A 57,377-nucleotide genomic window follows, 5' to 3' on the forward strand; every position below is an offset into this window, starting at 1 on the left:
TCGCCCCAAGCGTCAAGGAGCTTGGGGCTGTAGAGACGCTCGCTGGGCGGCAGCGTCTCACTCTCCAGAAGCTCTGACCCCTGCAAGGGCGCGGTCAGAGCTTCTTCTTTATTGGCCGTGAAGATGTCCGGCCAATAATCGGCGCGCGAGCCGCTGTGCGGCACCGCTCGCGAGAAGGCTTCGGCGCCGCTGCGCACGGCGCGAAGGCCCATGAGCATCGCGTATAGGCATTTGCCTAGTGCGATGCGGGCTGGGAGACTGCCGAAGTCGGTGACGGTTCGGCCGGCCAGCTGGGTGACGTTCGTACCGTCATAGAGCGGGATAACAAGCTGGTTGAGGCCTGACAAGCTGTACAGGTGGAAATTCGTTTTGTCCGTGACATGCCGCTGATAGAAAGGGTGGCGGATTACCCGCTGCTCGATATAATTCTGCTCGTTGATGATCAGGCCAACCGTCAGCAGCGCGCTGCCTCTGTCAATCCAGAAGCGTTCCCAGAAGGGGCGCATAAATCGCGATACGCTAAAATAACGCAGCAAATGAAATTGGCTTGCGCCAAGCTCGCGGCTTTTCTGATACAGCAGAAGCTGTGGATAGGCGTCTTGAAAAATAAGCGCATTGCTGCGCTCCAGAAATCGATAAGTGGCCCGCTTCGCATCTTCATCCAGCATTTCGGCCATTCGGCTCCCTCGCAAATCCGTCATGTTCCAGCCGGCATTCCGGGACACCATATGGGCCAGAAATGCCCAATGAAGTTCAGGGAACGCCTCGTAGCAATCCAGATATGCTGCGGTGCGCGTGATGTTGCTGACGCCAGCGCGGCCCGTCGCGGTTAGAATATCCTCGGCTAGTTCCCGATCGGAGCGGGTAAACTCTTCGTCCTCTTGGGTGCGGTAGGTAGCTCCTCGCCTTAAGAGCTCCTCAATCTCGCCGGACACAGTTCGGGCGGAGGCTTCATTCCAATGAAGCGGGAGGCGCCTCTCGCGCAGTTTCGTGGAGTGAGCAATGTCCTCGGCTTTGCTGCGGATCGCTTCCCGAACGGCAGCCGGCAGATGCAGCAGCAGCTGCTTCAAACGATTCTGCTTCATGTGAGTTCCTCGCTTTATGATTCACACGTTTTTATTACAAAGTATGGCCTAAAGATTTGACTTCCACTCTTCAATTTGTTTGACTTAACAAGAGAACGATACAGAAAGGAATGATCTCAAGTGAAACAAGTGGCATCCGCCAGGGAATTTAATGTTAGCATTCAATCCAGTAATTTAGTCGTGGCTGTGTTTACCGCAAGCTGGTGCGGCGATTGCAAATTTATCGATCCGTTCATGCCGGAGGTCGAGGAGAAATACGCTGACCGCTTGACCCTGATTGAAGTCGATGTTGACAAAGTAGGGGAAGTGAGTCAGGAGCAGAATATATTGGGCATTCCTAGCTTCGTAGCTTATGCGGACGGACGAGAGCTTGTTAGATTCGTAAACAAGCTGCGGAAGTCGCGTGAGGAGATTGAGGATTTTCTGAATAAAGCTCTGGATGTCTATCATACATTACATGACACGCCGGAGAGAAAAGAGTAGACAAGGAATAGCACCGAAAACAGTTGAATCAACAACATAAATCACATCGTCTTCCGAATTAAGGGGAGGACGATGTTTTATTTTTGAACATTTTGTCACAGTTTTACTATGTCGTCTTGTTCCTTATCGGTTATAATGAAGAATGATTTGATCGAAATTGTATAATTTTATAATCCTAAATTGCAGGTGAGAAACCTTTGAACACGAAGCAACTGAAATGGATCGCCTATCTTTCCTGTTTTGTCATGTTCTTGGCTACATTGGGCGGAAGCGTTGTCACGAAGACGGAGTCGGGGCTTGGCTGCGGTAACGAGTGGCCGCTCTGTCATGGAAAGTTCGTTCCGGCGCATACGGTAGCATCTTTGATTGAATATTCGCACCGTGCCGTTAGCGGAGCTGCCGGGCTGCTCGCCGTAGCGGCGTTTGTGGCGTTTTGGAAGTACCGTAAAAACCGCAAAGACCTGCAGATGTACGCATTATTGGCCCTTATTTTCGTTATGGTGCAGGCTTTCATGGGAGCGATGGCCGTCGTCTATCCGACGTCATCTGCTGTCATGGCGCTGCATTTCGGCTTTTCGCTGATTGCTTTTGCCAGCTCGATCATGCTTGTACTGGGAATCCGTGAGGATGAAGCGAGGCAGGGGAAAGCCTCTTCCGCTCCGATCGCACGGGTGTCCAAGGCCTTCCGCAACCTGGTTTGGGTGACGACTGCCTATACTTATATCGTCGTATATCTCGGCGCCTACGTGAGCCATACCGACTCCGCAGGCGGATGCCTTGGGTGGCCGCTATGTAACGGGCAGTTGATTCCGGAGCTGTCGGGCGGTGTCGGCATTGCCTTCCTGCATCGGGTGGCGGCGGCGCTGCTGCTGATTCTTGTCGCCATTATGGGGCATATTGCTTATTGGAAGAATCCCGATAACCGCGAGGTGCGGACGCTTGGTTTGGCGGCGACGATCCTTTCGGTGATCCAGATATTTACGGGAGCCAGCATCGTGTTTACAATGAATAATTATCATGTGTACTTATTTACGTCATTGGCGCATATCGTCGTTTTGGCGGCTCTGTTCGGGGTATTGGCTTATTTATGCGTACGAGCCTGGCAAATGAGCCGTTTGCCAAACGATCAGAATTAGGCATCCAACTCCATTCAGTCTTAACTTAAGGCTCATCGGGGTGTACTTATGGCTGGATCTTCTGCGGGCAGGCTAACCGGCGGACGGTGTGGCCGTTGTTGCCTGGAGGACTCATGAATCACTCCATTCTGTGTCAAAATAAGGCTGTAACATCATCCAGGGAAGCGAGGAATATATATGCTGCGGTCACTGCTTGGCGAACCTCCCAGACAGAATGAAGGAATACTGGCGGATACGATGGACGCCATGTTTAGGACGATAAGGCTGCTGCAGAAAGAAATAGAGCGGCATCAAGATCCCTCGCATGATTTACGCAAGCTTGAAATTTGGATTTACGGCTTGATCTCTTCTCTTGACGAGCTTGAGCAGTGCAAGTATGCGGCTAATTTTTTTCGGCGCAAGGTAGTCCATGATTACTTGGAGGATATGCCCTCCGCTGAAAAAAGCGATTATGCCAGATACGTTTATTTTTACAAGGATGGATTCATTCGGGTGTTCTCCATATTGGATAAGCTGGGGACGGTATTGAACGAGTTGTTCGAGTTGAATACATCGAAGGTGAAGGCGCATTTTTCCTATTTCACGGTACTGCGCCAGTTTCGATATTTGAAGGTGCATCTGGAGCTTGCGGATCAGCTGTCCCTTATTAAGGACAAGCATAAAGAGTCGATGAGTGTGCTGCGCCGTAGGCGCAATACGGAAATTCACTATATGAATGCGGAGATGCAGGATGACTTGTGGCAGCGGCATCAGGGGCTGGACGGCAAAGTGGAGCTTGAAAATCTCGACAAGCATCTGCATGATTTGGAGCATGGCTATTTGATGGTGTGCGAGTCTCTGCATACAGTGTTTGTTTATACGAACCAAAGATGGAAAAAAGTTAAACAGAGTTAGCGCATAGATATAAAGTATTTTCCTTTGACAAAAACAAGGAAAGAATCTATACTCTATTTCTAAGATAGTTTTTCAGAAATATTCACTGTGAATTTTTCAACAATTTCATATTTTCTTATCAAGAGAGGCGGAGGGAAAGGCCCGATGAAGCCCAGCAACCGATTTGTAAAGAACTGCGGCGTGGATAGCTGCATCTTTGAGCAAATGTCATGGTGCTAATTCCTTCAAGATCGCGTAGCGTGGCAACGCGCAGTGCGGTTTTGGTAGATGAGAAGGCATTGTCTTTACGTAAAGAGAGCCCTCTGAATCTGCAGGGCTCTTTATTTGTTTATTGATTTGATGGGTATGAACATGTATGAGCTAAAATAGGCTTTGGCGATATTATGAAGATACGGGAGGACACTAGCTTGATTGAACTCAAACAGCTCACCAAAACTTATGGCAACAAGAAAAAAGCGACTATCGCTTTGTCCGGGCTGAACCTTACCGTGAACAAGGGAGAAGTATTCGGGGTCATCGGCCATTCCGGCGCCGGCAAAAGTACGCTTATCCGTTGTATCAATTTGCTGGAGCGGCCGACGGAAGGGGAAGTATGGGTAGGCGGCGTGGAGCTGACTAAGCTGAAGCGGCGGGATCTTCAGCTGCAGCGCCGGAAGATCGGCATGATTTTTCAACATTTCAATTTACTGTCCTCCGCCAACGTATATGACAATATCGCTTTTCCTCTATCGCTAATGGGCGTCTCCAAAAAGCAAATAGCGGTAAAAGTGAACGAGCTGCTTGCGCTAGTTGGATTAACTGAACACCAAAAGAAATATCCTGCCCAGCTGTCCGGGGGGCAGAAGCAGAGGGTGGGGATCGCCCGGGCGCTGGCCAGCGACCCTGACGTGCTGTTATGCGACGAAGCGACCTCTGCCCTGGACCCGCAGACGACGGATTCGATTCTGAATCTGCTGCTGGAGATTAACCGTAAGTTTAATCTGACGATCCTGCTGATCACGCACGAGATGCATGTGATCCAGCGAATTTGTGACCGAGTTGCTGTGATTCACCAGGGCGGCATCGTAGAGGAAGGCCCGGTTACTGAAGTGTTTCTGAAGCCAAAGCACGCGGTTACGCGTGAATTCATCAGCCGGGAGCTTGCCGGAGAAGAAGGCTTTAAGCAAGTCACTTCGGTTCCGCTGCCTGCTTGGGCAAGATTGGTCAGAATTACGTTCCTGGGCGCAAAGACGTATGAATCCGTGCTGTCTCAAGTCGTAAGAGAGACAGGAGTTAATTTTGCCATCCTGCAAGGTACGATTTCCACGATTAAAGATGTTCCTTATGGCCAGTTGACGGTTTCATTTGAAGGGGACAATGCTAATGTGGATGAGACGCTGAAGCTGCTGCGGGAGCGCGATCTTGACGTGGAGGTGATCGGGTAATGTTTGGACTCGACTTCTCCAAGATCAATTGGGATGAAATGCGTATCGCTACAGCTGACACGCTTGAGATGATGGGTTATGCGACTATCTTTACATTTTTGATTGGCCTGCCGCTTGGAATTATGCTGTATAGCTTTTCGCGCACAAACCACTGGCTGATCGGATTTCTCTACAGAATATTGTCTATCATCGTTAATATTGTTCGTTCCGTTCCGTTTATTATCTTGATCGTCGTGCTTATTCCATTGACCCGGGCTATCGTCGGGGTATCGATTGGGGTTCAGGGTACGATTCTACCGCTCGTAATCGGAGCTGCTCCGTTCTTTGCGCGTCTCGTCGAGACTTCATTGCGTGAGGTTGATCGCGGTGTAATCGAAGCCTCGCAGGCGATGGGCGCATCTCCGCTGCAAGTTGTTCGCAAGGTGCTGCTGCCTGAAGCGCTGCCTGGCCTTATTGCGGGGATGACAATTACGGCGGTTACGCTCGTCTCCTATACGGCGATGTCAGGCATGGTTGGGGGCGGTGGACTCGGAGACCTGGCGATCAGGTACGGTTATCACCGTTACCAGAAGGAGGTCATGATCGTAGCGGTGGTCTTTATGGTTATTTTCGTGCAGCTGCTGCAAATGATCGGCGACCGATTGGTTATTTATTTTACGCGGAAATAAGGAATTACTATATATAGAGTGCAGCATAAGGTTACCTCTAGCACATCCTTATTCAAAAAAATCATATTCATTAGGAGGGCATACTGTTATGAAAAAATGGACATTATCTTTCTTGACGCTGGCGCTTGTATTGGTACTTGCCGCTTGCGGAAGCAAGCCTGCGAACAACAGCAACGGGGCTGCAGAGGCGCCGCAAAACAATGCAGGCAACGCAGAGCAAGCAGCACCGGCACCGGAGGAGGCTGTTAAACTCGTCGTAGGTGCTACTGTACCGCATGCTGACATCCTGAAGTTTATCGCTCCGCAATTGAAAGAGGAAGGCGTAGAGCTGGAAGTTAAAGAATTTACGGATTATGTTCAACCGAACGTTCAAGTGTTCGAGAACCAACTGGATGCGAACTATTTCCAACACCAGCCTTATCTTGATAATCAAAACGAGGAAAACAAAATGGATCTTGTCTCCGTAGTAGGCGTTCATGTCGAGCCGTTCGGAGCATATTCGAAAAAGTATACTTCCGCAGATGAAATTGCTGACGGCGCGAAGGTAGCTATTCCTAATGACCCTACCAACGGCGGGCGTGCGCTTCTGCTGCTTGAGAAGCAAGGTCTGATCAAGCTGAAAGAAGGCGCAGGTATTGCCGCTACGAAAGCCGATATTGTTGAGAACCCGAAGAACTTTAACATTATAGAGCTTGAGGCTGCTATGCTTCCTCGCCAATTGGAAGAGGTGGACTTTGCTCTGATCAATACGAACTATGCGATCGAAGCGGGCTTGAATCCAATTAATGATTCCTTGTTCATTGAGGACAAAGAATCTCCTTACACGAACCTGCTGGTAGCTCGTCCGGACAACAAGGATTCCGATGCGATTCAAAAGCTGGCTAAAGCTCTTACTTCCGATGAAGTCAAAAATTTCATTGAAGAGACGTACGAGGGAGCATTGGTTCCAGTATTCTAATCGTATTTCATCAGCTTGAGCTCAAGTCCCGTACGCCCATTTGGGTGTGCGGGACTTTTTTTAGGTATAGGAAAGTATAAACCCTAAATTAAACTCACATAGACTCCATATGCTTCGGCACCCAATCTAACAGGATAAATGGATTTTTGGTATTTAGGATTGGAGAACTGGTGTAAACTGTATATCTAAATGGATTGCTAGTCATAAAAATGAGGTTTAAGGCAGAAGGAGGCGAATCAGTCTTTTTTAAATACATGGTCTCCAGTTAATTCCCCGAATATGATTCTGCGCGCTAAAATAAATACAGAGGATCCAACTAAATCGGATTCCCATCTCCTTCATCTCCATCTCCATCCTCATCCTCTCTCTCCTTTGTTCGAAGAAGCTGCTCTTAACACGATAAAGAGTGTAGTTAGAAGCCTTTCTTTTCCGTTATTTAATTATTAAATGTAGTTTGAGTTTGTGAGCTTTATGGTCTGAACCTTGCGGTTTGTGGGAATGCTTCAAATCTTTTATACTTGATATATGTGTATGTAGGATGAGGAGGAGAAGGACATTGAAGGGAAAAGTCGCCCTGATTACCGGAAGCGCCAAAGGACTTGGCAGAAAGACGGCGCTGACGCTTGCGGAACAAGGATGTCATATCGCACTGAACTATGTACATAGCGAAGCCGAGGCATTGGCTCTGCAACAGCAAATCGAGCGGCTAGGCGTATCTTGCATCGCGGTAAAGGCGGATATATCGCAGCGCGAAGAGATCGAGGCCCTGGCGAATGAAGTCGTAGCCAAGCTGGGGACGATCGATATACTTGTCAATAATGCCGGTCCATTCATACGAGAGCGGCGCTTGTTTGCCGATTACAGCCAGGCTGAAATCCTGTCGATGATCGAAGGGAATCTGGTCGGTACAATGCTGCTGGATCATTACGTATTGCAAGGAATGCGGGATAAGGGCTGGGGGCGAATTATTCATTTTGGCTTCGGTCATGCGGCGGAATCCAGAGCTTGGCCGCATCGTGCGGTATATGCTGCAGCGAAGACCGGGCTTGTGTCCTTCACGAAGACGCTTGCGGTGGAGGAAGCACCATACGGAATTACCGTGAACATGGTTTGTCCCGGGGACATTCGGGGAGATAACAAGGAGATGTCGATTGAGGAGGTACGGCGGCTTCCGGATGGGGAAACTCCGCTAGGACGGCCGGGGAGCGGCGAGGATATTTCTAGAGTAATCGCATTTCTATGTCACCAAGATTCCGATTTCATTACGGGCAATATTATGGATATTTCCGGTGGACTTGATCCGATCCGTCCATGGATTAAACCGTCTTAACTGTATCAAGCCTATAAAAAGAAGACTCGGCCAATCCGGCAAAAACCGGAGGAGCCGAGTTTCTTAAAATTATAGAATGATATGATGCCAGCCGAGGCTGGCCATTCTATAATAAAGTTCGGGTTTGTATCTGAAGGAGTTATTTGCGTTAGAATACTTGGACGACCTCTTGTACGCCTTCCACTTCTTCAAACAGCGCGCGCTCGATACCCGCTTTAAGGGTAATGGTGGAGCTTGGGCAGCTGCCGCATGCACCTACCAGCTTCAATTTAACGATGCCATCCTCAACATCGACGAGTTCAACGTCACCACCGTCGCGTTGCAGGAAGGGGCGAAGCTTATCCAGAACTTCCAATACTTCGTCATACAATTTATCTTGTACATGTTCGCTCATTGTTTTCAACTCCTTTCCTTTCTATATTATAGTACAAATAAGCTTAAAATTAAATGGTTCGAAAATGGGGGATGCGCAGATTGAAAGTCATTGTTGAGTTTTGCGCAAATAATGCTCACTTCGGGACAGATGAAGTGATGAAAAAGCTGGAGCAGCATCCGGACTTCGAGGTATATGAGTATGGCTGCCTTACCGGATGCGGCATGTGTTATATGACACCTTACGCGCTGGTTAACGGAGAGACCGTCGAAGCTGAGACTGCCGATGCTTTGTATGATGTAATCATTCGTATTCTAGACCAAATGAAATCGGACAATACGTGACGAATATGAAAACTGATCTTAGCGGCTTCACTATCTATACTAACCGATATGATGCCTGGATAACCAGAGTACTCCGCTCTTTAGAATACGGGGCACGCGGCCGGTTACCTGCGCCTTGCCCATCAAGCCGAATCCGGCTTTCTTGCCTAATGAGCCCAAGGTGCCTTTGAGCTTCAGTCTCTGGAGCTGCGGCACCTCCCCAAGCCATAGCGCGCAGGCAATTTGGGCGATTTGCTGGCCTTGGCCCTCGGCAGCTTGCGCGCTAGGCGCAAAAGGAAGGCTGGCACAGTCGCCGCATACGAACACCTCGGGGTGCTCGGGGATTTGATAATAATCGTTCAGCAGAACCCGTCCCTGGCGATCTTTCCCGACTTCCAAGTTCCTTACGAGAGCAGGGGGTTGAATGCCTGCCGTCCAGATGGTTACATCGGAAGCGATCTCGCCGTCAGCGTGATGGATAACGCCATTCTCCAGCCCAGTCGTAGAGATATTCGATAAGACCTCCACATCATGCTCCTCAAACCACTTCGTTACATAGCCGGACACTTTGGACGGGAAAGCCGACAGCACCCTAACACCGCGGTCGATGATGCTGATGTTGAGATCAGGGCGGCTCTCCCTCAGCTCGGCGGCAATTTCTACGCCGCTAAGCCCGCCGCCGACCACGTTTACCTTGCCATAAGGCTTAATATTATTCAGTTGCAAGTAGGCCTCCCGGACAGCGGCGAAGGATTGAATGCCGAAGGAATGCTCCTCCGCGCCCGGAATGCCATGATAATTATCGGTGCAGCCAAGAGCGATGACCAACTGGTCATATCCCAGCGGATCGCCCACCTCGAAATGGATTGTCCGGCTGCTCAACTCAATGGAGCTAATCTCTCCATACTTAATCTGCAGTCCGGAATAGCTCGGAAAGGGCACGCGTAGTTCATAATCAGATGCAGTGCCCGCAGCTAATGCGTAATACTCGGTCTTCAAGCTCTGGAATGGCATTCGATCCACTAGAATCACTTGAGTGTCGGATGGAATAAATCCTTTGAACAGTTCATGAATAACGGCGGTTCCGCCGTAGCCTCCACCAATAATGACGAATTTTTTCATCTCATCGATGTCCTTTCTACCTGGGTCTTCAGAGCTTTCTCAGCATTATGAAGCCCAGAAGGCTTTATTCGTAGATCTGAATTTCGTTATAGAAGGTGTCCCTTTCTACAGGGATACGCCCAGCGCCTTGAATCAGCCAAATGAGCTCCTTGCGGGTCAAGCCTTCGGGAGTCAGCGCTCCCGCAGCGTGGCTAATTCGTTCTTTAATGATCGTTCCATGTACATCGGATGCTCCAAAAGTTAGGGCAACCTGGGTCAACTGTACGCCGATATTAATGAAATACGCTTTAATATGCTGAATGTTATCCAGCATCAGCCTGCTGATCGCAATCGTCTTAAGATCCTCATATGCCGAATTGCGGCGAGTTATCCCAGCGTTTTTGTTCCGCGGCTGCATCGACAATGGGATAAACACCATGAATCCGTTCGTTTCGTCCTGAAGCCTGCGAATTTGCAGCATGTGGCGAATGCGATCCTCATGGGATTCGATGGCCCCGTACAGCATGGTTGTATGGGTCTTCATGCCAAGCTGATGCGCCGTCCGGTGGACATCGAGATACTGATCCACGTTTGCTTTATCGACTTTCATTTTTTGCCGATATTGATCGGATAGTATTTCTGCTCCGCCTCCCGTCAGGGTTTGCAGTCCGGCCTTTTTCAGTTCCAGCAGCACTTCACGGGTATTGAGCCCGCTGATTCTAGTGAAAAATTCAATTTCAGCTGCCGTGTAAGCTTTGAGCGTTACTTCCGGAAAACGATCTCTCAGAGCCTTAAGCGAGTCTACATAATATTGAAAAGGCACATGATTGTTATGGCCGCCGACGATATGAAATTCACGGATACCCGGATGAATATGCTGCTCTACATAAGCGACCATCTCTTCGCCGGTCAATGTGTAAGAGCCCTCTTCTCCTTGATCCTTGCGGAAATTGCAAAATGCGCAGTAAGATTCGCATACATTCGTAAAATACAAGCTCATATTCTCGATGAAATAGACTTTATGGCCGTTCTTCCTAAGATTGACCTCGTTTGCTAACTGACCAATGGTCAACAAATCATCGCTTTCATATAAATATACCCCGTCCTCCAGCGAAAGCCGCTGTCCTTGTCGGACTTTGGCTACGATGTCCGCCATTTTGCTGTCGATATTCGGGCTAATTGCAATAGACATGTTAAAACCTCCGTTTCCATTAGATGACTCCGACGTGGCTAGCATAAGATTTAGGTTGGGAGAAGAGTCCTGACCGCTATCACTGCCGCAACTGGAGGGCATCCAATTAGACAGTATGTACCACCTTCCCTATTATAAACTTCCAAATGGTAGTGGGCAACAAATTGTAATAAAAATCACATATCTTGAGAGGGGAGGTGATGTGGAGTATACTTTAATAAAGTAAGGATAAGGAGTGTGAAGACAAATGATTAACATTTCAGATAGCGCAATGGCTCGCATTAAGCAGATGCTGGAGCAGGAAGAGACGCCGGATATGTTCCTTCGTCTAGGAGTGAATGAGGGCGGATGCAGCGGGTTTTCATATGGTATGGGCCTGGATGATCAGGAGAGCGAGGAAGACGTGCATATGGAAGTTGACGGCCTTAAAATCGTTGTGGATAAGGAAAGCATCCGTTACTTGAACGGGCTAGAGATCGACTACAAGGAATCCGGCATGAGCGGCGGCTTCACGATCCATAATCCGAATGCGATCGCTTCCTGTGGCTGTGGCCAATCGTTCCGCATGAAGAACGAGGAAGGCCGTCCGGAAGTGTGCGATTGATCAATTAATTTGATGACAACTTAGCGCGAGCGGAAATTATTCCGCTCGTTATTTTTTTGTCTCATAATTCTGCAAGACGCACTGAAGGAATATCCTGGCGTTAGCGATCGGAAGAGGTCAAAATAAACGGATTGAAGAATTAAAACCATCAAGCCGCTATTCCAATTAGGAAAGCGGCTTGATGGTTCAATAACCGGTTTTTTCTTATGTTCTTGCTTCTGCTTAACCCTGCCCCGGTTTGTCCGGGCTTTGAGGTTCGGTAGAGCTTACCGTCACGGTTACCTCTAGATCGGATGAATCTGCGGCGGCAGCGGTATCTTCCTCATACAGCTTGGAGCGCTGCTCAAACCACTGGAAGAGGTGGGTGCTAATGACCTTAAGGACGGCGTAGCCCGGTACGGCAAGGATGATGCCGAGCACGCCGAACAAGTTCCCTGCCGTCAGGATGACGAAGATAATGGTGATCGGATGAATCCGCAGGGTTTTGCCCATGATTTGCGGGGATATGAACTTCCCTTCAATGAGCTGTACGACGGTCCACACGATAATCAGCTTCAACAGCATAAAAGGTGACGTAACGATAGCAATGATCAAGGCTGGCGTAATCGCGATCGCTGGTCCCAAATAAGGAACAATGCTCGTAAAGGCCGCGATGATAGCGAGTACTAGGGAATAATCGAGTCCGATAATCAAGAAGCCGATGTAGAGCAGCAATCCGATGCAGAAGCTGACGATGATTTGCCCACGGATGTAAGAGCTGATTTGTCCGTTAGCCTCAGTCATGACGCGATGAGTCTGCTCGCGCAGCTTCACCGGAACAAATCGGAGGATAAAGTGCGGCAGCTTCTTCCCATCCTTCAGCAGGTAGAACAGAATGAACGGCACCGTAACTACCGTTAGCACGACGTCGACAACTGCGCCTAGAAATCCGCCGATACTGCTAAAGGCATTTTGTAAAATAGAGGATGCACGCTCGGACAGTGTTTGAGCCAAATCAGTCAGATTGAAGCCAGTCGACTGCTGAAATTGATGGTAAAAATCACTGCCGATCAGAGCTTCGAATTGAAGCTGCACTTCGTAGCTGTATTTCGGGAAATTTTGAATCAGTCCTGTCACCTGCTCCTGGACGAGCGGAATGACAGAGATGATGATAATCGTAACAATCCCGATAATGAACAAGTATAGAGCGATAATCGTATAGGCACGCGGTATTTTTTTGCGCTCCAGCCAATTGACTAGCGGATTCAGCAGATAATATATAGCTCCCGTGAGAAGAATGGGAACCAGCACCGTCTTGAGCAGGACGATTAGAGGCTTGAATACGAATGATATTTTAGTCAGAACAAAAATATTCAAACCAATTAGCAGCAGCACGAGCAAGAACAGTACGAAGCGATTGTTAATAAAAAATTTCCTGAACCGGTCATTCCAAATTTGCGAACTACTCATGTAAAACTAGTCCCCTCCTGTCAGCAACCTAGTTGTTTCTATTATTAGTAATACGTATGAACAAAATTTAGTTTCAGCAAAATTCAAAAAAAGATTCATACCTCCACTTCGATAGGGCAAGAGTGGTATGAATCTTTCGGCTTGTGGGCTTGCTGTTTAGAGAAATTGCTTCTGTATCATGAGTACAATCATGGCCGTTGCAATGATCGAAAACAATATAGAGCCGCTTCCCAGCAATTTGCGCGAGTTTTTAATAAATTTAATGCCTATAGCGAAGACGGCGACGGTAATTGCAATAAGTACTAGGGACATGCCGACCATGGCAACCCCGTACAATATTTCAAAAAATGATGCGGTAAAAGAGTGGTCTGTATTCAAAACATGATCCTCCTTTTCTCGTTCCGAGATAACACTATACCAAATTACTATACGTCAAAACGCTGATTTTGCAAAGAAAAACGACTCTTTTAAAACAGGCACCCGCTGTCGGACAATCATACAAGAACAGGAGCCTTGTCCTGAGTATGTATATTCTATAACGCCATATAAACACGAGAAAGGGGAGAATGTCATGGCTGGAAGACAATTAGCAGATAAATGGCTGAAAACAGAAGCGCTTCTAAGAAACCCCAAGGTAGCCGTTCACGTGCCACAGACTCGGAAGTATAGTGCGGAAGCTCTGCAAGGCGTGTTGCATCAGTTTGGAATTGCTGTAATCAAACCCGTTCGCGGTGGAGGCGGTTACGGAGTTATTAAAGTATTCTATGCAGGTGGAAGCTATGGGTTCACCTACATGTCTCGCAGTCGGTCATTTTCAAGCTTTGATGCGATGTTTGGTGCGTTAAATAAAACTAAGGTTGGCCGAAAGTATATTATTCAGCAAGGTATTCACCTAGCTCGAATAGCGGGAAGACCTATCGATTATCGAGTCAAGGTCGCCAAGCAAAACGGACGGTGGGTGTACCGCTCCATGCTGGGCCGCCTAGCACGTCCGGGCTTGTTCGTCACAAATTTATGCAAAGGAGGTACGCAACTCAGTGCAGGAGAGGGACTAAGACGTTCCTTGGGCAGCAGATCGATACGCAAAAAACGTGGTGAAATGCGCTCGCTCACAAGTAAATGCATTGCCATCATGGAGTCGGCTTTTCCTGGCGTTGGGGAGCTGGGCTTTGATTACGGCATTGATACTAGCGGCAAGATATGGATCTTTGAAGTGAATACGCGTCCACAATAATGTTCAATCTCTGTTTATAAGGCCTATATTTAGGCTAAGTATTAATAGAATCGTTCAAAAAAATTTTTAGTCGAAAAATGGGTTGTGCAGCCTGTGAATAACTTTTATCCACATTACCCCAATATATAATTCAACTGTTTTAGACAATTACTCACAAGTTATTCACAGGATTTCCACAGCTGTTTGTGGATAACAAGAACGCTTGTTCCACTTTCGAATTCTTGATATGATCTAAATATAACATTAGGAAAAAAATAGAAAGGATGTGTTATCATTGGCGATGTTAACAGACGAAATGCTGCTCGAATCCTATCATATGGCTACAGAACTGCAACTAGACATGGAGTTCATTGCTCTTCTGTTGGCAGAAATCCATAAGCGTAACCTGGATATGAACAAAGCTGCAGTACATTAAACAACGTAATTTATGGCCGATGGCTGCATTAGGGCGCTGGCCATGCGTTGACATGATAAATATAGGCTTCATGACAGTGCGGACATTGAACGACATGCTCACAGCCCGTCCAATGGAGCGTGGATATCGCCGAGGTATATTGGTCGGCAGAGCCGTAAGGGCTGTAGGGGCCGGCATAGTCCTGCTTTGTTCCGGCATGCTCCAAGGTTGAGCCGCAGTCAGGGCAGGATGCTGTCAACGGGGCTAATCCGTTACATAACGGGCATATATATGTCAAAGGGTATCCCTCCTTTACGGCATTATACATCCGTATTGGTAAGATACCCTCTTTGACAGTTCTTATGAATCTATAGTTTTAAGTTACTGCTATGACCTGGGGATAACTTCGCCTCCGGGTCGACGTAAACCTTCGCATTATTCACAGCCGTTGGCGCTTCTCCGAATCCGACAGCAATCAAATCAAGCTTGCCGGGATATGTCGTAATGTCTCCGGCGGCAAAAATACCGGGAATCGAAGTTTCCATTTTCGAGTCGACGACGATGGAGTTGGACTCGAGTTCAAGTCCCCACTCGGCGATTGGACCAAGAGCGGATACGAATCCGAAGTTAACGACGACATCATCCACTTCGATTTCCTGCGTTTCTTTTGTCTTCGTATGCGCAAGCGTGACACGTTCTATCAATTCGTCTCCGTGCAGCGCAACGATTTCTGACGGCGTAATGACTTGAACGCTGGAATTCATCAAATTCTCTACGCTATGCTCGTGAGCCCGGAATTTATCCCGGCGATGTATAAGCGTAACCTGCTCGGCGATCGGCTCGAGCATCAGTGCCCAGTCTACAGCAGAGTCGCCGCCGCCGCTAATCAGCACCTTGCGTCCGCGGAACTGATTCAAATCGCTAACGAAATAGTGCAGGTTGGTCTTCTCAAAACGAGGAGCTTCTTCAAGCTCCAGACGCCGGGGCTGGAATGCTCCGACTCCAGCTGTAATGATAATGGCTCGCGCGTAATGAACATCTTTATCGGTAGTAACCACGAAGTGGCGCTCTTCCTTCTTCTCAATGCGCAGCACCTTCTCCTCCAGACGAACATCTGGATTGAACAGCTTCAATTGCTCATTCAGGTTGTTAACGAGCTCTTGGCCCGTTACTTTAGGAAAACCAGCAATATCGTAAATATATTTCTCAGGGTAGAGGGCGGCAATTTGTCCCCCCAGCTGAGGCATACTTTCGATCAGTTTGACGGAAGCCTTTCTCATACCGCCATAGAAGGCGGCAAACATGCCTGCCGGACCTCCCCCGATGATTAGCAGGTCGGTAAATTCGCTCCCGGAATTCAAGGATGACACTGGCAAACACCTCCAGATAGTATTCGAAAATTCATATTGTCATTTCTACTTTATTATAAGCGTCCACCCTGCACTTGCAAAGTAAGCGCACTTTGGCAGTTTTTTCACCGTATTTAATGACTAAAAACCCGCTAAAACCGCGTAAAATAAGACTTGATCTTTTGTAAAAAAGTCGATATCATTCAAATTGTGTGCGCACATAAATGTGACGAAATAGGTAACTATTATGAATAGGAACATATTTTTTTTGATAAAACTGTTATAAAGGTTTAGAATTGGTGTGATAAATGTCGCATTGCTCGTCGCACATGATTGCATGGATAACTACCAGAGACTATATTTTTATGTGTTAATTTTCACATTTCCACATTTCAGTTTTTGGTTTTATTTAAAATATAGAGTGTCCATACTGGAAGGAGAACAAACTCATGAGTACCATACCTAAAATTGTTATTCTTGGAGCAGGCTATGGCGGCATCTTGACGGCGCAACGTTTACAGAAAGAATTAAATTATAACGAAGCCGACGTCACATTGGTGAACCGTCATGATTATCATTATTTCACGACGCATCTGCACATGCCTGCAGCGGGAACAGATTCGATCGAGAACACGCGCGTCCCGATCTCCAAGCTGATCGATGAATTCAAAATCGACTTGGTGAAGTCGAATGTTCAGGAAATCCGAATCGCGGATAAGAAGGTCGTGCTTCAAGACGGCACCTTGTCCTATGATTACCTTATTATAGCACTTGGCGGCGAGCCTGAATCGTTTGGCATTCCAGGACTTGGCGAATACGCGATGCCGATCCGCAGCATTAACTCGGTTCGCTTGATCCGTCAACATATCGAATATCAATTCGCACTGTACAAAACAGACGAGAGCCGTACAGATCGCTTGAACTTTGTAGTAGGCGGCGCGGGCTTTAGCGGGATCGAATTCGTTGCCGAGCTTGCCGACCGAGTGCCTGAGTTGTGCAAGGCTTATGATGTAGATCCAAACTTGGTTAACGTATATAACGTAGAGGCTGCTCCTACCGCTTTGCCGGGCTTCGACCCTGAGCTGGTTGAATATGCAATGGATGTGCTTCGCAAGAAGGGCGTCCAATTCAAAATCGGAGTAGCGATTAAAGAATGTACTCCAGACGGAGTTATCCTTGCTACGGGCGAAGAGATCAAAGCCGCAACTGTCGTATGGACAGGCGGTATCCGCGGTAACCGTTTGATTGAAGCTGCCGGATTCGAAACCGCTCGCGGCCGGGTTAAGATCGATGAGTACCTGCGTGCGCCGGAGCATGACAATGTATTTATTATCGGCGACAACTCGCTGATGTTTAACCCAGAGGGCCGTCCATACCCGCCAACGGCTCAAATTGCCATGCAGCAGGGTGTAACTTGCGCTCAGAACGTCGTCGCCGCCATTCGTGGTAAAGAGCTGAAGAAATTCGTGTTCAGCAATAAGGGAACCGTTGCTTCCCTCGGTAAAGGTGAAGCTGTTGCATCCGCATTCGGCAAGACATACAAAGGCTGGGTTGCTGCTCAGTTGAAGAAGATCGTGGACATGCGTTATCTTTTCATTATCGGCGGCATTCCGCTAGTCTTGAAGAAAGGCAGATTCCTGTAAAATGCGCCATTGCAGTGTTCAGGTGCGAGGTCTGCTGACGCGGGATGAGCTTGACAGATACAATGCCTTGATGGAAGTCGGCTCTTATTTGGAGTCGCAGCAAAAGTATGATCTGGCTTATCATGTGCAAAAGGAAGTCGATATTCTCATACTTCCGGCAATCGAAAGATTGAAGGAGAAGGGAAGAGCCCGCGACCGTGCGACGGCGGAATTTCTGGAATCGCTGCGGGACGAAGAGGAATAATATTTATACAAATATAGGGGTGTTCCAGTATGATTCTGGAACACCCCTTTTTATGTGCAACGGGTTTAAGTTATAGCTTCAGCATTTCTTCAAAGAGCTGCTCGTTCAGCAGGTTGCCGACGTAGAAGGAGCCGAACTCGCCAAAGCGGGCGCTCACTTCATCAAAGCGCATTTCATAGACCAGCTTCTTGAATTGCAGAGCATCGTCGGAGAAGAGAGTAACGCCCCATTCCCAATCATCGAATCCCACGGAACCCGTGATGATCTGCTTCACTTTGCCTGCATAGCTGCGGCCGATCAGACCATGGCTGCGCATCATGGCACGGCGATCATCCATGGACAGCATGTACCAGTTATCGCTTAGATCACGCTTTTTATTCATCGGGTAGAAGCAAATGTATTTCGATTTCGGCAAAATCGGCTGGAGTCTAGCCATGACCTCTGGATTCGCTTTAGGATCGCCGTCTCCGGAAGCCAAGTAGTTGCTCAGTTCTACGACGCTGACGTAAGAATAAGACTTGACGGTGTATTTCGCAAAAGTCGTTTTGTTGAAGGCGTTTTCGAGAGCGTTAAGCTCTTCTAGCGTTTCACGCAGATGCATGAATACAAAATCGGCTTTCTGCCCTACGACGGAATATACCGCCGTGCTGCCGTTCTTGGCTTCCTCCACGCTGCTCCATTCCTGTAGAAAAGCATGAAGCTCCTCCAAGGCGACTGCGCGTTCTTCATCGTCGGCCGCTCTCCAGGCTGTCCAGTTCATAGAACGGAAATCGTGCAGGGCATACCAGCCTTCCAGCGTTAATGCTGCTTCATTCATTTATGATCACTCCTATGGTTTCCTAATAATTACAAGAGAGAATACGATGACTTTATTGTATCCTATGGCAGACAAGCGGGCAAATCGATTCACAATCTATTCACGGAAAGTTCGTTGCTTCGCAACATTTTTTCTAGTAAACTTACTACTAGTGCTTAAAGATGTGATCTAGCTTATAGAGCTTGTTGAAGAAGGGTTGGGGGAGCAATGGGTTGGCTAGTCGTATTGATATTGATGGTTCTATTCTTTGTTATGATGTTCGGTATCGGATTTATTCTTAATATGCTGATGAAAACAACATGGTTTCCGGCCTATGTTTTTATTATTGTCATTTTGCCAATTGTCGTATACTCGTTGTGGAACCATGAGCAGAACTTCTGGGCTTATGTCGCCTCATATCGTCTTGTCGACTATTTAACGGCAGTTGCCGGTTTGCTGGGAGCCATCCTTAGCGGATGGACGATCCGCAAGCTTCGCCAGGGCGGGTATAAAATGTTCTAATCGCGCAAGTCGCAAGTTATATGGTTTAAATATTCAGGCAGTATGACAAGCCCCGGGCATCGCCCGGGGCTTATAAATTGTTATTCTGTGATTTGGAGGTTTCATTGCTCTGCTTCAGCTTCCATTTTTGAAATTCCAGGAAGCTCTTGAACTCCTGCTTGCTGATCCCTGAATTCATAGCTTCCTGCACGAGGAGCGACCATTCCGGATCCAATAGATGCTCGGCGGGCCGATCTCCATACAGCAGCATGGGAATCGTTACATTCAAGGCGTTAGCAATCTTCTCGATGAATTGAATGGAAGGATTGCTTTGTATGCTTCGTTCGACATTGCTTAAATAGGACTTAGCGACATCCGCTTTGCTCGCAAGCTCCGATAAAGACAGCCCTTGCTCCAGGCGGAATTTCTGTATGCGCTCTCCAATGTGATCTGCCATAAGAATGACGCCTCACTATCATAGTTGAAGATATAAGGTTAAATACGTTTGATACGGGCTTCAACTTTCTTGAGGACATTATATCAGAATATACAGCATGCGACAAAAGAAGGCGGCGTAAGATTAGGCTAGCGGCAAAAGGCAGACACCTCAATCCATAAGAGCGGATTAAGGTGTCTAGAGCAGGGCGGGATAGATTATTTATTTGGCAGCGCCGGTTCCCTGCCTTGCTTCGAAAGTCCATTTCAGCTGCAGGGCATCTCCCTGGAATTGATTCTGATCCTCGTTGTTGTCTACGAATTCGAATCTGACGATGAGATTATCCGAGGTTCCGGCTTTGAGTCCGCCCCGTTCCTCGAACCACTCCTGCCATTTGTTCTCAACGGCATCCGGCGCGAGGGACTGCAGGTCGTAAAGCGTCGTTTCATAGATAATATCATCCTGTTTATCGAGATTCGTCAGGAAGCTCACTTTGATATGTTTTCCGAAATCATCTGTATTCGCGGCAGCGTCTGTCTTGTTAATGACACTATAGGTCGTGTGCAGGAGCACCTTCTCAATATCCAGCGTGCCGTTGTTGAGCAGCTTGAAGGTGCGAATGCCGTAGTCGCCAGGCTTGATGTTGTCGAGATTAATAATTGTGGTGGGCTCAGCGTTCAGATCGAGTGTCCCTGCAGCAAAGGTTCCCGTCGTTTCAACGGAATCGCTAAAGTACGCGAACGTGCCTCCCCCGATCAAGGCGAGCCCCAATGCGGCTGTCACTACGCCCAGACTTAATGTCTTCTTTATTCCCATAATCAAACTCCTCCTTAAAGATGAATTAATTTATTGCGACCTCATGGCTGGCATAAGGACAACAATCTGGTCGAATAGGCCGACAGATGAACTTGCACTCTAATCCGAGCTCGGATTTGAACCGGAATAAGGATTTTTTTGGCCATTAAGCTGCTGCTCCAGTCTGGTAATAACCTTCCATATGGAGAAGGCTCCATAAAGGAGGAGAAGCAGGCCTGGGACGATGAGGAGGACGATGTTGCCTGTTTTGGTGCCAGCAAAGCTTAAGAAGTACCCGGCATAAGGAATCGTAAATCCGGTATAAGCACCGACAATATTAGCGGAGGGAACGAGGGCGCTGTCAGGGGCATCATTGTTATCTCCTTGTGTGCGGTACAGAACGGTATCCCCCGACTTATTGCTCCTCACATCGATGATACGATGGGTGATTAACCGCTGCTCATCGGCTCGGAAGGTAATGATGTCACCGGCTTTGAATCGGTTCCCTGTTCCAATTTCTACAGGGGAAACAGCAATGATCGATCCGGTATGAATGGTCGGTTCCATTGATCCTGATAATACCGTTTTGAGTTTATATCCATAGAAGCTCGGTTCACCTCCGGTTAGTTTGGACATCAGGATCGAGCCGATCACAGCAAAACAAATGAGAAGGAGCGCGTAATAAAACGTTTGAATTGCCAATTTCCATATTAGCTGCAATAGCCGCATGATAATTACCTCCCGTTTACCGTCATTCATCTTGCATGTGAGATTCTATCTTTAATGTTTCATTCGAATCTGATTCACTGACAGGCTCTTCATGAGCAACACTGCCTGCCTCTGCCCCGGTAGCAGCTTCAATATCGTTTAGACACGACTCAAGAAACAGTAATTCAGAGGAAATAGCCTGTTTGTCAGCTTCTAGCGAGCTTTGCAAGTCACGATAGTATTGAAGCAGTTCCGGACTTGCCGCATCGCTCGTTGCTTCATTGAGCATTCGGTAGCTCGATTCCCTATCACCCAACTGATTAGTGAGCGAATTCGGGACGTTCTGAATAGCTATCCCGGCCTCATATACTTGTCGCAAGTATTCCATCAAACCTGCCAAAGAAGTATAGAAAGAGGGAGATAATAGATTGTCCTGGTTCAAAAGATTCTCGCCCTCGTCCAGCAAGGCGCTTCGCGAGAATTTGACACAGTTGATCGACTTATCTCGGATTTTCTGGATGATGTCGTTGAGGAGGAAGGCGCCTGATTCGAGCTCGTAAGTAATCTTTTGAAATAAATAGCTGTTGGACGCGAGCTGGTCGTTAACGGCTATGAGCGATTCTTGAAGAAAAGTGATTTGAAGGGACGTATTCTCCGCCGTACTTTCATGCTTGATTTGATGAAAGGAGTCGAAGGAATTCTTGTCGGAATCGTGGTAGGTTGCACTGGTTGCAGTTGCATGGGGAGGTATGGATGCTGTGGCTGTATTGGTGGCTAAGAGGGAATTTGCAGGTGATATAGGTGGTGTGTCTGAGGTGGAATTAAAGGATGTAAATGATGCAGTTGGAGTTGTGCTGGCTTTAAAGGCTTGGAATTGATTTTTGTGAGTGTCTGCATCTTTAATATGTTCATTGACCTGGGAGAGCAAGGCTTCGACTTCTTCTGGAAATATCCCGCAGGCTTGAAAAGTTACAGCCGCATCGCTGGAGCTCGTAAAGTCGCCATAAGTGATGCCGATTTGGCTTGGAAGGATGAAGAGAAGTGCGGACAGGAGGAGAAGCGATTCCAGCAGTAGTGTTTGCCGCCGCTTCCTTCGTTTTCGCAGATAGTGAAAGACAAAAGCTTTGAGACTGCGCAAAATGGCCATGGCCCCCTTCTTTCCGAGCGTAAAACCCTTTTGTTCTTTATAAAGAACATCTGGATTATATTAAATATAAAGGTTTATTCAGAAAAGGGAAAGTCGCGAACAGCACGGAAAAACTGTTATAACGAACAAAAATAAACCAGTTTCTTTAGTTACCTTCAATTTTCTTTGAATTAATGGATGTTTTGTTCTTTTTAAGGAGCGGTCATCCATTTGCCTGCGGTCAATAAATCCATTCATCTTTAGGAGGAGATCGATGATGAATAAGTCCTTTCAGGTTATGGCCAGCAAATCCATGACTAGCGCTGAGGCCGCGGAGTGGATCTATCTGCTCGTGCTGGCTAAGGAAGCGGGGGTTCCGATTGAGACGGTGCGTTCCTTTCTCCAGGGAAGGGCGCTGCGCGAGTCGGAGCAGGCTTCCTCCTAAATTTTTTGGCCGGCAGAAGCATTCAGGAAGAAGAGGAAGAAACATGGTCTCTCGTGCTGAGAGAGTATATTTTTTCGCGAAATTTGTAGGGTAATCACGATTCAGGGAGATAGCTTTTGTGATAGAATAGAGAAAGTCTACACGGACGTGAGCTTGGAAGGAGCGAAGAAATCATGCGCATGAACAATATGCTGCACTTTACCGAGAACCACCGTTACTGCGTATACCGCGACTTCGGCCTCAGTGCTGTTGACGGCAGAATGCTTAGTCTAATTTATCAGCCGATGGTCGGCGCATTTGCCATCGGCTTCTATCGCTTGCTCGCTGAGCGGGTCTCCCTTGAGCAAGTCGGGTATTCATCGATCGAGCAGCAGCGGGAGCTGTTTCTTACCTTGGGCCTTGAACCAAGTGAGAAGGGGCGCAAATATTTGATGGAACAGGCATCCAAGCTGGAGGCTGTCGGGCTTCTGCAGACAAGCCGTTTATACATACCGGAAAATGATGACTACATTTACGAGTATGAGCTGCAGGCGCCGTTATCTCCCGCTGATTTTTTCCGGACACAGCATTTGACTTTGCTGCTTCGCGACAAGATCGGCAAGTTTGCTGTTCTGGCTTTGCGGGAGCGCTTATTCTGCGAGGAACCGGCAGAGTGGATCGGATTTACGTACAATAAGGAGAACATTTCGGTACCTTTCTACGACATATTCGAGTTGAATACGCATGCCATAGATTATGAACTGGAGCAGGCAATCGCTGAATCCTCTGTACTCAGACAGCCTGGCGTATTGCAAGGGGCAGAGGAAGAGGCGATCAATTATGCGGATATCATCGTTCGTTTTCCGCGCGAATCTGCGAACCGCTCCTTTGTAGAGGCGCTTCGCTTTGACGTTGAAGGAATGGGGATCGCTAATTATGTAGCTCGCAAATACGAGCTCAGCGTTCAGGATTTATGCCGGCTGCTGGATGAGGATGGGGTGTTTGGCGCAGATGGAAGCTTGCTGCTGGAGAGTCTGCAGCACAAAGCGAATCTTCATTTCAGGCAGGGGAAGCGCCGCAAGGACGAGAGGGAGGTTGCTTACGCGAAGGTCGTAGCGTTGCGATCGTCTGATTCGGGCGTTGATGAAGGGTTGCCGGAAGAGGTTGCTGTGCAAATGGAGTACTACGTGGACGTTCCTCCGCAGTTTCTCAGCAAATGCGACATTCATCAATACAATATGATGCTGCGTAATGAGCCGTACACTCGGCTGCTAAAGACATTTTTCCCGGGTTCGGTGCCCGATAATTTGCTGGATATATTTGAGAAGGTTGATTTGAACTATAAGCTGCCTGGCGAGGTCATCAATGTGCTGATCCATTATTTGATGGAATTGCTGACTTCCGGAGGAGAGCAGCGGATCAACCGCAATTTCGTGGATGCGATTGCTGCCAATATGCTGCTTAAGCGGATTGACTCGTACGAGAAGGCCGTGCAATATATTCGTAATCAGGCGAAGATCAGGAAAGAAAAGAGCAGGACTCCGGGAGCGGCACAACCTGCGGCTGGCAGAAGCCGAAGCTACGGTAGAGCCGCAGCCAAACCGGATATTCCGATTGTACAAAGCTCGGCCAATGAAGGCGAAGTAACGGAAGAGGAATTTGCCGAGCTGCTCAAGATGGCGGAGCAGATGCAGGCGAGCAAAAATAAAGGAAGCATGTAATTTAGGAAGGTGAATGTTAGCTTATGGAATCACTCGGGGAACTGCTGTCACAGATGAAAAGTCCGGGACTTCGCCGACGCTCGGAGGAATTGACGGCGAAGCTGATGAGCGATCCGCTCGTGCTGGAGCTAAGAGCTCGTCATCCAGAGCTAAGCGATAGGCAGCTTACGCTGAATATGGCGAAGCTCTATCAATATGTGCAGACTTCGCGTCACTGTGAGAGCTGTCCAGGACTCGAACGCTGCCCGAATGATTTTCCCGGACACTATACGAAGCTAACGGTCGAATCGCTACATGGGACTGCGACGATCAATGATCGGCAAGTTCCCTGCAACCTGCAGATCCAGAGGGAACGAGAGCTCGCGATCAAGAAACGCATCCATAGCTTTTACGTGGATGAGCGGGCTCTGGAGGAAGGCTATAGCGAAGTGGAAATTATGGGGAAGGATCGGGAGCGAGCCCCGGCGGTCAGCCGGATATTCCAATACATTAACGAGGTGAAGGAGAGCGGTTTATCGCCTCGCGGTCTGTTCTTGGAAGGCCATTTCGGAACGGGCAAGACATTTCTGATGTGCTATCTTTTGCATGAGCTGGCCAAGGCGGGATATTCCGGGGTTATCGTGTATATGCCCGAATTTGTAGAGGATTTGAAATCCATGTTCCAGGACAATCAGAAGCTGAAGGAAACGGTCGAAATCATGAAGCAGGCAGACCTGCTCATCTTCGACGATATCGGCGCTGAGAACCTAAATCCTTGGGTTCGAGACCATGTGATGGGTTCGATTTTGAACTTTCGTATGAATCGGAAGCCGACCTTTTATACATCGAATTATTCGCTTAGCGGACTGGAGAAGCATCTTAGCTTTACGAGCAAAGATGGAGAGGAGATTCATAAAGGCCAGCGCTTGATGGATCGGATCGCTCCGTTCGTAGAGATAGTGCAAGTGCGCGGCGTGAATAAGCGGGGGCAGAAGTAAGGTATGAAGACCAAATAAGAATAGCAGGCTAGGAGCTGAAGCTCCCGGCCTGCTATTCTTATTTTTGACGGAGGGTTCCTTATGTATAAGCCTTCCGAGGATCCCCGTAAGCCGTTATGTGCTGAAAATCATTAACCGGCAAAAAATTTAAAAATGACCATGCCGAAGAAAATGACAGCCATTAGCGTCAGCATGCCGAAAAAACCGTTCATCAGGTCAAACAAATCATTGCGCGGCTCTTCGTTGATATGCTCCCGCGGATCATTTACGTGCGTATTTGCGTCCATGGCGATGGGCCTCCTCGAGAAAATTATATTTATCAATGAAATACGTCATAGACAAAACAGTTTTGGGTTATTCTTAGTATAACCAAACGTTCAACAGTTTGTAAAGAAGAAGCAAGGACTACGATTTTTCATTTGCTATATATTTGTGGTATACTTTGAATGACGCTTTTTTTAGCGCATTGTTCAAATGAATGACACAAATCATGTTCAATGACATGTGTTATACGTGCCCTAACATGAAGGAGGAGATTTATATGGCAATCGTTAACGTATCCGATCAAACTTTCAATAGTGAAGTGGAAAGCAAAGGGACAGTCCTGGTTGATTTTTGGGCTCCTTGGTGCGGCCCTTGTAAAATGATCGCTCCGATCTTGGATGAGCTGGCTGCAGAAGTAGGTGATTCCGTTAAAATCGCCAAACTAAACGTTGACGATAACCCAGAATCAGCTTCCCGCTTTGGCGTGATGAGTATCCCGACACTCATCCTCTTCAAAGACGGACAACCGGTCGATAAAGTCGTCGGTTTGAACTCTAAAGATGCTCTGAAAAGCCTCATCGCTAAGCACCAATAAGAGATTGATGCGTTGATAAGTGCTTTCACACGCCTCCGGAACTTCCGGGGGCGTTTTCTATGTTATTCCGAAGACATTCTATGTTATATCTTAGTTGTAAGACCATGGGAGAGGAGGGGACTAGACATGAATAGATCGGTTAATGAACTGCAGGAGCAGGAGAAGGCGCTGGAGAATATCCGCCATAAGCTGGCTCTTCTGCCGGATTTGCCGGGCTGTTATTTAATGAAGAACAAAGAGGGAACGATCATTTACGTGGGCAAGGCCAAAGTGCTGAAAAATCGCGTGCGTTCTTATTTTACAGGCAGCCATGACGGCAAAACCCAGCGGCTCGTCTCGGAAATCCGCGATTTTGAATATATCGTTACCGCCAGCAATATGGAAGCACTCATTTTGGAATGTAATTTGATCAAGACGCATCATCCGCGGTACAATGTCCTGCTCAAAGATGACAAGACATTCCCTTATCTGAAAATTACGAACGAGCCCCATCCTAGGCTGGAGGTTACGCGGCGTGTGCTCAAGGATAAAGCGAAGTATTTCGGCCCTTATCCTAATGCCTATGCGGCCCAACAGACCAAAAAGCTGCTTGATCGCATGTATCCATTGCGTAAGTGCAACGTCATGCCTAAAGAGGTCTGCTTATACTATCACATGGGTCAGTGCATGGCACCCTGCGTGCAGGAGGTGACTCAGGCGAAATACGATGAAATTACGCAAGAGATTCATTCATTTCTCAGCGGCGGCCATGAAGAAATCAAGAAAGAGCTGCAGCGCAAAATGCAGGAGGCGGCGGAGGAGCTGTATTTCGAACGAGCGAAAGAGCTGCGCGATCAAATCATGAATATCGATGCGCTCATGGAGAAGCAGAAAATTACGATGGCCGACGCCAAAGACCGCGACGTGTTCGGTTATGCGGTGGATAAGGGCTGGATGTGCGTGCAAATCTTGTATATGCGCCAAGGGAAGATGATCGAAAGACATGCGTCGGTCTTTCCATTCTATGGCGAGGCTTATCAGGATTTTCTGTCGTACGTGACCCAGTATTATAGCGATAATCCCGCATTGCCTCAGGAAATTCTACTTCCGGCGGAGCCGTCCGGCAAAACAGCGGAGGCAGGTTTGAATTCTAAGGAAGCGGTGGAAGCGCCGAGGGATGCAATAACGGACGAAGCAACGGATTCAACGCCGGGACTTCAAATGGACGAAGCAACAGACGCGATGACGGATGCAGCTACGGACGCAACCACGGACGCGATTAACGGAGCAGTGGAGCTCCAGCAATGGCTTGGGGTCAAGACGCATGTGCCGCAGCGCGGTCTAAAGCGGCAAATGATCGGGATGGCCGAGGAGAACGCCAGAGTATCTCTGGAGGAGAAGTTCCGGCTTATTGAGCGAGATGAAGAGCGTACCTTGAAAGCGGCCGAGAACCTGGGCCTTGCGATTGGTCTTGAGTCGCTGTCGCGTATTGAAGCTTTTGACAACTCGAACATCCAGGGAACGAATCCGGTATCCGCGATGGTCGTGTTTATTGATGGAAAGCCAGCGAAGAAAGAATATCGTAAGTACAAAGTTCGTACCGTCGAGGGGCCGGATGATTACGAGACGATGCGGGAAGTCATCCGCCGCAGGTACGAGCGGGTTCTGAAGGAAAATCTGCCGCAGCCGGATTTGATCGTCGTGGATGGCGGGAAGGGACAGATCTCAGCAGCGATCGATGTGCTGGAGAATGAGCTCGGCTTGTTCATTCCCGTATGCGGTCTCGTCAAGGATGACAAGCATAAGACTGCCCAGCTTATGGTGGGAGATCCGCCGGAGCCGATACAACTGCCGCGCGACAGCCAGGAGTTCTATCTCTTGCAGCGGATTCAGGATGAGGTGCATCGCTTTGCGATTACATTCCACCGCGAGCAGCGGGGAAAATCGATGATTGCCTCCCGCCTCGACGCGATACCGGGCATCGGGGAGAAGCGGCGCACAATGCTGCTGAAGCATTTCGGTTCGCTCAAAAAAATAAAAGAGGCCTCCGTCGAAGACTTCCGGCCTCTGTCGATCGGCGATAAGCTCGCCGAGCAAATTATAAATGCCCTTCGGGATGAGGAGTCGTAAGCAGCGGCTCCTCTTCTTTTTGTTGTAACGGGGGGATGCTCCTCGTCCGGCCCGGCGGGTTGAATAGATAAATAACGAACGCGACGATCGCCGGCAGCACGATATAGAATATACCAGCAGACCAGTTCAGCGCTCCGCCCATCAGCATGAGACTGAGCGACATTAGGATGCTGTTGAAGATGACATGCGTGAACATGGCGGTAATATAGCCATAGCGCAAGAAAACGAAGCTAAACATTAAGCCGATAATCGCAAGCTCGATCGGGCGGGAATAGACAGGATAAATGGGATATAAGGTATGTCCGAACGCCCAAATAATAGACGATAATAAGCTGGCAATGAATGTGCTGCGGAAAATTTTCTTCAGCATCGGAATGCCGAATAAGCGATAAACCGCTTCCTCGCCAATCCCCGCCACCCAGGCAAGCAGAGGGAAAAGGGCGGGATAGATCATGTTGTATGCCGATTGCGAGGCATCGGTCGTGGACCAGGTGCCGAACACCCGCTCCAGCAGCAAGAAGATGACCGATTGCGTGCCGAGCAGAATCATTGCCCACAAATAGCCGTTTTGCATGGAGGACAAGACATGCCGTCCATACTCCGGTTCTTTGGCGCGCGCCCACAGATTGATTCCTTGCTTTCGCCACAATCCATCTCCCCCGACCAGCGAGAAGTAGATCGAAGCGGCGATGAGCAGCGTGAGAACGCCTTGAATTACGAAGCCCACGATCAGGATGCCGATTCCCATTCCCTCTACTTGCAGCATAGGAAGCATATTTATCGCTCCTACCATCGAAAATATAAAGTAGATGGAGGATAGAGCCAAACCGCGTAAAAAGGAAGAAAATGGACGTGTTTTCACACTGTAGACGATAGCCAATATGCCAAGTACAAAGGTGAACAGGGCGTAGCCTGCCCAGGTGAACCAGTTGGCCAGCTTCTTCTGCCCCTTCACATAGTCCATGTGGACAGACGGAGGCTCGAAATAGGACTGTAGGGAGGAGACATCTCCATTTTCATAACTGAATTGAATAAGTGCATGGGATTGACCCACTTCATATCCGGAAACCTCGAAGGTAAGGCCAAGCTCGTTCCCGGTGCTGTGCAGTTGCAGCTTGGCAGGATCGAAGCCGAATGCTTTCAGGTAAGGCTCAGCCAATCGTTCCTTATCCTCCAGCGTCAAGCTGCCTTCGAGTATCAACAAGCTCTCGATGCTCTCCATGCCTTGCTTCAGAAGCAAATCTTTAGTAGCGTTGCTATTGGCCTGGATACGCTCGAAACCTGCGACATGCCCGCCATACATGTTGACGTCTACTGTTAAGGCGTTAAACATTTCATTAGGGTGCTCGAAGCGAACCCGAAATACCTCTAAAGGAAATTGCTCGCTATAAGTATCTGCATAAGTTTTCATCAGGCTTTCCTTGGATAAATAACCATATATGTCTGATCGAGTTTCATATGTAACCAGGGCATTGTCCAAGTGAACGGGTGTCTCCAGCGTGGAGCTGGAAAATTCGGCAGCTATTTCGGCTGCCTGCTGCTTCGTGATCGTCTTCTTTATTTGCTCTAACGACTCCGGGGCGGTCATCGGCAAAACAACCTGCAGAGCTAGAAACACGAGGAGACCTACAGCGGCCAACACCCGAACGGTATTGCGTTTCGGCATTCGTCCTGTTGACGAAAAGACTGAGAACATTCAAAAACCCCTTTGCAATAATGTAAATGGATATCAAAGTAAAGATACCATAAGCTTCAGGCAATCGCCAGAATGGGACTGGAAAAGGGCAGAGATTACGCAATAACCCTGTAAAAATACAGCATGGCTCAGAGAATGAAGGGTGGTAAGCCATGTTTCAGGCAGTAAAGGTTATTTTCATGGTATTTCGGGTTAATCAAGCTTTGTGGTGAGCGTTAATTAAGCTTATAATCCAATTCATAGAGATGGAATGAAAATGAAATGAAAGTAATGAAAAGATCGCAACAGGAACCATAACCGAAAGGCACTCTCGATTTCCAGTGCTTTTTTCTTTTGTCATAGTGTCCATATTAATAGAGTAAACGATAGTGGGAATGCTGAAGGAAGACGAGGTGAACACGATGCTGTCCAAGTGGTTAAAATTAACTCCTCCGCGTATATTGGTACTTGGCTTTGCGGCCATTATATTGACAGGAACCCTGCTGCTTATGATGCCGCTGGCCAATACAACCGGGGAGCCGCTTCCTTTTGCGGATGCGCTGTTCACGGCTACTTCAGCTACTTGTGTGACCGGACTTGTAGTTCGGGATACGGGGCTTTACTTTACGACATTTGGCCAAATCGTCATTATGACACTTATTCAGGTCGGGGGCCTCGGCTTCATGACCATGGCAACCCTGTTCTCTCTTGTATTCAAACGGCGCATTTCGCTGCGGGATCGTCTTCTGCTGCAGGAGGCGATGAATCAAAATTCGATGGAAGGCATCGTGCGTCTTATTCGGAAGGTACTTATGTACTCATTGATTATTGAGGCTAGTGCCGCGGTATTGTTTACGATTCGCTGGGCCTTCGATATGCCTCTCGGACAAGCGTCTTATTACGGGGTTTTCCATGCGGTCTCTCTGTTCAATAATGCCGGGTTCGATTTGTTCGGGGAGTATCGCAGCCTGACGGGGTATGTGGACGATCCGCTAGTTAATTTCGTAGCGATGTTTCTGATCGTATCGGGCGGGCTGGGCTTTATCGTTCTGTCCGAGCTTGTGGATTTCCGCCGAAGCCGCAAGCTGTCACTGCATTCCAAAGTGGTGTTATCTATGACGAGCGCCCTTATCGTCGTTGGGGCTGTAGTTATTTTTATATTTGAATTTACGAATGCGAAAACGATGGGTTCCTTGGATTGGAGCGGGAAAATATGGGGCTCGTTCTTTCAATCGGTGACGTCGAGAACCGCGGGGGCAAACTCGGTGGACATCGGTGCGCTTCGCCAAGCCTCGCAGTTCTTTATCATCATTTTGATGTTCATCGGAGCATCTCCCGGCTCGACCGGCGGCGGGATCAAGACAACGACGTTTATGATTCTCGTGGGGGCGGTCATCTCCATGATTCGCGGACGCAATGACTTGGTATTGTTTCGTTATCGTCTTACCCAGGAGCGGATATTCAAAGCAGTGACGATTACAATGCTGGCCTTGTTCCTCATCATTGCGGTGGCAATGGTGCTGTCGACGACCGAAGACGCCAGCTTCCTGAGTATTTTATTCGAGACGACGTCCGCCTTTGCTACGGTAGGATTGTCGATGGGGCTGACGCTGGAGCTGACTGATATCGGCAAGATTATTCTGTGCTTTGTGATGTTTACCGGCCGGCTGGGTCTATTAACGCTGGCTTATGCGCTTGGTCCGAAAAAGGGGAAAGAGTTGTATCGCCATCCCGAAGGGAAAATGATTATAGGATAGGAGACTGACCATTCCATGAAAAAGCAGCAGTTTGTGGTGATCGGCTTAGGGCGATTCGGCTCTAGTCTAGCCCTGGAGTTGATGGATCTAGGGTACGAAGTGCTTGGTGTCGATCTGAATGAGGAGCTGGTCGACGACATGAGCTCCTATTTAACTCATGCCGTGGTGGCTGATGCTACAGATGAGGAGATGCTGAAGTCCCTTGGCGTCCGTAACTTCGATTGCGGAATCGTGGCGATCGGCAGCGATATTCAGATGAGTATACTGTCCGCAATTCTGCTTAAAGATTTGGGCATCAAGACGGTGGTAGCCAAGGCGATCTCCGTGCTGCATGGTCGCGCGCTGGAGAAGCTCGGCGTGGATCGGGTTATTTTCCCGGAGAGGGATATGGGGGTTCGCGTGGCGCATCAGCTTGTTACGCCAAATCTGCTCGATTATATCGAGCTGTCGAAGGAATACAGCATTGTGGAGCTGAGGGTACCGGATTGCCTTGTCGGAAAAACGTTGGGAGAGATTAATCCTCGTGTGAATTACAACTGCAGCGTCGTTGCCATTCATAAGCATACGGGAGTCATTGTGGCGCCTACGGCAATGGACATGCTTGATGACGGGGATATTATGGTGCTGATCGGATCTAATGAGAGCATAGATAAATTCGAAGCTGCGATAAACGAAAGCGAGTAACATTTCACTGAAGTGAAAAAGGAAGCTGCAAAACGGCCGCAGGGGCTGAGGATGCAGCTTTTTTTGTCTTAAAATATTGGTCGGTCGAGCATTGATCTCAACAGGGCAGGGTGGTTGGAAGGAGTATGCCGTGATAAGTGCTTCTCTAGCTATGATCTACCGTGTGCAGTTTAGAAGGTCTTCACCTCGGCGCTGCGGTATAGCAACCAGCAGATTAAGGCAGTGAGCAAGGAGGCTGCCCAAGCGAAATGCGGCGGGAGGACATCAGCTAAAGTCATGGCTGTCGCATCGATCAGGGTAGGGTTGTCCGCTCGAAACGCATCTAAGCTGAATATGTAGACGGCGATTAATCCCACGCCCCAGAATAAACCGTATCGATACAGCAAGGTGCTCAGCAGGAAAAACATCATAGTGAGCAGGAAATAAGCCGCAAACTGCGAATACCACATCGGGCCGAAAGAAGTGATGTAGCCGTCCAGATGGAAGCCCAGTAACGGAAGCAGCTCTTGCAGTGCCAGCATAAGAAGCGTTTGTGCAAAGGAGATCGCCAGTCCGAGTGCTCCGAAATAGGCGAGGCAGCCCCAGAAGTACTGTTTGCGCGTGTAGCCGCTGCCCAATAGCAAGGGGAACGAATTGGCGGCTGTAATATAAGTGATTAATATGATAAAAATGGAGATTGCAAAGAAGTTATTGTTCGCCACGAGCGGCATCGTATTTTCAGGTTCATAGATGCCATATCCAGCTATTATCCAAAAATCAAGGAACAGCAGCAAAGCCCCGAATATGAATAAACGCTTGCGGTTTTCATGCCAATGGAAGGCCATCTGATTACGTAATGCTCTCATGAATAGTCACCTCCGAAATTTGCTGCTCCCCCCGGGTTAAATAGACGAAGAGCTTCTGTAGGGGGATAGGACTGATGTTGATTCCTTGCTCTCTTAAAATAGACTCATTGTTCAAGGATCCCAGCCAGGCGATTCTTGTTACCTGACCGAGAAACTCTCTGTTCAACACTCTTGCATCTCTCAGAAAGGGCTCCAGTTGCTTCGTGCTCCCCTGGAGATAGCGGGCTTGATTGGTGAACTCCTCCACGCTCTTATGGGCGGTGACCGTCCCTTGCTGCAGAAGTGTGACATATTGCAGCAGATCGGCGGATTCGTCGATTAGATGCGTAGACAGGATCAGAGTTCTCGGATTCTCACTGTAATCGCGCAGGAGCAATTCATAGAACGCTTCCCGTTTTTCCGCATCGAGCCCGAGCGTCGGTTCGTCAAACAGTGTGATCGGGCTTCGGCTGGCCAGGCCTTTTACAATACTGAGCAGTGACTGGTTCCCTCGCGACAAATACTTGAATTTGTGATTCAGAGGAATACTGAACTGTTGCAGCAGTTCCTCGGCGAATTTGGCGTCCCAGGCCGGGTGCAGCAGGGAACAAAACTTCAGGATATCGCTGACTTTGTATTGGCTCCAGGATCGCTCGAGCGCTTTAACGAAGCATATATTAGAGACGATGGGCGGATTTTCATGAATGGGATGCTGGCCTGCCTTAACGCTTCCTTGATCTGGAAACAGCTGGCCGGATAATAGATAAAGGAGTGTCGTCTTGCCGGCTCCGCTAGGGCCAAGCAAGCCATGGATTGCATTCGGTTCAAACTCGACAGTAAGGTCATTAATGGCCTGAATGTTTCCCAGCTTTTTATATAATTGATGGCATTTCAAGGTGTATTCCAGCATCAGGACTCTCCTTTCATAATCATTTCGGTCAGTTGCCTGGTCGTTATGCCTAGCTTTGCAGCCTCGCGGATCATTGAGATAACATATTGCTCATAAAACTGCTGCTTCCGCTTCTCTAGAATTGCTGCACGGGCTCCCTCCGCAACAAACATGCCAATCCCCCGTTTCTTGTACAGCATCCCTTGGTCAACCAGAAGATTGACTCCTTTAGCAGCAGTAGCGGGGTTGATTCGATAAAAAGCGGCGAATTGATTCGTCGATGGAACTTGCGATCCCTCTGACAGTCGTCCTTCCATGATGTCGTCTTCGATTCTCTCCGCAATTTGCTGAAAAATGGGACGGCCGCCTTCATTTAGAAAGGCCATATCCTACACCTACTTTGGTTAATTACTTATGTAACTAACCATATAACCGTTGGGTTAAGATGTCAACGGTTTGAGTTTTGCGCAGTGCGAAGAAGAAAAGATTAGCCCCGGATTTGCTCTTCTACCAAGGCTTGTTCAAGGTGTTCCTAAGTTTAATATTCATTCTATATTCATCCGTGCGCAGCTCCCAGCGAGGGTGAATCGCCTGCAGCTCCCAGCGCGGTGTTCCGTTTGCGGCTCTCAGCGCGGTGTTCCGCTTGCGTGACGGCGGTCAAGCCTACCGTATTTGCTCTGGTTGGTTCTGACTGGTTCTGGCTTGCTCTGGCTCAGCGTTTATTATCTTGCCTACTCCAACTCCAGGGCATCGATCAGGCTGCCTTTAATATCTTGGATCCATTCTTTGGTCTCGTGGGTCAGCTCCGAGCTGCTGCTATAGATCAGGCAAGTCTCTCGGCGCGTTTGCTCCAGCTCTTTCATGGGTAGGGCTACAAGTTCATTGTCCTTCAGCAACTGGGGTCTCAGATAGGATTGCGGCAGCAGGGCAGCAGCCCGGCACGTCGGCACGAGACGGACGATCGCTTCAAAGGAGTCGATCTCCATTCGCACGTCCGGAATAATGCTGTAGCGGCCAAAGAGGTCATCGATCAGCTTTCGGTACCATGTCCCTTTCGAGAAAATGATCATGGGCAGGCCGTTCAAATCCTCCATAGTGGCAGGCCGTCCGGCAGCTAGCGTATGGCTCTTCGGGATAACGAGCTCCAGGTGATCCTGAAACAGGGGGATACACTTCAAGCCCTGCTCGGAGATGGATGAGGCGACAACGCCAAGGTCTACCCTTTTGTCGCGGACATAGGAGACGATCTCATGAGTTTTGCCTGTCACGAGCTTCACTTCGATGTCCGGCGATTTGTTCATTAGAGCAGTGACCAGGGGGGGCAGGGTCGTCTGAATCGTCGTCAGGCTTGCCCCAAGCGTAACGACTCTGCGCTCGGCCGTCTTGAAACGGGAGACTGATTGCAGAAATTGCTGATGGCGCTGGCGCTGCTCCAAGGCGTAGATATAAGCCTCCTGGCCGACCCGGGTCAGTTCCAGCCGTTTGCCTTTGCGGTCAAACAGAGCCACGCCCCATTCTTCCTCAAGTTTGGTTATTCTGCGCGATAATGCCGGCTGCGATATATTCAGCAGCTTTGAAGCCTTGTTCAAGCTGGATTGCTCGACGACCGTGGTGAATACGAGTAAATCTTCCATCATAGAGAACATCCCTCCGAGTAATAAATGTATAGTTATATTGAAAAAGCATGATTTCTTATAGTGATCGCCTAATGATATAGAATCTTTATGCTTGCACATGCTTATGCGCAAATGTTATAACGATTAATACGTATATTGCAATTCCATTATAAGATAAAAAGGAGTAACATTGAAAGTGACACAAGATGTTCACATGTTATTAAAATCACATGGGAATCAGGTCGTTGAAAGTGGGGTTTATCATATACAATCCTGGCGACCGATGGTGAATGATGTCATTAAATGAAATGGGAACGATGGAAACGAGAAAGGGGAACACGCACTTATGAAAGGGTTTTATTCCAGAAAGCTGCACTCGCTCCTGGGTGTCATTCCATTAGGATTTTTTATTCTGGAACACATGCTCACGAATTTTTCGGCCGTTGAAGGCGGAAGGCAGGGATTCATCGATGCCGTTGCATTTTTGAATAGTCTGCCGCTTGTTATTGTTATCGAAGCGTTATTTATTTGGCTGCCGCTGCTGTATCATGGCGTATACGGTATGTATATCGCATTTCAGGCCAAACCGAACAATGGAAGATTTCGCAATGAACGAAACTTGCGTTATTTGCTTCAGCGGATTAGCGGTGTCATCGTATTTGCGTTCGTAATTTGGCATGTTTGGGAGACTCGTGTACAAGTTGCATTGGGTAATGTAACACATGAGGAGCTTGGCGCAGTTATGCATGGCATCGTTACGCAGCCGATCTTCTTTATTATTTACTTTATCAGCGTGATCGCGGCTTCGTTCCACTTTGCCAACGGCATGTGGTCCTTCCTCGTTAGCTGGGGAATTACAGTCGGCCCTCGTGCGCAGCGTGTTTCTTCGAACATTTTCATGGGTCTGTTTGTGATCGTGTCCGTGATGTTCGTCTGGTCGTTGTTTGCATTCCGCAACGTAGAATTTGCCGCGGAAGGAACGGCTATGCTGCAAACGCTGAAGTCGTTCGTTGGCTAGGATTGATAAATGAACTGATGTAGTAACGCTGTACAAAACTTTTAGGAGTTGAAACATATATGGCTAAACAAAGCATTATTGTCGTAGGCGGCGGGCTTGCGGGGCTCATGGCTACGATCAAAGCAGCGGAGGCCGGAATTCAGGTGCATCTGTTCTCGCTAGTTCCGGTCAAGCGTTCACACTCCGTCTGCGCGCAGGGCGGTATTAACGGCGCCGTTAATACGAAGGGTGAAGGTGACTCCCCTTGGGAGCATTTTGACGATACGGTGTACGGCGGAGACTTCCTTGCGAATCAGCCGCCGGTTAAAGCGATGTGCGAAGCGGCTCCGGGCATCATCCACTTGATGGATCGGATGGGCGTTATGTTTAACCGGACGCCGGAGGGCTTGCTTGATTTCCGCCGTTTCGGCGGTACGAAGCACCACCGTACGGCGTTTGCCGGGGCAACGACGGGCCAGCAGCTGCTGTATGCGCTCGATGAACAGGTTCGGCGCTATGAAGCAGCGGGATTGGTTACGAAGTACGAGAACTGGGAATTCATGTCTGCCGTTCTAGATGACGAAGGCGTATGCCGCGGTATTGTAGGGCAGGATCTTCGCTCGATGGAGATCGTTACCTTTGCATCCGATGCGGTTATTTTGGCGACAGGCGGCCCGGGTATTATTTTTGGAAAAACGACGAACTCGGTCATTAATACAGGTACTGCAGCGAGTGCCGTGTATCAGCAAGGTGTTCATTACGCGAACGGGGAATTCATTCAAATTCACCCGACAGCCATTCCGGGGGATGATAAGCTGCGCCTCATGTCGGAATCTGCTCGTGGTGAAGGGGGACGGATCTGGACTTACAAAGAAGGCAAGCCTTGGTACTTCCTCGAAGAGAAATATCCGGCGTACGGCAACCTGGTGCCTCGAGATATCGCTACTCGGGAAATATTCAACGTCTGTGTCGAGCAGAAGCTGGGCATTAACGGCGAGAACATGGTATATCTCGACTTGTCCCATAAGGATCCGAAAGAGCTTGACATTAAGCTGGGCGGAATCATTGAGATTTATGAGAAATTTATGGGGGATGATCCTCGTAAAATTCCGATGAAAATATTCCCGGCAGTGCATTACTCCATGGGCGGCATGTGGGTCGACTACAACCAAATGACGAATATCCCGGGATTGTTTGCTGCGGGTGAGTGCGAGTATCAATATCATGGGGCGAACCGGCTTGGAGCCAACTCGCTGGTCTCGGCGATTTACGGCGGCATGGTCGCCGGGCCGAAGGCGGTCGAATATATTCGCGGGTTGAAGACATCGGCTGAGGATATCAGCTCTGCTGTATTTGAAAGAAATCGCAAGGCTCAGGAGAACAAGTTTGAAAGCTTGCTGGCGATGGACGGCACGGAGAATGCCTATGTCATCCATAAGGAGCTAGGTGAGTGGATGACCGATAATATGACGGTTGTGCGCCACAACGATAAGCTCGAAGCTACGATCGGCAAAATCAAAGAGCTAAAGCAGCGATATCAAAATATCAACATTAATGATACGTCCCGCTGGAACAACGCCGGCGCGGCATTTACCCGTCAGCTGTGGAATATGCTGGAGCTGGCAGAAGCGATGACGCTAGGTGCTCTTCTTCGCAACGAGAGCCGCGGAGCCCATTACAAGCCGGACTTCCCGGAGCGCAATGATGAAGAGTTCTTGAAGACGACGAAGGCGGCTTGGACGCCGGACGGCCCGGAAATCTCATATGAAGAAGTGGATGTATCTTTAATTCCACCGCGGATTCGCGACTATTCGAAGGAAAAATAGGAGGGGAATGTCATGGCAATTGCGGAAACAGCGGCCAAGAAGGTAAAGTTTATTATTACGCGCCAAGACAAGCCGGAATCGGCTCCCTATACGGAAGAGTTCGAGCTGAACTACCGTCCTGGCATGAACGTCATCAGTGCCTTGATGGAAATTCAGCGTAACCCGGTAAATCTGAACGGTAAGGACACGGCTCCGGTATGTTGGGATTCCAACTGTCTGGAGGAAGTATGCGGTGCCTGCTCGATGGTGATTAACGGCAAGCCGCGTCAGGCTTGCGCTGCATTGATCGACAATTTGGAGCAGCCGATTCGGCTGGAGCCGATGAAGACGTTCCCGGTCGTGCGGGATCTCGTCATTGACCGCAGTCGTATGTTTAATGCGCTGAAGCGCGTCAAAGCATGGATTCCGATCGACGGAACTTACGATTTGGGGCCAGGCCCGCGCATGGCGGAGAAGAAGCGTCAATGGGCGTATGAGCTGTCCAAATGCATGACGTGCGGCGTATGCTTAGAGGCGTGCCCGAACGTGAACGAGAAGACCGATTTCATCGGCCCGGCAGCGATCTCGCAGGTAAGGCTGTTCAATGCGCATCCAACGGGCGAAATGAACGCGGAGGAGCGCCTGGATGCGCTGATGGGAGACGGTGGAATCGAGGGCTGCGGAAACTCGCAGAACTGCGTGCGCGCTTGCCCGAAAGGCATTCCGCTTACCACGTCCATTGCAGAGATGAATAAGGCAACGACTAAGCATATGTTCAAAAGCTGGCTCGGCGTGTAATTCGCATTTCCATCTTGCGTGTGCTTAACAGATTGCACTGTGTTTAACAGAATTATAGAGAGGCCTGTTGATCCCTTCTGCTCAGGGAGGAAGCAGGCTTCTTTTATTTGGCGTGAAAAGGGCTGTTTGCTACTTGAGAGCTATCATGCATTTATACCGAAAAACAGACCTATTTTGATAATGTCAAAACTGATTCGATGATATAAAATTAGCTATTGCTTTTTCGAAGAAATCCCCTATAATTAAATCCATACTTAACTTATAGGATTAATTTTAGTATTTGAGGGGGATCAACATGAAGAGGTCTTTTTTGGTAGTTATATTGGCGGGAATGCTTGTGGGTTTGTTGGGCGGATGCGCAGCAAACGACGGATCGCAGGCTAAGAGCGATACAATTCGAATTGGCCTGGCGGCTCCGATTTCTGGTACGCAGGCGCAATATGGTCAGGCCTTTAAGAACGGTGCTGAGCTAGCTGCGGCTCAAATTAACGAGGCAGGCGGAATCGATGGCAAGCAGGTCGAGATTGTCGTTCAGGACGACAAGGGCGACTCCAATGAGGCCGTCAACGTAGCCAACAAATTCGTATCGGACAAGAGTATCCTTGCTGTAGTCGGTCATTTTAACAGCTCGGCTACATTGGCAACGGCACCTGTGTACAACAAGAATAAAATCGTCGAGATTTCACCGTCCTCCAGCGCGCCTGGCGTAACGGATGCGGGAGAATATACATTCCGTGTTATTACGACGGATGCGTTCCAGGCAGATTACTTGGCAAGCTGGTCCAAGGAACTCGGATATAGCAAGGTCGCACTGATTTATGAGCAATCTGACTTCGGTCTAGGCTTGTTGGACGTCTATCAAAAATCTGCTCCAGACAACAACATCGAGGTTGTGGCGGCGGAAGCCTATAATCCGGGCGACAAAGATTTCAGCACGATTCTAACAAAGATCAAGGACAAGCAGCCAGAGGCGATCTTTATCGGCGGCTTCTACAATGAAGCGGCTTTGATCTCCCAGCAGGCGAAAAAGCTGAACTTCAGTGTTGATTTTATCGGCGTAGACAGTCTTTATTCCGAAGCTTTGCTTGAGCTTGGCGGGGAGTCCGTGGAAGGCTTTAAACTGATCGGCTTCTTCTACCCGGGCGGCGATAATGAGCAGGCAACGAAGTTCGCCGCGGATTATAAGGCGGCTTACAGCAGCCAGCCGGATACCTATGCAGCTTACTCCTACGTTGCGACTTCCGTTGTTATCGAGGCCATCAAGGAGAAGGGCGCAGACCGGGAGAGCATCAAGACGTATCTGGAAACTCTAAAAGATTACAAAGGAGCAACTGGCGTACTGAGCTTTGATGAGAACGGAGACGTAGAGACGATTCCTTCGAAGCTGACGGTGCAAGGCGGCAAGTTTGAGCTTTTTAAATAATTACTTGGATTTTAGCTATGCCGGAGCAGGATTGAATTTCATTCCTGCTCCCTGGCTTTGAAAGGATGTTACTATGCTCCTTCAACAATTAACTAACGGATTGACGATCGGAATGATTTACGCCCTGATTGCGCTGGGCTATACGATGGTCTACGGCATACTGAAAATCGTGAACTTTGCGCACGGCGATATTTTTATGATCGGCAGCTTTCTGGGGCTTTTTTTCATGAAAGAGCTGGATCTGCCGCTGTATCTCGCGTTTCTGCTGTCTGCTGTCGTGACCTCCGGGATCGGGATATTGATCGAGAGACTTGCTTACCGGCCGCTGAGGATGGCTGATCGGATTGTTCCGTTAATCAGCGCGCTAGGGGTATCCACTTTTCTGATCAGCCTGGCTCAAAAGCTATGGGGAACGGAAATGCGTCCTTTTCCCACGACGTTCGGCAGCCGTACTTATACTCTAGGCAGCATCACGTTCTCCGAAATTCAAATTTTGATATTGATTCTCTCCTTCATCCTGATGCTTGGCTTACATTTATTCGTGACTAAGTCGAAGACCGGCACGGCGATGCGGGCCACCTCGATGAGTCTGACCAACGCGGCGCTGATGGGCATCAACACGAATCGCATGATCAGCCTGGCCTTTGGAATCGGCTCCGCGCTTGCGGCTTGTGCGGGGATCATGGTCGGCATTTACTATAATGCGGTATATCCGACCATGGGCTATATGGCGGGGATCAACGCATTTACGGCGGCGGTGCTCGGCGGCATCGGGAGCATCCCGGGAGCGATGCTCGGCGGCGTATTGCTCGGGCTGGTGGAGACGCTGGGCGGCGCCTATATTTCCACGCAGTACAAGAGTGTTATTTCGTTCGCGATTCTCATTATCGTACTGCTGATCCGTCCGTCCGGCATACTCGGTAAAAAAGATATCAACAAGGTGTAGGTGATGAGCTTGAGCTTAAGGAAAACAACGGCTGTAGGGGCAGCGGCCGCACTGTTGATCGCATTGCCCCTCATTCTGCAGCAGGTCAACGATTACTGGATGCATATTGTGATCATGATCGGGATTTTCTCCATTCTGTCTATGAGTCTCAACGTCATTATCGGATATGCTGGGCAATTTGCGCTCGGACATGCTGCCTTTTATGGCATCGGTGCTTATTCTGCAGCCCTGCTCATGATTCATTTTCAAATCTCGTTCTGGATCGCGCTTCCTGCTGCCGCTGTTATTGCAGGATTTTTCGGCTTTTTATTAGGAACTCCGGTTATTCGCCTGCGGGGGGATTATCTAGGGATCGTTACGCTTGGCTTCGGAGAAATCGTGCGGCTGATTTTTGTCAATTGGGTGGATGTGACGCGCGGACCTATGGGGCTGCCGGGAATTCCTGCCCCGACATTGTTCGGTTACTCCTTCAGCGGGAAAACCGAGTTTTATTATTTGATTCTGGCGCTTGTTCTGCTGACGTTTTTCGTCATTCATCGAGTAGTTCATTCGGGTGTCGGCCTCAGTCTGCTGACCATTCGCGAGGATGAGACGCTGGCGCAATCGATCGGGATTCGTCCAAATAAATACAAGCTGCTGGCGTTTACCGTGGGAGCGTTCTTTGCCGGGATCGCCGGGGCTTTCTGGGCTTCCTATATTTCCTTTGTCAGCCCTGACGCCTTCCGCTATTTGGATTCGGTTAATATTTTGGCGATGGTCATTCTTGGGGGATCGGCCAGTCTGCCCGGCTCCGTGCTTGGCGCAGTCATTCTCGTAGTCGCCCCTGAATTGCTGCGTTACATGAGCGATTATAGAATGATGCTGCTGGGACTAGCCATTGTCCTGATGATGATCTTCAAGCCAACCGGGTTCTGGGGAGAGAAGCACCGCAAGTACAATTTTTACGGCATGGTGCGGAAAGGTGAGGGCAAGTGATGGACAAGGTCTTGGAACTGGAGAAGGTATCGGTCAGATTTGGCGGGCTGGTTGCCTTGAACAACGTCGACATGTCGGTACGCCGGGGCGAAATTTTATCGATTATCGGGCCGAATGGAGCGGGGAAAACAACGCTTTTCAATCTGCTAACGGGCATTTATCAGCCAACCTCAGGAAAAATCATTTACAAGAATCGGGTCATCAACAAGTTGAAGCCCTACAAGCGGGTCGGACTGGGGATTGCCCGCACCTTTCAAAATACGCGATTGTTGAAAAATATGACGGTGCTGGAAAATGTGCTTGTCGCGCATGCGGAATGCAACGGCGAGGGCTTGCTGCAATCGATATTTGCCGGAGGCTCCGTGCTTAAGCGCCGGGCGGCCATCGTTGAGGAATGCATCCGGAAGCTAGAGGTGGTCGGCCTCTCCCATAAGCTCGACCTCCTTGCCGGAAGTCTCCCTTACGGGGAGCAGCGGCTGCTCGAAATTGCGAGGGCGCTCGCTACAGGCTGCGAAATTTTGCTTCTTGATGAACCGGCGGCAGGAATGAACGCGGTGGAAAAAAGCGAGCTCGTGAAAAAAATCCGTCAGCTTTCCAAGGAATTCAACATCGAAATCATACTGATCGAGCATGACATCGGCATGATTATGGAGATTTCCGACCACATCGTTGTTTTGAATTATGGTGTGAAAATCGCGGAGGGCAGCGCAGAGGAGATTCAAAGCAACCCTGATGTCATTCAGGCCTATTTAGGCGGGGAGGTCGAGGGATTTTGACAAATGGTAGCCAATTCATCCTGGAAATTAAAGATTTAAGCGTGAATTACGGCGTAATTTCAGCGGTGAAACAGATGAATCTCCGTATTCGCCCAGGAGAAATCGTAGCCTTGATCGGGACGAACGGCTCCGGGAAAACCTCGGCACTGCGGAGTATTTCCGGCCTCAATCAGAATATCCAGGGACAAATCCGTTTTGAAGGGAAAGAAATTACGAAGCTGGAAGCCCATCGGATCGTGGAGAGGGGGATTTCGCAGGTTCCTGAGGGACGGGGAGTCTTTCCCGATTTGACGGTGCTTGAAAATCTGAAATTAGGCGCATATATCCGCAAAGATAAATCTGGCATTGCCGCTGACATCCAGAGCATGTTCGAGTTGTTTCCGCGATTGGAAGAGCGGAGGAAGCAGCTGGCAGGGACGATGAGTGGCGGGGAACAGCAGATGTTGGCGATCGCCCGTGCTCTAATGGCCAAGCCGAAGCTGCTGCTGTTGGATGAGCCATCGATGGGGCTAGCACCGCTGATCGTAAGAGAAATTTTCACGGCGATCCGTAAGGTGAACGAGGAGGGTGTATCCGTACTGCTGGTGGAGCAGAACGCCACCATGGCACTGGCAGCGGCCCATCGCGGATATGTAATGGAAACGGGCAGCATCGTCGTTGAAGGCGAAGCGGCGGAGTTAAGAAATAACGATGTGGTCAAATCCGTTTATTTAGGAATGGGGTAGCAGCATAAATAAACAGGGGATGTAGTTATGAACTTAAATCATCCAGAAATCTGGGCGCAACAGCGATCGTAGGGATATTTCGTGTACTTTGGTGCCCCACCTCCATTTCAATCGTTCATCGTTATATAAATGGATTTGTAGTAGTTAGTTTCTGCGGCAAAGATGGGATAGTAGATTTAAATGGATTTCATGTCGTTAGAGGAAGGAGAATAGCCAATGTCGGGCTAGTTCTAGAATCTAGGCGCATAAAATCCATCTAATCCCCTGAAACAATCGTTTAAGGCGTAATTAGATACAGGAAATCCATTTAGTGTCCGGCAGCTTGAGTGCAGCAGCCTAATGTGCGGCGGCTTGAGTGCAATAGCCTAGTGTGCGACAGCCTAGAGTGCAGTAGCTTATATAAGGTGAACTAAAGAACGTACTTGGCTAACATTCATTTTAATAGATCAACCTATACATTTGGATAGTAACGGAAATTTACAGCCGCTTGTGCTGCAATGGGAGATTGTTGAAGTCAGTACAGATAGATTAATAGAGGAGGCGTCTGAAGATGAGCCAAGAAAACCAGGACAAAATACAAGAGGATTCGCAGCAAAAGCTGAATCATGATGAGAGTTTGGAGCCGGTATCTCCTTATACGATCATGGCGAAATTGTTTGCCCATCTCTCAAAAGCGGTGGTAGATCGCTTCGGGGAAGAAGGGAAGGATGCGATCCGCGAGGGAGTGCGCACCTTTGGCGAGGAACGTGGCAGGGATATTGCCCGCCGCGCTGCGGCTGCCGGGCAGCCGAATGACATCCACAGCTATTTGCCGAACTACGATATGGGGCGCAGCGACTTGTTCGAATATGAGACAGAGTATCATCCGGTTGAAATCGAGCAGAACTTTACGAGATGCGCGTTCGGGGATCAGTGGAAGAAGGATGGAATGGAGGAATACGGGATACTCTATTGCGAGATGATTGATCCGGCGATTGCCAGAGGCTACAACCCGAATTTCGAAGTTGTACATGATAAATACTTGCTCAAAGACGGGAATTGCCATTTCAGGTTCCAGATGAAGTCATCGGAGAAGGAGCCTGGAGGTGAGGAGAGTGGAGATCAATAAGGATCGCTTATGGTTCAGATTGATGGAGCTCGGACAAATCGGAAAACAGATCAGCGGGGGAGTTACCCGCTATTCTTTTACCCTCGATGAATCTCGTGCCAAGGAGCTGGTTACCGCTTATATGAAGGAAGCGGGACTAGTTGTCCGCGAGGATGCGGCAGGGAACGTCATCGGGCGCCGTGAAGGGGCTAACCCCTCCGCATCTGTAATTCTGACTGGATCTCATATCGATACGGTTCCGGATGGCGGAATGTTCGACGGGGCGCTCGGTGTTCTTTCGGCAATCGAAGCGCTGCAGCGGATGAACGAGCTGGGCATACGAAACGCTCATCCTATTGAAGTCATAGCCTTCACAGATGAGGAGGGCTCTCGGTTCGGATTCGGAATGATCGGCAGTCGGGCTATGGCCGGAACATTGCGGCAGGAGGATTTGGAGCAGCGGGATGAACAGGGCGTTACGATTGCAGAAGCGATGCGAACCGCAGGATTAGATCCGCAGCGCATCGGCGAGGCAGCGAAGTCGCCGCATGAGGTGAAGGCTTACGTAGAGCTGCATATTGAGCAGGGTCGGGTACTGGAGAAACTGGATGAGCCGGCAGGCCTCGTGACAGGCATCGCCGGCCCGCTCTGGCAGCAGTTTACGCTGAGCGGACAGGCGGGTCACGCTGGGGCAACCCCGATGTACCTGCGCAGAGATCCGATGCAGGCCGCCACCGAGATTTTAAGTTATATTTACGCGGAAGCAAAGAAGTTCAACAACGCGGTGGCCACGGTAGGGAAGCTGCGGGTTCTGCCGGGAGGAGTCAACGTCATTCCCGGCGAGGTACAATTTTCGCTCGACTTGCGCGACATCGATCAAGTCGAAAGGGATCGGCTGGAGGCGAGCATTCGTGCATTCAGCAAGCAGGTGTGTGAAAAGCACGGGATCGAATTGCAGATTGATCTGCTGCAAAGAGTGGCGCCAGCTCCCAGTTCCCCAGTGGTGCAGGAAGCGGTAGCCAAGGCGGGGAAACTCGCTGGTTTGCCAGAATTGCCACGATTAGTGAGCGGTGCCGGCCATGACGGAATGCAGTTCATCTCCCATTGGCCGCTTGGCATGATTTTCGTACGTTCCCGTGACGGCATCAGCCACAATCCGAAGGAATGGAGTTCTCCCGAGGACTGCGCGGCGGGAACAGAAGTGCTGTTTCATACCTTACTGGAGCTGGCGAATGAAAGATAGATAGAGGCTCGTTCAGCATTGGGGAGCCGTCAGAATAGGAAGGTGCTGGATTAAAAGAGGTAACAGATGGTGCCTCCGATATTGAGGTATATTCTGGGATATACTGATAAACTTAAATAAGGGGCCGGTTGCACCCGACCCCTCTGCACAACTTCCGCTATAAGAGCGGTTGGCTGGATGAGGTACAGAAATAGACCGTCACCCTATCACGGGCGGTCTATTTCTTTGCAATTGGTTGACAAGCGCTACAATGATGGTAACGACCGGCGTCAATAGCGCTACAATAAGCGAATCAAATTTGGAGCCGACCTAGACTTGGACGGATCTGAAAGGATAGCCGAATTGATTAGAAATCCCTCCAGCCGCAGCGAGTAAATCCGCGAGGATTAGCTCTTCATTCTCCTTAATTCGGGCGAGCGAACCAATGACACTGATCGTGCCTATGGTTTGCCCAGCGGCATCCTTTACAGGAGCGGCGATACTATACGCCCCCGCCTCGATTTCCTCGTCCTCAATGCTGTACCCCTGCTCCCGGATTTGCTGGAGGCAGTTTAGCAGCTTCTTCTTATCCGTTATCGTCTTCTCCGTCAGTTTGGTCAGTTTATAGTTCTGCAGCAGACTTTGCAGCTCGAGCTCCGGCATATGGGCCAGAAATATTTTACCCGAAGCGGAGGCGTGCATCGGCAGCTTGCTGCCTGCCCGCGAGCTAACAATGAAGTAGTTGTTTGGGGATTCCACCTTGTCTACACAGAAGATTTGTTCATGTTGATAAACGTATAAGTGAGAGGTCTCGTGAAATTTCTTAGTTAGTTCCGTAAGGTACGGATGCCCGATCTCCTTGAGATCGAGGCTTTGTGAAACCAGATTGGCCTTCAACAGAAACTCGAGGCCGAGCCGGTATTTGCCGTTGTTCGGGTTTTTATCGATATATGAATAAGCGCAGAGCGTATTGATAAGACCGTAAACGGTACTTATATTTAGATTCAGCTTCTCGCTGATCTCAGTAAGCGACAGTTGAGTATGCAGCGAATCAAAGCAGTTTACGATATCAAGCGCCCGTTTCACGGACTGAATCAGGCGAGGGTTTTTCTCACTCAACACTATAACCTCCAACTACATTCCTGTTATTTTTATCTATATTCCCTATGTTCAGGTCTTTATCCGACAATGTCAATAGGAATTTGATAATGTTGACAATATCATAACGCTAGCTACTGACCTCTTGGCAGTACGAACATAAATATAAAGCTTGAAGGGTATACCCTTCTACGAAAACGGCCTTGACCCGAATTTAATCGGAGCCAAGGCCGTCGTTTTATTATGCCTATGTAAAACGATGCAATCTAGCAAGCTTCACTTAACTGCACCTTAATATAAGGATAATACCAAGCTAATAGAATGAATTTATAGTAGTCGTATAGACGTCTAGACAAATGAAAAAGAAGGAGAACGATTTGAATCGGTTACTAACAAGCTCCAAATATGTTTTTGTAGGTTTTATGCTGCTGTGGACGTTGTTCCCCATTTATTGGGTGACGGTCATCGCCACGCAAAATTCATCGGATTTATTTTCTAAGGTGTCGCTGCTGCCTAGTTCCATCACATTGCAGCATCTGCTGGACATTTTTGCGGAGGATCATTATGTATTGCCGTTGTTCAACAGCATTCTCATTACAATGTGTTCCCTGTTGGTTGTGTTGTTGTTTGGGGTATCCAGTGCTTATGTATTGGGAGGAAGGACATTTAAAGTCGCGTTTAAGAAAACGCTGCTCATATGGATTCTGCTGGTCAGAGTATTGCCGCCGATTACGTTTGCGCTGCCTCTCTACATAATAATGAACAACGTAGGTCTTCTGGATACAAAGCTCCCGATTATACTAGCCCATGTGCTGGTCAACATCCCTTTAGTGATTTGGTTTATGATAGGCTTCTTCGCTAACGTACCCGATGAGATCGTAGAAAGTGCGCGGATCGATGGAGCCACCGAATTCCAAATTTATGTTAGGGTCGTGCTGCCGTTAGTGGTGCCAGGGATTGCCGCTGTAACGATATTATCGTTTATGGCTTCATGGAATGAATATTTGTATAGTGTTATTTTCATTCAAAGCCCTAGCGACTTTACGATTCCGCTGAAGCTGGCCACGCTAAACAGTGAACAGGAGTTGACGGAGTGGGGCAAGGTGGCGAGCGGCGGTATCGTGTCTTTGATCCCCGTAATATTGATCGCTATGCTTATGCAGAAATACTTGATGAGCGGTCTAACTGCGGGCGCTGTGAAAGAATAGGAGGATAACCATGAAAAAGAATGTTTTTATACTCATTAGTCTAATTTTAGTCGCGAGCATACTGGCAGGCTGCCAAAGCAAGGGGGCGGACAAGCTAGTCGTTGCCGCAAGGGGAGGCTCTCATGTGACGGCAATGGAAGCCGTGAAGGAGGCCTTCGAAAAGGAGCATAACGTGCAGGTCGAAATTCTCGGGCTTGAAGCAGCGGATTTGAAACAAAAAATATCGTTGGACGCAAAAAATAAAAACGGCGCCTACGATATAATCATGGCTGACGATCCTTGGATGCCGGAATTCAGCGAAGCTGGCATTTTTGCTAATCTATCCAGCCTAGGTGTTACAGAGGACGCGGATTTTGAAGCATCGTCACTGGCCTTGGGTAAGCATCCGTATGCTACGGGCGAGCTATATGCTCTGCCGTTCTCTGGAAATGTCCAGTTGTTCTTCTACAATAAGCAACTGCTCGATAAGCATAATTATGAAGTCCCTCAAAGCTGGGAAGAGGTGCTGAGTATGGCGAAAGCGATTCATGAAAAGGACGGAGTCGCCGGTTACGTTATTCGCGGCCAACAAGGAAATCCGATCGTATCCGACTTTTTGCCCATTTTTTGGGCGTATGGCGGACAAGTATTCGATGACAATTGGAATGCGCAGATCGATTCCGAAGCAGGTAAAAAGGCATTAAACACATACATGGAGCTTCTCGCCGTAGGGGCGAATTATGAAACGACAGATATCGTCAGCTCGCTGTCGACGGGTCAGGCAGCGATGGCATTGGGCTGGCCGTCATGGTTTATTACGGGCGAAGAGGCAAGCGCAGAGTATTCCCCGGTTCCGGCTCAAGTGGCAGATGGCGCCGAAGCGTTCGCTACGGGAATGATCGGCAACTGGATGATGGGAGTAACGGCGAATTCGAAAAAACCTGAGCTGGCCGCCGAGTTCTTAACGTTCATTACAAGCCGTGATATTCAAAAGCAAATGGTAGAGCATGGCGGGGTGCCAACAAGAAAAAGCGCATATCTGGACAGTGAATTGTCCACCAAATACAAGCATTTTCCGGTTCAATTAGAGGCACTGGAGAACTCTATGGCAAGACCGAGAACACCGCTTTGGTCACGCGTAGAAGAAGCACTCGGTACGGAACTGTCCGCAGCGATTGCTGGCACGAAGACGGTGGAGGACGCACTGTCCGCAGCAAATCAAGAGATCGATCAGATCATGAAATAAGGTTCATCCAAAGGTGAAGGAGTGGAATGAACTTGCATAGCAAGCAGCGGTTTCAATGGGCCATGCTGGCCCCGGTTATTTTACTCTTAACTGGATTAACGATTTTTCCAATCGGCTATACGATCCTGAACAGCTTTACCGATTATTATTATTTGGCCAGCGAATCCAAGCAGTTTGTCGGGTTTGCCAATTATATCAAGGTTATTCAGGACGAGGTGTTTCTTAAAGCGGTCTGGAACACGGTGAAGTTCATGGCGCTGGCGGTTACGGTTGAAATCGCTTTGGGATTGGCGCTGGCCGTGCTTGTAGAAAGCCTGAAAAGGGGCATAAAAATACTTCGTATTTCGCTGCTCCTCCCGTCTTTGCTGCCGCCCGTGACCGTGGCGCTGATTTGGCAAATGATGCTTAGCAATCATAATGGCATCATCAATCATTTGCTGTCTTATTTCGGGAGAGGGCCCTTTAATTTCTTAATGGATATCCACATGGCCTTTTATGCTATTTTGTTCATTGATATTTGGCAGTGGACGCCATTTGCATTCTTGTTGATCTATGCTGCACTGCAGGCAGTGCCCAAGCTGCAGTATGACGCAGCCAAGGTGGACGGGGCAGGAAAAGGCCGCATATTTCTTCATATTACGCTGCCGAATATTATGCCAAGCCTGTTGATGGTCGTTTTGCTTCGCACGATTGATACCTTCAGATTGTTCGATAAAGTGAATATATTGACCGGCGGGGGGCCGGCCAATTCCACAACAACGATCACTCAGTATATTTACAGGCACGGCGTATATAATTTGCAAATCGGATATGGAGCTGCCGCTTCGATGATCATGGTTCTTCTCGTGCTGACGTTCTCGATATTCTATATTAAGCGGTCGATCGGAGGAAGCGGGCATGACATGCGTTATTGATTTTTTGAATGTTGGCTTCGGCGAGGCTGCGGTTGTTCGAATCGAAGACGGGCAGCGTACCTATTGCCTTGTAGTGGATGCTGGTGATACGAATTGCCATAAGCACGCGAGAAGATGCAGCCTGGCGCAGTATATTCGGGAATATGAGATTAACAAAATCGATGCACTCATTTTGACCCATTTCCATAAGGATCATATTGGCGGGGTCCATGAAGTGCTAGGGCATGTTCCTATTGGGGAAATTCTGCTCCATGTGCCTTTACCAGCTCAATTATTAAACAGTACGTTGAGCGATCATTCCACACCGATCTTGGCCTCGCTATCTCTGTACATTTCCATCCTGAGACAAGCCGAGGAGCTTGGTATTCCCGTGCGCCAGATCAGCGAACTATTCTCCTTGTCCGAGCTAGCAGCTGAGTTCAGGCTGCTGATGCCAAACCAGGCAAAGCTGCAGCAGCTCCAGGCTGAACTGGAGAGCTTGCAGGTGGAGGCGCTGAATGGGCAGCAGGAACGTTTAACGAGGATTGACCGTTTACTGAACGATACTGCCCTGGCCGTGTTAATTCGCTACGAAAATGAACCTGCCGCACTCCTGACTTCCGACGTTGGACTGGATTTCTGGGATCCGTACGAATCGGAGATCGAGAACGTCTTTTTACTACAAGCGCCGCATCATGGAGATGCACGGCATATCTCCCAGGAATTATTGCACACCGTGTCGCCCAAGGTTATCGTAGTCAGCGCCGATGATGAGGGAACGTATCAGCTGCCGCATCCCGAATTTGAGATCTTTGTAAAAGAGCATTCAGCGGCACAAATTTACTATACGGAGGAAGCCGGGAGCACGCATAGAATCATTCGCATGGATTTGAATGAGAGGACGGTACACCTAATAAAGTAAGGATTGGAATCATAAAATCAGATCAGATCGAATAAGGGAAAAGTGATGGCATGAATTTGAACAACTTGATGAATGAGATGGAGGAATGGGTAGAGCAAGCAGCGGCCCTCCAATTGGATGCGCTGAACCGCAAGCATATGCAGGTGAAGACCAAAGCGCATGATACGGATTTTGTTACGAATATTGATCTCAAATCAGAGGAAATCTTGATCGATGGCATATTGAAGCGTTACCCCGAACATAGCATATGGACTGAGGAAGGCGGCAAGCTCGACAAGCAAAGCGAGTTTGTGTGGGTGATCGATCCGATCGACGGCACGACGAACTTTATCCATGGTTTTCCGTTGTCATCGATTTCGATCGCCTTGCAGCATAATGGGATTACTCAACTGGGGTTGGTCTATTCACCGCCGTTCTCCATGAAGTTTCAGGCGATTAAGGGGCTCGGCGCCTATTACAATGGGCAGCGTATTCAAGTGTCACAGACGAAGGATTTGAAGAGCAGCTTGCTTACAACGGGCTTTCCTAGCTGTGGCCATGAGCCTATCATCAACCTGAAGTATTTTAACAAAATGATGGGTAGGGTGTCGGGCATTCGCCGTACAGGCAGCGCTGCGCTTGATTTGTGTTTTGTTGCGGCATCGTACTTTGACGGGTATTGGGAGTTTGATCTTCATGCATGGGATTGGTGCGCGGGTGCTCTGATCGTTGAAGAAGCGGGGGGAACGCTGTTCACGATGGAGGTGGATGGCCATTCTCTTTTGATCTGCGGCAATCCAGAAATAGCGGAGCTGCTCCAAGCCAGTTTGTTAGACAAAGGATGAACTATACAGGAATCGGGGGCAATCGATTGGTTAGTTACCAGAATATTAAATTGGAAATTGAAAAAATGATTGACAGCAAGCTATGGAAAGTCGGGCAAAGGCTTCCGTCAGAGTATGAGCTGGCGGAATATTTCAATGTCAGCCGAGAAACGCTTCGAGCGGCTATCAAGCTGCTGGAGCAGGAAGGGAAATTGCTTGTGAAGCACGGCGTGGGCACCTTTGTCATTAAACCGCTGCCGATGATACCGAGCCGCTTGGAGTTTCTCCAAAGCATTGGAACGATGATTAAGCTGTCCGGCTTAACGGAGGAGAACAACAAGGAAATGATCGGGGAGGTGTCATGCACCGAGGAATGGGCCAAGGCGCTGAACATTCAGACCGGCGATAAAGTTGTGAAGCTGGAACGCATTCGTTATGCAGACGGAGAGGCCGTCACCTATTCCATCAACATGATGCCAAAAGACTTGGTAGGCGACGCTTTCGAACGTGTGGATTTTAACGGCTCGTTATTCCGTTTTCTTGAGGATGAATGCAACATTGTTATTGCCAGAGCGGATACGGAATTGCTTGTTCCGTTCAAAAAGGACAAGCATGTGCAACGATTGCAGGTTGATAAGGAGGAAGAAACACCGGTTATTTTGCTGAAGCAACTCCATTATGATGAGCAAAACAGAGAAGTGCTGTACTCTTTCGATTATTTAAGGAACGACGTTTTTCATTTCTGGATTCGCAGGGAACGAAAATAAGCCCGATAAAATGTAATTCGAAAAGGAGCGGTACATGTGAGTAAAACGTATTCATCGACCATTAAACGATTGATGGCTGCATTTAGCTGTATTATGTTGTTTTCCGTGATGACAACCGGCGTGAAAGCCAGCCCCGGATCGATCGATGCCAATCCGTATAAAGCTTTTCATGATACGTATGATGAGAGCGATCCGGATCAAAAGTTTCTTGATGCGCTTGCATTGAAATTTTATAACGTGGAGCTGGACATTATGGTCGATACGGATCATAGCACGTATTCCGGAGCTCAGTATCCGGACTATCTGCAAGGACAAGTCAAGCTGTATGTCAAGCATGATGCCGCATCCTGGCCGAACACCCGGCATTTATATCAATATTTTGAGGACGTAGCTGCGCAGGTGGACAGAAACGGCGGAAGCGTGCATGGCGACGGGAAGAGCATCATCATTAATTTGGATATGAAAACGGCCAATAGCCCGGATTATTCAGAGGTGTCCAGCTCTTTACAAGCGATCTTTGAGCATTATGGCCATAGGTTAAGCTACAGTTTGCTTGAGGATCATCAAAGCTTTAGCGAAGGCACAATTACAGTCTGCTTGTCCGGCGCGGAAGAGCTGAAAAATACGTATTATGATCGCATCGCTTCTTCCAGCAAGAAATTGTATGCTTTCAGGGATAAGGTATACAGTGTCACGGACGGCAGATTCAGCAATGTAGCCGATTATTTTCCGGAGGAAGCGGATAGCTACCATCGCTTTTATGCGGTGCATTGGAAGCACATCGAAACCGGCTTTGACTTGCTGATGCCTGGAAACTGGTCGCAGGAGGAAGAAAAGCGGCTGGAAGAGATGATGGCTTTAGCTTCGCAAAAAGGGTACACTTTGCGATTTTACAGTCTAAACGGTAATGAGGGAGCCTGGCATTATAAGTTTCCAAACGGGGACGGGGAAGCGGCGCAAAGATGGACTCAGTTCGCATACGCCAACGATAAGCTCGGAACTCGTCATTTTGTGTCTACGGATTCCTATTTAGCAATGACCCGGCTTTATGATCATTTCCTCGTGCCGCTTCGCGATTACAATCATAAGGTAGAGAAAACGGGCGGAACGCAGAACGGACGGGATGCTTCCGTGTCCATTACTGATGACGGAAGAGTGGTCGAGGTTCATAAAGCAGAGGGACTGTTCAATCATAACTTATGGTATTCTGTCGGCTCAATGCAGCCTGATGGATACATACAATGGACAACGAATGAAAGGATTAATCCGGACGGCAGCAATAAAAACGGTGTACAGCCGCATAGCGACGCAGCCAAAATCAATGATCAATACGTTGTGGTTCAAGTCAATCAGACAGACGGCTCCGGTTCGGGTCTATGGGCAAACATCGGAAGATTGGAATCTAACAACACGATCACATGGATGACCAACGAGAAAATTGCTATTGGCGGTCAACATACAGAGGGGGAATGGCCTCATATCGCTCTAGATGGAAACAAGGTCGTGCTAAGTTACTCGAAAGGAGGGAAGCTGTTCTACCATACCGGGCTAATTCATCCGACCGAGTACCGGATCAATTGGATGTCGCAAGGAACGATTCATGATCAGAACGGGGAGCGCCCGGATGTAGATATTCGCAATGGGAACATAATTGTCGTGTATACCAGCGGCGGCAAACTGCGTTATACTACGGGAAGCTGGGCAGGCAGCGGGCAAGTGACGTGGTGGGTCAGTGGCAGCATGCAGGATCAAAGCGGCAAAACGCCAACCGTGGTGTTCCTTGGGGACGATAAGCTGATTGAATTGCATACAAGTGAAAACACGGGCTTGATTTGGTATAACATCGGTGAACTGCAATGGCCGAATATCCATTGGGTTCATAACAACATTTGGGATTCCGGTATGTCGTCCAATCCAAGCGTGGATTACAATGCAGATAGCAACATACTTATCGATATTCATAAAGCTGCCATGAATGATGCATTATGGTATAACACGGGCAGAATCAACGAATGATCATGACTTAGCAGACAATGTTTTATAAAGTGCATTCTTGTGATAGCATAGAAATTCCAATCCTCTAGTTCTAGTGGCACCTGATGAAAATTGCTCAGTGCCAAATTCACTTTGGAAATTTAAAGCTCTTTAATAGGCTCCTGTTGTTTTTGCTTAACAGGAGCCTGTTGCTAATAGCGTGATTGACCGAAGGTCATAAGGTCCGTCTGCTCCATTTTTCGTATATAGCGCAATAGCTGTTCCTTATGTATGTCCAGCTCTTGGGAACGAGCCGCTGCTCCCTGGAGAAATGCTTCCATTTTTTGAGCGAGTTTGACGGCGGACTCGCCTTTCCAATCATGCAGACGACTGTGGATCGTTCTCATCTGCTGCTCCTGATATTGGAGTCTTTGTTTCAATCGATCACACTGTTGAACAGCTCTTCTGAGATCCTCCAGCTGTACAGATATTCGATTCATTCCTAAAGCCTCCCCATTTGATAATATCATTAGTCTAGATATGGCTAGCATTACGAAGACTCGACCTTTACGATTTCAGCCTAATCTGCGCATTATTGATCTGCAGCTATAAATAGCTGTGCCTTTAGATCAATATAATTCGCAATATCCGTAATAGATTGCTGATACCATTGATTCATTCGCTCAAATGAAGTCATGGCGTTGTAGACAATAGGTGTTAGGGACTGGCTGTGACTTGTCTCGACCTGAGCCTGGAACAAACGGATGGAGGTTCTTGTATCATTAGAGAATTCCTGCAGGCTGCTCCTCATTTGCCGGGCTGCTTGCTGCAGCTCCGCCGGCGTGAGTTGAATTGTGCCGCCGCCTTTATTTCCGGCGGCAGAGCCTCCGGCATAAGGCCGGTCTACTTTATGTCCATCTCCAATAGTAACACCCAATCCTGCCGCCGCCAGTTGTCCGAAAGCCCCCCATTGAGAGCCGTAGCGCTCCACTAGATTTCCCAATGCTTCTTGCAATTCAGCCCGTGCCGCCATCATTCGTTCGTATGCCTCTACTCTCGGGTACCCATTAACCGTTTCTCCATCCATTGTGAATAGATTGTTCTTAATATTTCCCGTTGTTTCATCAAACTCAAAATGCTTCAGGGAATGCGTTTGCTTGCCTGCAATGGAATTGTAGAATTTGGTCAATGCGTCCTGCCGCCCGAAAGGCAGCGTAATCGGAACCCACTGAATAGGCGTCCACTTGTGCCCCAGAACAAATTGTGCGAAAGGATTATCTCTCTTCTGGGGGATCGAGAAGGGGACGAACACACTGCGCTTGTTAGCGTCATCAAAGGTCGAGTTAATATAGTAGGTTTCTCCAACATGTCGCTCAGCGTCGGTGGCACCGGAGCCAATTGTATCTCCTGGATTGACGTAAGCTACATTTGTTTTAAGAAAGTCCCCGTTCTTCACCTTCTGCAGAAGATCATCCGGCAGGATGTGTACAATACTGGGAGCATTGAAGCTTACCGAATTTAGACCGTTGCGTACCGCAACATATTCTGCCTCCGCGCCGCCAAGGGAATGGCCAGTAGTGGAAATTTCGGCGTTGGGATATTCTTTCCGCACTACATCGTACAGATTCTGGGCCTGCACAAATTGGTTGTTCTGATACTCAGATTCAGATCTTATAAAGGAGAGTCTTAAATCTAGAGGCAAGGCGTCGATTTCCGCCTTATTCTTCTCATAGTATTCATGAACCTTCTCCAAATTTTTGGGGCGATGGCCAATGACGTCATTCAAGTCTGTACCCCAGTCCATGAGCACACTCCAAAAGGGCCGATCCGGCGGCTCCGTACCTCTGTAGCCGATAATGACCTGATTATCCTTCTCGTTATAGAAGACAGTGGCGTCGAACCCGGAACCATTGGTATCATGCAGCATAGCTCCTTCGGGTTCGACGATTTTC

The 57,377-nt window shown here is 48.7% G+C and carries 60 protein-coding genes and 1 riboswitch (2 of these 61 cut by a window edge); of the genes, 38 read left to right on the forward strand and 22 right to left on the reverse strand.

The window, feature by feature from the left end; genetic code table 11:
• On the reverse strand, positions 1–1,085 hold the 5' portion of the coding sequence (locus CZ379_RS09835; protein ID WP_110931466.1) for a DUF2515 family protein. The gene continues 172 nt to the left of window position 1, outside the view; only the first 1,085 of its 1,257 coding nucleotides appear in the window; it begins with the start codon at positions 1,083–1,085; its stop codon lies beyond the left edge, outside the window.
• Between the two features lie 120 nt (positions 1,086–1,205).
• Between CZ379_RS09835 and CZ379_RS09840 the strand changes: the two genes are divergently transcribed.
• From CZ379_RS09840 to CZ379_RS09870, 7 genes are all read left to right on the forward strand, one after another.
• Positions 1,206–1,568, forward strand: coding sequence for a thioredoxin family protein (locus CZ379_RS09840; protein ID WP_110931467.1), 363 nt, complete (start codon positions 1,206–1,208; stop codon positions 1,566–1,568).
• Positions 1,569–1,765: 197 nt separating this feature from the next.
• A complete protein-coding gene (locus tag CZ379_RS09845) occupies positions 1,766–2,704 on the forward strand; it encodes a COX15/CtaA family protein (RefSeq protein ID WP_110931468.1) in 939 nt (312 codons plus the stop codon).
• A gap of 177 nt (positions 2,705–2,881) precedes the next feature.
• On the forward strand, positions 2,882–3,598 hold the full coding sequence (locus CZ379_RS09850) for a Cthe_2314 family HEPN domain-containing protein (protein WP_110931469.1): 717 nt from the start codon (positions 2,882–2,884) through the stop codon (positions 3,596–3,598).
• A gap of 112 nt (positions 3,599–3,710) precedes the next feature.
• Positions 3,711–3,872, forward strand: a riboswitch (SAM riboswitch).
• 133 nt (positions 3,873–4,005) lie between these two features.
• Positions 4,006–5,022 carry a methionine ABC transporter ATP-binding protein gene (locus tag CZ379_RS09855; RefSeq protein WP_110931470.1) on the forward strand — a complete coding sequence of 339 codons (1,017 nt, stop codon included), beginning with the start codon at positions 4,006–4,008 and terminating at the stop codon, positions 5,020–5,022.
• Positions 5,022–5,690, forward strand: coding sequence for a methionine ABC transporter permease (locus CZ379_RS09860; protein ID WP_110931471.1), 669 nt, complete (start codon positions 5,022–5,024; stop codon positions 5,688–5,690). The genes CZ379_RS09855 and CZ379_RS09860 overlap by 1 nt, the downstream gene beginning before the upstream one ends.
• An 88-nt stretch (positions 5,691–5,778) precedes the next feature.
• Positions 5,779–6,648, forward strand: a complete 870-nt coding sequence (locus CZ379_RS09865) for a MetQ/NlpA family ABC transporter substrate-binding protein (RefSeq protein WP_110931472.1) — start codon at positions 5,779–5,781, stop codon at positions 6,646–6,648.
• A 556-nt stretch (positions 6,649–7,204) separates the two neighbouring features.
• Complete coding sequence (locus CZ379_RS09870) at positions 7,205–7,978, forward strand: SDR family oxidoreductase (protein ID WP_110931473.1); 774 nt, start codon at positions 7,205–7,207, stop codon at positions 7,976–7,978.
• Between the two features lie 148 nt (positions 7,979–8,126).
• On the opposite strand, the gene CZ379_RS09875 is transcribed toward CZ379_RS09870, so the two are convergent.
• Complete coding sequence (locus CZ379_RS09875) at positions 8,127–8,372, reverse strand: NifU family protein (protein WP_019635906.1); 246 nt, start codon at positions 8,370–8,372, stop codon at positions 8,127–8,129.
• An 80-nt stretch (positions 8,373–8,452) separates the two neighbouring features.
• Between CZ379_RS09875 and CZ379_RS09880 the strand changes: the two genes are divergently transcribed.
• Positions 8,453–8,695, forward strand: a complete 243-nt coding sequence (locus tag CZ379_RS09880; RefSeq protein ID WP_110931474.1) for a YuzB family protein — start codon at positions 8,453–8,455, stop codon at positions 8,693–8,695.
• A 39-nt stretch (positions 8,696–8,734) separates the two neighbouring features.
• On the opposite strand, the gene CZ379_RS09885 is transcribed toward CZ379_RS09880, so the two are convergent.
• A complete protein-coding gene (locus tag CZ379_RS09885) occupies positions 8,735–9,796 on the reverse strand; it encodes an NAD(P)/FAD-dependent oxidoreductase (RefSeq protein ID WP_110931475.1) in 1,062 nt (353 codons plus the stop codon).
• Between the two features lie 64 nt (positions 9,797–9,860).
• On the reverse strand, positions 9,861–10,967 hold the full coding sequence (gene mqnE / locus CZ379_RS09890) for an aminofutalosine synthase MqnE (protein WP_110931476.1): 1,107 nt from the start codon (positions 10,965–10,967) through the stop codon (positions 9,861–9,863).
• A gap of 247 nt (positions 10,968–11,214) precedes the next feature.
• On the opposite strand from mqnE, the gene CZ379_RS09895 reads away from it, so the two are divergent.
• Complete coding sequence (locus CZ379_RS09895; protein ID WP_110931477.1) at positions 11,215–11,571, forward strand: HesB/IscA family protein; 357 nt, start codon at positions 11,215–11,217, stop codon at positions 11,569–11,571.
• A gap of 222 nt (positions 11,572–11,793) precedes the next feature.
• Here the strand turns inward: CZ379_RS09895 and CZ379_RS09900 are convergent, their stop codons facing one another.
• Positions 11,794–13,020 carry an AI-2E family transporter gene (locus CZ379_RS09900; RefSeq protein WP_110931478.1) on the reverse strand — a complete coding sequence of 409 codons (1,227 nt, stop codon included), beginning with the start codon at positions 13,018–13,020 and terminating at the stop codon, positions 11,794–11,796.
• Positions 13,021–13,176: 156 nt separating this feature from the next.
• Positions 13,177–13,398 carry a hypothetical protein gene (locus CZ379_RS09905; RefSeq protein ID WP_110931479.1) on the reverse strand — a complete coding sequence of 74 codons (222 nt, stop codon included), beginning with the start codon at positions 13,396–13,398 and terminating at the stop codon, positions 13,177–13,179.
• A 193-nt stretch (positions 13,399–13,591) separates the two neighbouring features.
• Between CZ379_RS09905 and CZ379_RS09910 the strand changes: the two genes are divergently transcribed.
• A complete protein-coding gene (locus CZ379_RS09910; protein ID WP_110931480.1) occupies positions 13,592–14,254 on the forward strand; it encodes a YheC/YheD family protein in 663 nt (220 codons plus the stop codon).
• 274 nt (positions 14,255–14,528) lie between these two features.
• On the forward strand, positions 14,529–14,669 hold the full coding sequence (sda, locus tag CZ379_RS09915; protein ID WP_110931481.1) for a sporulation histidine kinase inhibitor Sda: 141 nt from the start codon (positions 14,529–14,531) through the stop codon (positions 14,667–14,669).
• Between the two features lie 28 nt (positions 14,670–14,697).
• On the opposite strand, the gene CZ379_RS09920 is transcribed toward sda, so the two are convergent.
• Positions 14,698–14,946, reverse strand: a complete 249-nt coding sequence (locus tag CZ379_RS09920) for a hypothetical protein (RefSeq protein ID WP_110931482.1) — start codon at positions 14,944–14,946, stop codon at positions 14,698–14,700.
• A gap of 70 nt (positions 14,947–15,016) precedes the next feature.
• Positions 15,017–16,018 (reverse strand): NAD(P)/FAD-dependent oxidoreductase, encoded by a 1,002-nt coding sequence (locus CZ379_RS09925; RefSeq protein ID WP_110931483.1) that lies wholly within the window; start codon positions 16,016–16,018, stop codon positions 15,017–15,019.
• Positions 16,019–16,446: 428 nt separating this feature from the next.
• Between CZ379_RS09925 and CZ379_RS09930 the strand changes: the two genes are divergently transcribed.
• Positions 16,447–17,640, forward strand: a complete 1,194-nt coding sequence (locus CZ379_RS09930) for an NAD(P)/FAD-dependent oxidoreductase (protein ID WP_110931484.1) — start codon at positions 16,447–16,449, stop codon at positions 17,638–17,640.
• 1 nt (position 17,641) lies between these two features.
• On the forward strand, positions 17,642–17,884 hold the full coding sequence (locus CZ379_RS09935) for a hypothetical protein (RefSeq protein WP_110931485.1): 243 nt from the start codon (positions 17,642–17,644) through the stop codon (positions 17,882–17,884).
• A gap of 70 nt (positions 17,885–17,954) precedes the next feature.
• Here the strand turns inward: CZ379_RS09935 and hemQ are convergent, their stop codons facing one another.
• A complete protein-coding gene (gene hemQ / locus CZ379_RS09940; RefSeq protein WP_110931486.1) occupies positions 17,955–18,701 on the reverse strand; it encodes a hydrogen peroxide-dependent heme synthase in 747 nt (248 codons plus the stop codon).
• Between the two features lie 207 nt (positions 18,702–18,908).
• On the opposite strand from hemQ, the gene CZ379_RS09945 reads away from it, so the two are divergent.
• Positions 18,909–19,202 (forward strand): YuiB family protein, encoded by a 294-nt coding sequence (locus CZ379_RS09945; protein WP_110931487.1) that lies wholly within the window; start codon positions 18,909–18,911, stop codon positions 19,200–19,202.
• A 70-nt stretch (positions 19,203–19,272) separates the two neighbouring features.
• Here CZ379_RS09945 and CZ379_RS09950 read toward each other — a convergent pair whose 3' ends face one another.
• The 4 genes from CZ379_RS09950 to CZ379_RS09965 form a co-directional block, all read right to left on the reverse strand.
• Positions 19,273–19,638, reverse strand: coding sequence for a helix-turn-helix domain-containing protein (locus CZ379_RS09950; protein WP_110931488.1), 366 nt, complete (start codon positions 19,636–19,638; stop codon positions 19,273–19,275).
• A 201-nt stretch (positions 19,639–19,839) separates the two neighbouring features.
• Positions 19,840–20,433: a TasA family protein gene (locus CZ379_RS09955; protein ID WP_110931489.1), complete on the reverse strand. Its 594-nt coding sequence runs from the start codon at positions 20,431–20,433 to the stop codon at positions 19,840–19,842.
• Between the two features lie 99 nt (positions 20,434–20,532).
• The gene (sipW, locus tag CZ379_RS09960; protein ID WP_110931490.1) at positions 20,533–21,141 is read right to left on the reverse strand and encodes a signal peptidase I SipW; all 609 of its coding nucleotides are present in this window, start codon (positions 21,139–21,141) and stop codon (positions 20,533–20,535) included.
• A 22-nt stretch (positions 21,142–21,163) separates the two neighbouring features.
• On the reverse strand, positions 21,164–22,267 hold the full coding sequence (locus tag CZ379_RS09965; protein WP_110931491.1) for a hypothetical protein: 1,104 nt from the start codon (positions 22,265–22,267) through the stop codon (positions 21,164–21,166).
• Positions 22,268–22,523: 256 nt separating this feature from the next.
• Here CZ379_RS09965 and CZ379_RS26115 point away from each other — a divergent pair, with 256 nt between their 5' ends.
• The 3 genes from CZ379_RS26115 to dnaI all read left to right on the forward strand — a co-directional run bounded on the left by CZ379_RS26115 (position 22,524) and on the right by dnaI (position 25,368).
• Positions 22,524–22,691, forward strand: coding sequence for a hypothetical protein (locus CZ379_RS26115; protein WP_199925853.1), 168 nt, complete (start codon positions 22,524–22,526; stop codon positions 22,689–22,691).
• A 173-nt stretch (positions 22,692–22,864) separates the two neighbouring features.
• Positions 22,865–24,391 (forward strand): replication initiation and membrane attachment family protein, encoded by a 1,527-nt coding sequence (locus tag CZ379_RS09970; protein WP_110931492.1) that lies wholly within the window; start codon positions 22,865–22,867, stop codon positions 24,389–24,391.
• Between the two features lie 23 nt (positions 24,392–24,414).
• Positions 24,415–25,368 (forward strand): primosomal protein DnaI, encoded by a 954-nt coding sequence (gene dnaI, locus CZ379_RS09975; protein WP_110931493.1) that lies wholly within the window; start codon positions 24,415–24,417, stop codon positions 25,366–25,368.
• Between the two features lie 131 nt (positions 25,369–25,499).
• Here dnaI and CZ379_RS09980 read toward each other — a convergent pair whose 3' ends face one another.
• On the reverse strand, positions 25,500–25,655 hold the full coding sequence (locus CZ379_RS09980) for a YqzM family protein (protein ID WP_110931494.1): 156 nt from the start codon (positions 25,653–25,655) through the stop codon (positions 25,500–25,502).
• Positions 25,656–25,909: 254 nt separating this feature from the next.
• Between CZ379_RS09980 and trxA the strand changes: the two genes are divergently transcribed.
• Positions 25,910–26,227, forward strand: a complete 318-nt coding sequence (gene trxA / locus CZ379_RS09985) for a thioredoxin (protein WP_110931495.1) — start codon at positions 25,910–25,912, stop codon at positions 26,225–26,227.
• Positions 26,228–26,353: 126 nt separating this feature from the next.
• Positions 26,354–28,336 carry an excinuclease ABC subunit UvrC gene (gene uvrC, locus CZ379_RS09990; RefSeq protein WP_110931496.1) on the forward strand — a complete coding sequence of 661 codons (1,983 nt, stop codon included), beginning with the start codon at positions 26,354–26,356 and terminating at the stop codon, positions 28,334–28,336.
• On the opposite strand, the gene CZ379_RS09995 is transcribed toward uvrC, so the two are convergent.
• A complete protein-coding gene (locus tag CZ379_RS09995) occupies positions 28,305–30,032 on the reverse strand; it encodes a CPBP family intramembrane glutamic endopeptidase (RefSeq protein ID WP_110931497.1) in 1,728 nt (575 codons plus the stop codon). The two genes, uvrC and CZ379_RS09995, sit on opposite strands and share 32 nt — an antisense overlap.
• A gap of 401 nt (positions 30,033–30,433) precedes the next feature.
• On the opposite strand from CZ379_RS09995, the gene CZ379_RS10000 reads away from it, so the two are divergent.
• Complete coding sequence (locus tag CZ379_RS10000) at positions 30,434–31,768, forward strand: TrkH family potassium uptake protein (protein WP_110934305.1); 1,335 nt, start codon at positions 30,434–30,436, stop codon at positions 31,766–31,768.
• A 15-nt stretch (positions 31,769–31,783) separates the two neighbouring features.
• A complete protein-coding gene (locus CZ379_RS10005) occupies positions 31,784–32,452 on the forward strand; it encodes a potassium channel family protein (RefSeq protein ID WP_110931498.1) in 669 nt (222 codons plus the stop codon).
• Positions 32,453–32,622: 170 nt separating this feature from the next.
• On the opposite strand, the gene CZ379_RS10010 is transcribed toward CZ379_RS10005, so the two are convergent.
• The 4 genes from CZ379_RS10010 to CZ379_RS10025 form a co-directional block, all read right to left on the reverse strand.
• On the reverse strand, positions 32,623–33,297 hold the full coding sequence (locus CZ379_RS10010; RefSeq protein ID WP_110931499.1) for a hypothetical protein: 675 nt from the start codon (positions 33,295–33,297) through the stop codon (positions 32,623–32,625).
• The gene (locus tag CZ379_RS10015) at positions 33,281–34,186 is read right to left on the reverse strand and encodes an ATP-binding cassette domain-containing protein (RefSeq protein WP_110931500.1); all 906 of its coding nucleotides are present in this window, start codon (positions 34,184–34,186) and stop codon (positions 33,281–33,283) included. Before CZ379_RS10015 ends, CZ379_RS10010 begins: the two co-directional genes overlap by 17 nt.
• Positions 34,186–34,551, reverse strand: coding sequence for a GntR family transcriptional regulator (locus tag CZ379_RS10020; RefSeq protein ID WP_110931501.1), 366 nt, complete (start codon positions 34,549–34,551; stop codon positions 34,186–34,188). Before CZ379_RS10020 ends, CZ379_RS10015 begins: the two co-directional genes overlap by 1 nt.
• Before the next feature lie 345 nt (positions 34,552–34,896).
• Positions 34,897–35,802, reverse strand: coding sequence for a LysR family transcriptional regulator (locus CZ379_RS10025; RefSeq protein WP_110931502.1), 906 nt, complete (start codon positions 35,800–35,802; stop codon positions 34,897–34,899).
• A 325-nt stretch (positions 35,803–36,127) separates the two neighbouring features.
• Between CZ379_RS10025 and CZ379_RS10030 the strand changes: the two genes are divergently transcribed.
• The 10 genes from CZ379_RS10030 (at position 36,128) to CZ379_RS10075 (ending at position 46,556) form a co-directional block, all read left to right on the forward strand.
• Positions 36,128–36,799: a succinate dehydrogenase cytochrome b558 subunit gene (locus tag CZ379_RS10030; RefSeq protein WP_110931503.1), complete on the forward strand. Its 672-nt coding sequence runs from the start codon at positions 36,128–36,130 to the stop codon at positions 36,797–36,799.
• A gap of 59 nt (positions 36,800–36,858) precedes the next feature.
• Complete coding sequence (gene sdhA, locus CZ379_RS10035; RefSeq protein WP_110931504.1) at positions 36,859–38,604, forward strand: succinate dehydrogenase flavoprotein subunit; 1,746 nt, start codon at positions 36,859–36,861, stop codon at positions 38,602–38,604.
• A gap of 12 nt (positions 38,605–38,616) precedes the next feature.
• Positions 38,617–39,381: a succinate dehydrogenase iron-sulfur subunit gene (gene sdhB, locus CZ379_RS10040; RefSeq protein ID WP_199925554.1), complete on the forward strand. Its 765-nt coding sequence runs from the start codon at positions 38,617–38,619 to the stop codon at positions 39,379–39,381.
• A gap of 295 nt (positions 39,382–39,676) precedes the next feature.
• Complete coding sequence (locus tag CZ379_RS10045) at positions 39,677–40,804, forward strand: ABC transporter substrate-binding protein (protein ID WP_110931505.1); 1,128 nt, start codon at positions 39,677–39,679, stop codon at positions 40,802–40,804.
• A 73-nt stretch (positions 40,805–40,877) separates the two neighbouring features.
• The gene (locus CZ379_RS10050; protein ID WP_110931506.1) at positions 40,878–41,750 is read left to right on the forward strand and encodes a branched-chain amino acid ABC transporter permease; all 873 of its coding nucleotides are present in this window, start codon (positions 40,878–40,880) and stop codon (positions 41,748–41,750) included.
• Positions 41,751–41,753: 3 nt separating this feature from the next.
• Positions 41,754–42,725 carry a branched-chain amino acid ABC transporter permease gene (locus tag CZ379_RS10055; protein ID WP_110931507.1) on the forward strand — a complete coding sequence of 324 codons (972 nt, stop codon included), beginning with the start codon at positions 41,754–41,756 and terminating at the stop codon, positions 42,723–42,725.
• Positions 42,725–43,501, forward strand: a complete 777-nt coding sequence (locus CZ379_RS10060) for an ABC transporter ATP-binding protein (protein ID WP_110931508.1) — start codon at positions 42,725–42,727, stop codon at positions 43,499–43,501. Before CZ379_RS10055 ends, CZ379_RS10060 begins: the two co-directional genes overlap by 1 nt.
• Positions 43,502–43,518: 17 nt before the next feature.
• Complete coding sequence (locus CZ379_RS10065) at positions 43,519–44,226, forward strand: ABC transporter ATP-binding protein (RefSeq protein WP_110934307.1); 708 nt, start codon at positions 43,519–43,521, stop codon at positions 44,224–44,226.
• A 550-nt stretch (positions 44,227–44,776) separates the two neighbouring features.
• Entirely contained in the window at positions 44,777–45,334 is a 558-nt protein-coding gene (locus CZ379_RS10070) for an L-2-amino-thiazoline-4-carboxylic acid hydrolase (protein WP_110931509.1), read from the forward strand.
• Complete coding sequence (locus CZ379_RS10075; RefSeq protein WP_110931510.1) at positions 45,321–46,556, forward strand: Zn-dependent hydrolase; 1,236 nt, start codon at positions 45,321–45,323, stop codon at positions 46,554–46,556. Before CZ379_RS10070 ends, CZ379_RS10075 begins: the two co-directional genes overlap by 14 nt.
• A 309-nt stretch (positions 46,557–46,865) precedes the next feature.
• Here the strand turns inward: CZ379_RS10075 and CZ379_RS10080 are convergent, their stop codons facing one another.
• The gene (locus CZ379_RS10080) at positions 46,866–47,657 is read right to left on the reverse strand and encodes an IclR family transcriptional regulator (protein WP_234404874.1); all 792 of its coding nucleotides are present in this window, start codon (positions 47,655–47,657) and stop codon (positions 46,866–46,868) included.
• Positions 47,658–48,010: 353 nt separating this feature from the next.
• Here CZ379_RS10080 and CZ379_RS10085 point away from each other — a divergent pair, with 353 nt between their 5' ends.
• The 7 genes from CZ379_RS10085 to CZ379_RS10115 are packed head-to-tail and all read left to right on the forward strand — an operon-like array spanning position 48,011 to position 55,467.
• Positions 48,011–48,841 (forward strand): carbohydrate ABC transporter permease, encoded by an 831-nt coding sequence (locus tag CZ379_RS10085; RefSeq protein WP_234404875.1) that lies wholly within the window; start codon positions 48,011–48,013, stop codon positions 48,839–48,841.
• 10 nt (positions 48,842–48,851) lie between these two features.
• Positions 48,852–50,066, forward strand: a complete 1,215-nt coding sequence (locus tag CZ379_RS10090) for an extracellular solute-binding protein (protein ID WP_110931512.1) — start codon at positions 48,852–48,854, stop codon at positions 50,064–50,066.
• A gap of 26 nt (positions 50,067–50,092) precedes the next feature.
• Positions 50,093–50,980, forward strand: coding sequence for a carbohydrate ABC transporter permease (locus CZ379_RS10095; protein WP_234404876.1), 888 nt, complete (start codon positions 50,093–50,095; stop codon positions 50,978–50,980).
• Positions 50,964–51,881 carry a ComEC/Rec2 family competence protein gene (locus CZ379_RS10100; protein WP_110931513.1) on the forward strand — a complete coding sequence of 306 codons (918 nt, stop codon included), beginning with the start codon at positions 50,964–50,966 and terminating at the stop codon, positions 51,879–51,881. The genes CZ379_RS10095 and CZ379_RS10100 overlap by 17 nt, the downstream gene beginning before the upstream one ends.
• 50 nt (positions 51,882–51,931) lie before the next feature.
• Entirely contained in the window at positions 51,932–52,705 is a 774-nt protein-coding gene (locus CZ379_RS10105) for an inositol monophosphatase family protein (RefSeq protein ID WP_110931514.1), read from the forward strand.
• Positions 52,706–52,731: 26 nt separating this feature from the next.
• Positions 52,732–53,451 (forward strand): GntR family transcriptional regulator, encoded by a 720-nt coding sequence (locus CZ379_RS10110; protein WP_199925809.1) that lies wholly within the window; start codon positions 52,732–52,734, stop codon positions 53,449–53,451.
• A 36-nt stretch (positions 53,452–53,487) separates the two neighbouring features.
• A complete protein-coding gene (locus tag CZ379_RS10115; protein WP_110931516.1) occupies positions 53,488–55,467 on the forward strand; it encodes a PI-PLC domain-containing protein in 1,980 nt (659 codons plus the stop codon).
• 170 nt (positions 55,468–55,637) lie between these two features.
• Here the strand turns inward: CZ379_RS10115 and CZ379_RS10120 are convergent, their stop codons facing one another.
• Positions 55,638–55,925 carry a WXG100 family type VII secretion target gene (locus tag CZ379_RS10120; protein WP_110931517.1) on the reverse strand — a complete coding sequence of 96 codons (288 nt, stop codon included), beginning with the start codon at positions 55,923–55,925 and terminating at the stop codon, positions 55,638–55,640.
• 92 nt (positions 55,926–56,017) lie between these two features.
• Positions 56,018–57,377, reverse strand: the 3' portion of a protein-coding gene (locus CZ379_RS10125; RefSeq protein ID WP_110931518.1) for a hypothetical protein. The gene runs 101 nt beyond the window's last position; only the last 1,360 of its 1,461 coding nucleotides appear in the window; its start codon lies off the right edge, out of view; its stop codon occupies positions 56,018–56,020.

The sequence above is a fragment of the Paenibacillus bouchesdurhonensis genome (assembly GCF_900155685.1).
In the GTDB taxonomy this organism is placed as follows: Bacteria; Bacillota; Bacilli; order Paenibacillales; family Paenibacillaceae; genus Fontibacillus; species Fontibacillus bouchesdurhonensis.

Coding starts and splice junctions, on each gene's coding strand:
- CZ379_RS09950 (WP_110931488.1), bottom strand. CDS start 19,638: ATGGCAGATCACATTGGAGAGCGCATACAGAAATTCCGCCTGGAGCAA.
- CZ379_RS09970 (WP_110931492.1), top strand. CDS start 22,865: ATGCGCATGAACAATATGCTGCACTTTACCGAGAACCACCGTTACTGC.
- hemQ (WP_110931486.1), bottom strand. CDS start 18,701: ATGAATGAAGCAGCATTAACGCTGGAAGGCTGGTATGCCCTGCACGAT.
- CZ379_RS10020 (WP_110931501.1), bottom strand. CDS start 34,551: ATGGCCTTTCTAAATGAAGGCGGCCGTCCCATTTTTCAGCAAATTGCG.
- CZ379_RS09980 (WP_110931494.1), bottom strand. CDS start 25,655: ATGGACGCAAATACGCACGTAAATGATCCGCGGGAGCATATCAACGAA.
- CZ379_RS09885 (WP_110931475.1), bottom strand. CDS start 9,796: ATGAAAAAATTCGTCATTATTGGTGGAGGCTACGGCGGAACCGCCGTT.
- CZ379_RS10005 (WP_110931498.1), top strand. CDS start 31,784: ATGAAAAAGCAGCAGTTTGTGGTGATCGGCTTAGGGCGATTCGGCTCT.
- dnaI (WP_110931493.1), top strand. CDS start 24,415: ATGGAATCACTCGGGGAACTGCTGTCACAGATGAAAAGTCCGGGACTT.
- CZ379_RS09875 (WP_019635906.1), bottom strand. CDS start 8,372: ATGAGCGAACATGTACAAGATAAATTGTATGACGAAGTATTGGAAGTT.
- CZ379_RS10030 (WP_110931503.1), top strand. CDS start 36,128: ATGAAAGGGTTTTATTCCAGAAAGCTGCACTCGCTCCTGGGTGTCATT.
- CZ379_RS10060 (WP_110931508.1), top strand. CDS start 42,725: ATGGACAAGGTCTTGGAACTGGAGAAGGTATCGGTCAGATTTGGCGGG.
- CZ379_RS09935 (WP_110931485.1), top strand. CDS start 17,642: ATGCGCCATTGCAGTGTTCAGGTGCGAGGTCTGCTGACGCGGGATGAG.
- CZ379_RS10100 (WP_110931513.1), top strand. CDS start 50,964: ATGACATGCGTTATTGATTTTTTGAATGTTGGCTTCGGCGAGGCTGCG.
- CZ379_RS09910 (WP_110931480.1), top strand. CDS start 13,592: ATGGCTGGAAGACAATTAGCAGATAAATGGCTGAAAACAGAAGCGCTT.
- CZ379_RS09850 (WP_110931469.1), top strand. CDS start 2,882: ATGCTGCGGTCACTGCTTGGCGAACCTCCCAGACAGAATGAAGGAATA.
- CZ379_RS10090 (WP_110931512.1), top strand. CDS start 48,852: ATGAAAAAGAATGTTTTTATACTCATTAGTCTAATTTTAGTCGCGAGC.
- CZ379_RS09955 (WP_110931489.1), bottom strand. CDS start 20,433: ATGGGAATAAAGAAGACATTAAGTCTGGGCGTAGTGACAGCCGCATTG.
- trxA (WP_110931495.1), top strand. CDS start 25,910: ATGGCAATCGTTAACGTATCCGATCAAACTTTCAATAGTGAAGTGGAA.
- CZ379_RS10000 (WP_110934305.1), top strand. CDS start 30,434: ATGCTGTCCAAGTGGTTAAAATTAACTCCTCCGCGTATATTGGTACTT.
- CZ379_RS10070 (WP_110931509.1), top strand. CDS start 44,777: ATGAGCCAAGAAAACCAGGACAAAATACAAGAGGATTCGCAGCAAAAG.
- mqnE (WP_110931476.1), bottom strand. CDS start 10,967: ATGTCTATTGCAATTAGCCCGAATATCGACAGCAAAATGGCGGACATC.
- CZ379_RS09865 (WP_110931472.1), top strand. CDS start 5,779: ATGAAAAAATGGACATTATCTTTCTTGACGCTGGCGCTTGTATTGGTA.
- CZ379_RS09895 (WP_110931477.1), top strand. CDS start 11,215: ATGATTAACATTTCAGATAGCGCAATGGCTCGCATTAAGCAGATGCTG.
- CZ379_RS09965 (WP_110931491.1), bottom strand. CDS start 22,267: ATGGCCATTTTGCGCAGTCTCAAAGCTTTTGTCTTTCACTATCTGCGA.
- CZ379_RS09945 (WP_110931487.1), top strand. CDS start 18,909: ATGGGTTGGCTAGTCGTATTGATATTGATGGTTCTATTCTTTGTTATG.
- CZ379_RS10120 (WP_110931517.1), bottom strand. CDS start 55,925: ATGAATCGAATATCTGTACAGCTGGAGGATCTCAGAAGAGCTGTTCAA.
- CZ379_RS09900 (WP_110931478.1), bottom strand. CDS start 13,020: ATGAGTAGTTCGCAAATTTGGAATGACCGGTTCAGGAAATTTTTTATT.
- CZ379_RS09995 (WP_110931497.1), bottom strand. CDS start 30,032: ATGTTCTCAGTCTTTTCGTCAACAGGACGAATGCCGAAACGCAATACC.
- CZ379_RS10025 (WP_110931502.1), bottom strand. CDS start 35,802: ATGATGGAAGATTTACTCGTATTCACCACGGTCGTCGAGCAATCCAGC.
- CZ379_RS26115 (WP_199925853.1), top strand. CDS start 22,524: ATGAATAAGTCCTTTCAGGTTATGGCCAGCAAATCCATGACTAGCGCT.
- sipW (WP_110931490.1), bottom strand. CDS start 21,141: ATGCGGCTATTGCAGCTAATATGGAAATTGGCAATTCAAACGTTTTAT.
- uvrC (WP_110931496.1), top strand. CDS start 26,354: ATGAATAGATCGGTTAATGAACTGCAGGAGCAGGAGAAGGCGCTGGAG.
- CZ379_RS10015 (WP_110931500.1), bottom strand. CDS start 34,186: ATGCTGGAATACACCTTGAAATGCCATCAATTATATAAAAAGCTGGGA.
- CZ379_RS09860 (WP_110931471.1), top strand. CDS start 5,022: ATGTTTGGACTCGACTTCTCCAAGATCAATTGGGATGAAATGCGTATC.
- CZ379_RS10105 (WP_110931514.1), top strand. CDS start 51,932: ATGAATTTGAACAACTTGATGAATGAGATGGAGGAATGGGTAGAGCAA.
- CZ379_RS10010 (WP_110931499.1), bottom strand. CDS start 33,297: ATGAGAGCATTACGTAATCAGATGGCCTTCCATTGGCATGAAAACCGC.
- sdhA (WP_110931504.1), top strand. CDS start 36,859: ATGGCTAAACAAAGCATTATTGTCGTAGGCGGCGGGCTTGCGGGGCTC.
- CZ379_RS10050 (WP_110931506.1), top strand. CDS start 40,878: ATGCTCCTTCAACAATTAACTAACGGATTGACGATCGGAATGATTTAC.
- CZ379_RS10095 (WP_234404876.1), top strand. CDS start 50,093: ATGAACTTGCATAGCAAGCAGCGGTTTCAATGGGCCATGCTGGCCCCG.
- CZ379_RS10045 (WP_110931505.1), top strand. CDS start 39,677: ATGAAGAGGTCTTTTTTGGTAGTTATATTGGCGGGAATGCTTGTGGGT.
- sdhB (WP_199925554.1), top strand. CDS start 38,617: ATGGCAATTGCGGAAACAGCGGCCAAGAAGGTAAAGTTTATTATTACG.
- CZ379_RS10055 (WP_110931507.1), top strand. CDS start 41,754: ATGAGCTTGAGCTTAAGGAAAACAACGGCTGTAGGGGCAGCGGCCGCA.
- CZ379_RS09930 (WP_110931484.1), top strand. CDS start 16,447: ATGAGTACCATACCTAAAATTGTTATTCTTGGAGCAGGCTATGGCGGC.